The sequence below is a fragment of the Paenibacillus cremeus genome, assembly GCF_007786445.1.
Classification (GTDB): Bacteria; Bacillota; Bacilli; order Paenibacillales; family NBRC-103111; genus Paenibacillus_G; species Paenibacillus_G cremeus.
Map to the genome: position 1 here is coordinate 57,672 of NZ_VNJI01000004.1, position 57,671 is coordinate 115,342.

A 57,671-nucleotide genomic window follows, 5' to 3' on the forward strand; every position below is an offset into this window, starting at 1 on the left:
GCCTTCGTGCACCCATGATTTATAGAGCCGAAACGGCGTGTTCGATAAATACGCCCAGTAGTTGTAGGTTTGGAACGTATCGGCCTTCCCCGGCATCACGTCCGGATGATTGCCCAGCAGCACCGGCTTATTCTCGCGCGTGGTCGCGCGCGGAATGAGCGGCACCCCCGGCTCCGGGTGCGGGTGAATATGCTCGGCGCAGCCACCGTTGTCCGAGAGGAACAGGATCAGCGTGTTGTCCAGCTGGCCAGCCTCACGAAGAGCGGCCAAGATGTCGCCAATGCCGCGGTCCATGCGGGTAATTTGCGCAGCGTACACCTCCATGCAGCGCTGCCGCCACGCTTTATGATCCACTTCTTCCCAGGAAGGCGTACCGCTATCCCGCTCCGCCGGCGTCCAAGTCGGCGAGAGGATCCCCATCTCGGTCATGCGCGTGAGGCGCTCCTCCCTCAGCTGATCCCAGCCTTGGTCAAATCTCCCGCGATACCTTTCAATTTCCTCTTCCGGAGCTTGAAGCGGCCAATGCGGCGCCGTATAAGCTACATACTGGAAAAACGGCTGCTCCGTGCACTGCTGCAGATGATCCCGAATGCAGCTGATCGCATGCTCCGTGATCGCATCCGTGTAATAGAAGCCTTCCTCCAGCGTCTCGTGCTCGACGTTCTCATTGCCGCGCATCAGCGTATGCGGCATATAGAAGCTGCCCGATCCGGCCAGCGTACCGTAGAACCGGTCGAAGCCCCGGTGCAGCGGCCATGTATCGTTCTCATGCGCCGTGTCTTTGGCCAGGTGCCATTTGCCGGATAAATACGTCCGGTAGCCTTCCTTCCTCAGCACCTCCGCCATGGTCACCGTATTGCGTCCCAGGTTGCCGGGGTAGCCGTCGGGGCCATCGTCGTAGGTGAGAATTCCGATCCCCGCCTGGTGCGGGTGCAGCCCCGTCAGCATGGAAGCCCGGGAGGGCGCACAGCGCGGCGAGCTGTAAAACTGTGTGCATCGAATTCCGTCCGCTGCCAGCTTGTCGAGATGAGGGGTATCGATCTCCCCTCCGAAGCAGCCCAGATCGGAATATCCCATGTCATCGCAAAGAATGATCATGACATTCGGCCGTTTATCCACCGTCGTGCCCTCCCTCAGCTATTCGGATCAGGATCAGCTCCGGATTTACCAGCCCGACAAACGAACAGGCAGCGGGTCTACCGTCTCCGCCATCCGGTCGCACAGCCGGACCATCATCTCCATCTGGATCGCAGCCGCTTCAGGAGCATTCCACAGATTGACCGATTCGTTCGGATCTTCCGCCAGGTCGTACAGCTCCCCCTCGCCTTTTTGATGGTATACCGCCAGCTTATAGCGTTCCGTCCGAACCATAGTGGCGAAGCCTCCGACCCCATCCTGCTTGGAGCTGGCATTATAATGCTCGCAATAAATATCGTCCCGATGCTTCTCGCCCGAATCCGCATCTGACGCTTCGCCCGTGAGCAGCTTGCCGAGCGATTTGCCCTGCATCCCCGGATGCTTAGGCAGTCCGGCGGCTTCCAGCAGCGTTGGCGCGAGATCGACCAGTTCAACCAAATCCGTTACTCTCGTGCCTCGGCCGTAATGGCCCGGATAAGAGATGATCAGCGGAACATGCACGCTCGGCTCATAGAAGAACGGCCCCTTCAAATACACCCCATGATCGCCAAGCAGCTCCCCATGATCGGACATGAAGATCACAATCGTGTTATCCAACTGCCCCGTGCGCTCCAGCGCTTCCAGCATCCGCCCGACCTGCACATCGATCAGATCGACCATCGCCCAATAGGCTGCGGTCAACAGACGATGATCACTTGCGATCATTTTGGAATAAGGGTATAGCTTCGGCATCCCATAAGCGCCATGATGGTCAAAGCGCTGCACGTAGGTTTTGGAATCCAACTCGCCTTCGACGTAATTAGGAAGCGGAATCTCATCCAACCGGTCCAGATAGCGCTGCAAATAATCCATCGGCGGGTTAAACGGGTGATGCGGGTCGAACATGTTCACCGAGAACAGCCAAGGGCTATCATATTCCTCATTGGCCTCAATAAACTGAACCGCCATCTCCGCACACCAGGTCGTCTGGTGATCTGCCGCGTCCGGTCCGATCTGAACATATCGGCTTCCCTCATAAGGCTGAGGATTGTACTCCTTGCCCTTCGCCCGAACCCATTGGATATATTCATTCGTCGGCCAGCTATTTTCCGGATGGTGGGACCAATGGAATTGATGATAGCCGTCGTTGATGCGGCGTTCCCCGGCAAAGGTTGCAGAAGGGTGGCAGGCGGAAATATGCAGCTTGCCGGACAACCCGCAGCCGTAGCCGTTATCGGCTAGCAGCCGGGTGACGAGCACCTCGTCCTCGGGAATGTTTTGCCCATTTTGCCGGCAACGCGTCGTCCGCGGATACCTTCCGGTTAGAAAGCTGGCACGGCTGGGCGTACATACGGTCGATTGGCTGAAAGCGTTTTCGAATAAAACCCCGTTAGCCGCTAGGTGGTCAATATTCGGCGTTTCTACGAACGAATTGCCAGTACAGCCGAGCGTATCAAATCGCTGCTGGTCCGTACAAATCCAGAGGATGTTCGGTTGCTTCATCGCTATCGCGCTCCATTTATTATATTTTTACTATTAATATTACTATTTTATAATGTATATACAAAAACGTAAATACTTTATTTTTTATACTGCGCCTTATAGCCTTCGTTATAAAGCTGGATGTACCGCTTCAGGTTCATGCTGTCGAGCGTCTTCACGTAATTATCCCATTCTTTGTCGATGGCAACGTCGCCGATAATAAACCGGGTCGTCATCTCTTTCACATAATCCTTAATTGTCTTCTCCAGATCGCTAAGCTCCGCGGACTGCACATCGTTGAAGAAAATCGGCGGTACGGTCTGCTCCGCCTTCGTTTTATAAGCATCGTAATTTTTCTGGGTTTCGTCATACAGGATCCGAGGAATTTCATTCGGCCCTGCCGCAAGTCCCTCGAACATTTCGCGAGAATTATGATAAGGCGTAGTCTGCATCCAGGTATTGTTCTGCATCGTGCCGAAGGCAAGGATTCGAACCCAGTTGGCCGGCTTGCCGTTGAGCCCCAGCTCATTGTTCGTCGGCTTCTTCCAGCCTACACCCTCCGAGCCGATATTGGCGGACATTCCGATCTCGCTGTTGAAGAGCGCGTCTGCCCAGCGTAAGGCTAGCTCCGGGTTTTTCGCTGCTTTCGTAATCAGAAGGTTTCCGCCGTTAAAGCCGTAATACCGATAAGGCGATTGCTGCAGACCACCTGGACCCTTGAGCGGAGGCACGGTCTTGTAATTCAGCCACCTTGTACCTGTAATGTTGGAGAAGGTTTGCGGAATCGTGGAAGAAATGACGCCGACCCGCGCATCCCCGTTCTCTACCAGCGTCTTCATCTGGTCGTTATTTAAGGTGAACGATTCCGGAGCAATCAGCCCTTGGGCATACAGTTTATTTAAATATTGGAGGCCCTGCTTGTAGCCCGGTTTATTAAAGTTGACGTCAATGCTGCCTTTCTCATCGAAGATGAGCTGGTTCGCCGAGTAATCATTCAGGATAAAAGAGTTCATCAAAAAGCTGTCGACCCCGGTCATCTTATCCTGGACTCCGCCGATCATCGGGATTTCGTCGGCCTTGCCGTTGCCGTTCGGATCCTTTTCCTTAAAAGCCTTCAGCACCTGCTCAAACTCGTCCGTCGTCTTCGGCATTTCCAAATTCAGCTTTTTCAGCCATTCGGTGTTGATCCACATCTTCTGCGGCAGCATCGTATGCGGATTACGATCGATCGTGCTCAGGGAATAAATATTACCGTCCGGCGCCGTCGTCGCTTGCTTGATCTCCGGATATTTCTCGAAAATTTTCTTCGTTTCCACACCGTACTTATCGATCAGCTTGTTAAGGGGGAGAAAAATGCCCTGCTGACCGTACACCATCTGCTGAGCGGGCGATACGCCAAAGCCGACAACCACGTCCGGCAGATCGTTCGCAGCCAGCACGAGGTTCAGCTTTTCCTGCTTCTCTTGCGGCGTGGCAAACTGCCACTCGATTTTAATGTTCGTCTTCTCCTCGTACCATTTCGTAAAATCGTTAGTGATGTAATCCTGTACGTAGGGGCTTTTTACCGCCAGCACCTTCAGCGTCGTCTTCTCCTTGGCAATCGGAAACGTTCCCGCATCCGCGCTAGGTGCAGCAGGTGCTTCAGCCGTCGCGGGCGGCTTGCTTCCCGTGTCGCCTCCCGAGCCTCCACTGCAGCCGGCTGCCAGCAGCAGCGCGGAAATCGAAATCAGTGTTGTTTTTTTCATCGTGAAAATGACCCTCCTTCGTGTTTTACTTATCCTTTTAAAGCACCGATCATCACGCCCTTGACAAAATAGCGCTGTACAAATGGGTAAACCAGCATCAGAGGAGCCGTAGCCACCACGATGAGCGAGTATTTCAGCAAATCGGACAAACCGGCGAGCTCCGCCATCTGTTTGGAATCGCCTATCATGTCAGAGTTGACCTGGCTGCGGATCAGCACTTCCCGCAGTACGAGCTGCAGCGGATACCACTTCGGGTTCTTTAAGTACATCAAGGCATTAAAATATTGGTTCCAGTGCTCGACTCCGTAATAGAGTGCAATAACCGCGACAATCGGCCCGGATAAAGGTAGCACAACCTTCCACAGAAAGGTCAGATCGTTGCAGCCGTCGATTTGCGCCGCCTCCAGCAGCTCATCAGGAATCGTCGCATTGAAATACGTTCGCGTAATGACCATATTCCAAATGCTCACTGCCGTCGGCAGCAGCAGCGCCCAAGGGGTATCCAGCAGATTTAGATTTTTGACCAGCAAATAGGTCGGGATTAAGCCTCCACTGAAAAACATCGTGAATGCGAACAGCCCCATAATCAAGCCCCGGCCCCAAAGATCCCGCCTGGACAGCGGGTAAGCCGCCATAATTGTCAACACCACGTTGATTAACGTGCCGGCTGCGGTATAGCCCACCGAAACAGCGATCGATCGAAGCACCGCCGGATCACGGAACACGGCCTGGTAGCCCTCGAGGCTGAACCCGACCGGAAGGAGCAGCACTTGCCCGGCTGACACCGCTTCTTTGGCACTGAAGGAGGAGCTGACGACGAAAACGACGGGATACAAGACGATAATCAGGATCACCAGCATGAAGGTATAATTGATGGCGTTAAACAGCCGGTCCCCCGCCGAATCCTTAATGTTTCCCCGTTCTATGTTCATCCCTCCCTACCAAAGGCTCGATTGGCCGAATTTTTTGGACAGCTGGTTAACCGACATGACTAGAATGAAAGCGATCACATTTTTAAACAGCCCAATCGCCGAAGCATACGAAAAATTAGGAACCATCGATTTCAAGCCGACGTTATACACGTAGGTATCGATAATCTCCGAGCTGCGCGTATTCAGCGGATTTTGCATGAGCAGCACTTTTTCAAAGCCCAGATCGAATATGCGGCCGACGTTGAGAATCAGCAAAATGATGGCAATCGGCATGATGCCCGGCACATCGATGTGCCAAATCCTGCGTACCTTGGATGCTCCGTCCATAAGCGCCGCTTCGTGCAGCGCAGGATCGATGCCTGCCAGTGCGGCGATGAAAATAATGCAGGAGAAGCCGGTATGCTGCCACACGTCCGACCACACGTAAACCGACTTGAACCAGGAGGCGTCCCCCATCACATTGGGCATATGCAGACCAAGACGCTCCGTCAAGACCGCCATCGGGCCAATTCTCGGAGAAAGAAATTGAAGGATCAGCCCCACCATAACGACCACGGAAATGAAATGCGGCGCATACGTCACCAGCTGCAGCGTCTTGCGAAACCTGACGTTCGCAATGTAATGAAGACCCAGCGCGAAAAGAACGGGAAACGGGAACGTGGCCACCAAATGGTAAAGACTGAGCAGCAGCGTATTTTTCATAATGCGCCAGAAATCATAAGAATTGAAAAATCGAACAAAATGATTGAACCCGATCCAAGGACTATCCCAGATCCCTTTCGTAATCGAATAGTTCTTGAAGGCGATCTGTGCTCCGTACATAGGGGCGTAGCGGAATAACAGCAGGTAGAGCAGCGGGAGAACCAGCAGCAAATAGAGCTGCCACCCTCTCTTAATTTGGTGCGAAACGGAGTGCTTCTTCGTAGGGTATCCCTCCTTACTCGACAGCGAGCAGCGCTGCATATTGGGCGTCCGGCCGGAACAGCTTCACTATACAAAACCGCCCGAGTCCGCGTAAATAGGATCGTTTTGCAGCGTATGCATTCCTTGATTTTCCACGTTGTGCAGTTGTTGCGGCCTCTTCAATTTTTGAGCGGCTCTTGTTTACCGGCGTTTCGGAAGGCCATGGCGCTGATGCCGACGGACCTTTTGAAGGCACGGCCGAAGGTGTTGGAGGAGCTGTACCCGACGCTAATCGCAATTTCACCAACCGGCAGTCCGGTATGCAGCAGCTGCTGCTTCGAATGCTCGATGCGAAGATGCTCGAGGTACTCGAAAAAGTTGATCCCCACCTTTTCCTTGAACAGCCTTGAAAGGTGGGTCTCCGTCACATGATAGCGCTCCGCCAGCAGCGCAAGCGACAGCTGCGGGTCCGAATAGCCGGCGTCCACATACGCCAAGATGTCCAGAAACCACTGCTGATGATGCTCCGCACGCTGCCGGCTCACCGCCTCGCACATCGTCTCCAGCCTTGCTTTCAGCGCCAAAAAGTGAGCCTCAATGCTTTCCACGCTGTCAGCTAATCCGTTCAGTGCCTCCGCCCCGTGCTGCAGTGTTGACTCCCCCAGCTCCGAGCCCAGCTTGAAGCTGCTGGCCAGCACATCGAAATAAAACACCTTCAGTGCAAATACCGGCAAGCTCCGTTCGACAAAATTATGCCGATACAGCTCCTCGAGAAGCGTCCTGAGCGGCTCTACGTGACCCGTTCTCACCAGATTGATCAGCCTCGTTTCGGTGCTTTCCGGGTAATAGCAGCTGCTCGGATTTGGCAGAAGCTCTTCAAACCAGACGATCCGGCTGCCCGTGCTGCGAATCAGCGCCTGCTGGGCCTCCGCGAAGGAACGGGCAATGTCCATTTGGCGCGAGTAGAGTGGCCCCACCGAAATTAGGGTTGCGATGCCATAGGCTTGCTGCAGCTGCTGCTGAAGCTCCCTCAAAAAGCAGTCTGCCTGCTCGTGCACAACCTCCGGTTCGGTATCTGTGAATTGCATCAACAGTGCGATTTTATCTTCATCCACGTCATGGACGAACACGCTGCCGGCCCCGGCTTCGCTGACCAGCTCCCGGACACGCAGCCGGCTCCGGCTTAGCGCTTCGAGATCGGCCGCTAGATACACCGCGGTCCGCTTCGGAAACGTCATGAGCGCCACCTGGTAGCAGCTGCCCGCCCATTCGATCCGCACGTGCTCCCTCACCGCTTCCATGTCCAGCTCCGACTGGTATTGCCCCCGAAGCAGCCTTTCAAAGAAAGCCGCGCGTAGAAAAGGCCGCTGCCGCTCCATCGTGTCCTGAAGCTCCCGCTGGCTTGTGAGCAGCTTCGTAATGCCTTGATGAATGATCCCGAACGCGCCCGGCGACTTAGAGTTGGAAGCCGTCATGCTGATACTCCCTGAGGCCAGCATTTGCAGAATGGACCGAACCGGTTTGCTGCTTCGGTAAGCCATAAAGACGCCGATCAGTCCGCTTAGCAGCATAAACAGCAAAAAGACAGTTACCGTCATCTGCTTGATATAGTTAATTTTCTTCAAGGCGATCTTGGCGGGCTGTGCAGCGACATACGACCAACCGTTATAGCTTGAGGTCGCATAGGTGACGACCATATCGTCTGTACCGACCTGGCGGCTCAACACACCGCTACCGCCCGGCAGCTGCAGGTGCTCCCCTGGCAGCTTGGCTCCCGGTCCGACGATGCTGGTCACCAGATTCCCCTTTTCGTCCGCGATATAAGCCCAGCCCCCGTCCGTTTTAAAGCCGCCAAACAGCTTGGTAATTTCACTGTTGTTGATCAGCACCAGCACGGTTCCATTCGGACGGTTCGCGAAGCCAAAGGAACGCATGTAGGTCAGCAGCGAGGTGGTTCTCCCCTGCAGCGTGACCGGCTCGGCAGGAACGAGATCGCGATAATGGTAGGCTTGAACCAAGGAAGTAATATACCCCTTCGGGCGATCCGGATACTGCACATACTCGGCGAAATCCTTCAGATTGGCGGTGTAATCGTTGTTTAAGACCAGCTCGTTGTTCTTAAACAGGATATAATAGCCCGCCACCAGCTCGTTCGGGCTGTAGTAATCCTGAAGCCTGCTTCGCGCTTCGATCGTCCGGTACAGGTTCGATGAACTGAACGGCTCATCGGTCTGCTGCAGTCTAACCACCTTCGAATCCTCGGTGATGCGTCTGATGAAGATGTCAATCGCTTCCCAGCGCTTATCCAGCACATTCATCCCCTGCTCCAGCAATAAGCGGTTCGATGTCTTGACCTCTTCCCCCAGAACACTTGCCGTACGGACATAAATCCAGACCCCAACCATCAGCGACATCGTTAAGACAATGAACAACGGCAGCACAAATCGGAGCATCAGCAAAGACTCCATTTTGAGGCGCGGCTCCTTGGTCAATCTAGACCCCCCTTTTACTTCCATTGAAAAAAAAGGAGCACGGTCGTTTCGCCGAACTCCTTCCTAATATTATGCTTATGAATTCACTTTTTTCTTCGATTCCATCCACTTCAGGATGCTCTCTCTTGGGATAACCCCGCAGCGTGACGCCCAGGCCTCATATTGCAGCGACATGTCCAGCACTCGAGCCTTTTGCTCGTCCGAGTCCGCCAGATTATGCAGCTCCGTGCGATCCGCTTCGATATCGTATAGCTCCCAAGCTCCCGGATATTTACGCACCAGCTTCCACTTCCCGATGCGAACGGCCGAGTTGCCCTCATGCTCCCAGAACAGCGGCTTCTCCCGCTCCGCATCCCCGTCGAACACCGGCAGAAGACTTTGTCCTTCAAAAGCCGGAATCGTGTTCCCGTTAAACTCCGAAGGATAGTTGGCTCCCGTAGCCTCCAGGATCGTAGCCATAATATCTGTCAGCTGACCGGGGGTATGTCGCAGAGCCCCTTGATCTTTGATTCGCTCCGGCCAATGCGCGATGAAAGGGGTGGAAATGCCTCCTTCATGGACCCAATGCTTATATAAGCGGAACGGCGTATTGGACATATTGGCCCAGCATAAGCCATAGCTTTGATAGGTCGTTTCCCCGCCCGGCATAATGCCCGGCGTGTTTCCGAACAGCACCGGCTCGCCTTTTTTTGTTTCAGCTCTCGCCGACTTGCCGCGAACCAGATTAGTCCCAGGACCGGGAGCCAGCTCCTCCGCGCAGCCTCCATTATCGGAAAGGAACATAATCAGCGTATTGTCCAGCTGCCCGCTCTCTTCCAATTGCCGGATGATTCGGCCGATGCCTTGATCCATGCGATCAATCTGCGCCGCATAAATTTCCATGCAAAGCTCGCGATACTCCTTATGCTCCTCATCTTCCCAGGCCGGAGCTGCCGGATCCCGCTCGCTCAGCCTCCACTTCGGATCGATGATTCCTTTCTCGATCATCCGCTCCAGTCGTTCTTTTCTCAGACGGTCCCAGCCATTGCTAAACCGCCCCTTATACCTAGCAATATCCTCCGGCAGCGCATGAAGCGGCCAGTGCGGAGAGGTGAACGCCGTATATAAGAAGAAGGGCTGCTCTGGGTATTTGCTGGCATGCTCCCGAATATAGCCGACCGCCTCATCGGCAATCGCATCCGTAAAGTAGAACTCCGGGTCGTTTAAGGCCTCATGCTCAATGTTTTCGTTATCCCTGGTCAGCGTCACGGGGTAAAAGTAATTGGCCGATCCGGCGATGATGCCGTAATATTTGTCGAAGCCCCGCTGCTTAGGCCAGGTGTCGGTAGGCTCCGTCTTGCTGGTTGCCACATGCCATTTGCCGCTCATGTACGTTCGGTAGCCTTCTTCTCTCAGCACCTCAGCCACGGTGACGCAGTTCGCGCTCAGGTTGCCCGCATAGCCCTCCGGACGCTGGTCGTCCACTAGAATGCCGATCCCCGTTTGGTGCGGATGCAGTCCGGTCAACAGCGAAGCACGGGACGGGCTGCAGCGCGCCGTATTGTAGAATTGCGTCAGCCGGAGACCCCCGTCAGCCAGTCGGTCCAGGTTCGGAGTCTGGATTTCGCCTCCGAAGCAGCCAATATCCGAGTACCCCATATCATCGTTCAAAATGATCAGTACATTAGGACGTTTTTGCACGGTGAACACTCCTTGTATGGTTGTAGTTTCATTTCCCGAGTACGATGATCTCGGACAATCCGGCTTCTGCACTTTCAGCCTGGGTACGGCTAAGCATCAGCTTGACGGATTTTACGTTCTTTCGAGCCACCGTAACGATGGCGGCCGCTCCGGGCTCCTTCGGAAAGGTCACCTCGATCGGTGTTTGATCGTCATCCACATACAGCTGCCCGGTCCCTACTTTTCTGCGATCCTCAGCACTGTTGTACAATAAAATATCGGATATCGTTTGGGGCTTGCTCCACGCCAGCTTGACCCAAGCGCCCTTCGCCTTCGCAGCGAGATCGGTTATCCATTCGCCGCTGCCATCTTTCACCGTGACGGCGTACATGCCATCCTTCAGATTGTCGGGAGGGAACCCTGCCTTGGAGGAGCTGGCCGTGAATGTCGCCTCCCCAGCGATATTGCTCCACCCGGTAGTCCCCGAAGGCATCGGCTGCTTCGTAATCGTCGGCCCATTCACATAGAGCGTCCCATCCGGCCGAAAGCCGATCCGGTCCATATTCATCTGCCTATCGCCCCCGCCCTTCAGCGGATCGATATGGGAATGGTACAGTATGAATAGCTCTTTCCCATCGGGGGAGCTGGCTATCGTATGGTGACCGGTTCCTGAAACCTGATCGTAGGTGGCCTGCAAAATCGGATTTTTCTCATATTTCACAAAAGGGCCCATCGCCTGCTTCGAGGTAGCGTACCCGACGCCGTACCGCTTGCCGCAATAGCAATTGGCCGAATACATGAGGTAATACATTCCGTTTCGTTTCAGCACGTACGACCCTTCATTCCAGCGCATATTGCCGCTTTGAATTTCCCACGCCTGCTCCGGTCTCGTCAGCTGCTTCGGCTCCCCCTTCACGGAGAGCAGATCCGAGCTAAGCTCCGCTACAAAGATTTGGCTCTCCTTATGGGAGTCGACCTGAAAAAGTTCCTTCGTAAAATAAAGATACATTCTTCCATCGTCATCCTTGAAAACAAACGGATCAATGGTGCCGAATCCGAAGTCAAAGACCGGCTTCTCCGAAGGATGCTTGAACGGCCCTTTCGGCGAGTCGCTGATGGCGACTGAAATTTTCGGGATACCGTCCGCCGCCGCTGCCGAAAAGAACATATAATACTTCCCCGCATGCTCGACGACCTCAGGCGCCCAAAACTTATTGACCGCCCATTTTACCTCCGCCCCGCTCAGAACGACGCCCTCCGCTGTCCAATGAGCAAGATCGCGGGAGGAATACGCCACGAACCTGGTTCCGCCGGTCGGATATGCGTAATAGGTGCCGTCAGGCGCCCGGATCACACTCGGATCCGCCACGTTTTTGATCAATGGGTTTTGATAGTAGGCTGGCGCTGGAGCGGCACTCTCGGGCTTCTCCTTCACAGCTGCGGCTGATTCGGAAGCGCTGCACCCTGCAGCAAGGAAGATTAGAAATATAAGCACGATGGAAGCGATCCGCCTAAGCCGTTTTACACGATTGTTCACGTTCACGTTATTTCACCAGCATGCTCTGGATCTCTTTATTCGCCGCTTCCTCAGCTTCCCTCAGTGCGGTGTTGACATCGACGCCTTTCACGACTTGTGTGGATGCGCTGTTGATGTATTTATTGATAATGTCGTCGTACCGGCTGGCCACATTGATCGGCGAATATTTATATTTAAACGGCGCAGCTATATTTTTCCCCTTCAGGGACTGGAAGTTTTGGCCGAACACCTTTTGCACTTCCGCATCCTTGAGCACAGAAGGCCGCGCATTTTTGGACAGGTTCAGCTGAGATTCCTTCCCGGTCACGACCTCGAATACTTTAAACACCTCGTCCTTATGCTTGCTCGTGCCGGACATCAGCAGAATTTGCAGCGGCGTATCCACCACATAGGGCTGATCTGAAAACGTAGGCTGTGTGACCATATCCCAATTCAGCGGATCGCCCTTCTTCGCCATATCCTCGAATTGAGCCAGAGCGCCATTGTAGTCGGCCTTCATGGCCAGCTTCCCTTCCTGGAACATCTTGAGCGTACCCGGCTCGCTGTTCCCCGGAATCGATCTCCATTCCTTGAAATAATTCAGCACCCGGGCCCAGCCCGGTGTCGTGAGCTGCGCTTTCTCCCGCTTGGCGTCATACTTATCTTGAAGCATCGATAGCGACAGGCGCGCAAAGGCGACGCCATTATCAAAGCCCTGATATTGGGTCCCGTTATCGTTCACCGTTACTCGCTTGGCCAGAGCGATCGTCTCCTCCCAAGACATCCCGTCTTTAGGGTAAGGCACGGCCAGCTTGTCGAAGATGTCCTTGTTGTAATACATGATCGGGAAGCCCAAGGTAAAAGGCATCGCGAGCATTTCGCCCTTATCGCTGTATTTCGCGACCATATCGGTGGTAGACGTTTGCAGCTGGCTCAGATCGTACTTGTATTTCTTGATGTAGGGGTTCAGATCGGTGACAAGCCCGAGATCCTTCAGCCGGTTTACATCCAAAATGCCGGCAAAGATGAGGTCCGGATATTGCTGAGCCGCGACTGCACTCTCCAGCGTGGTCCCCTGCTGAAGCCTTTGCAGCTCTACCGTAATATTCGGATATTTTTTCTTGACCGGGTCGGCAATGATTTCCTTGAATTCGTTATCCTCAATCCCAGAACCAACCTGATACATAATCAAAGTGACGGGCTCACTCGAGCTAGGCGGAGCTTCTTCCGTGGTTGGCACAGTAGACACGCTGGAGGTCTCTTCCCCCTTCGAGCATCCGGTTACAGCATACAATACAGTCGCAAGCAGCATGGCCGAGCTCAACCATCGGTTCACTTTCATGTTCTTCGACTCCCTTGTTGGTTATGAAGAGGTATGTAAGCGATAACATAGTATAATATTAATATACATAGAAATTATAGTATATATTACCTATTTTGTGAATACGAAAAACCGTTCGGAAAAAGTTTCCGGACGGTTCTTTGCCATGCAATCCTTGTTTTCCATTCGACTACCAGATTTTGGGCAACGACGCGACGACAACAAACCCCCGCCCGATTCGCCGGCTCACATGGATGCCATAGTCACTGCCATAAAGCATCTGCAATCGGTCGTGAATGTTTTTCAGCCCTAAGGATTTTTTTCCGCTCCCCGAATGAGGCTCCGCTTTATGCTTGAGCGAGAGGCTGATCTCTTCGATTTTTTCATGACTGACAAGCGCGCCGTCATCTTCCACACCGATGTGCAGACACTCCTCTCCCGACTCGGCCCATATGGTAATCAAGCCGGAATCCTCTTTCATTTCGATCCCATGGTAAATCGCATTTTCAACCAGGGGCTGAACGATCAGCTTCGGAATCTGGCACTGCAGCAGCTCCTCTGGAATTTTGCAATCGAGCTCGAATCTGTCACCGTACCGAAACCGCTGAATATTAATATAATCCTTCACATGCTGCATTTCTTCGTACAGACTCACAATGGGGGCTCCCTTGATGCTGAAACGAAAGATCTTGGCTAAGCTGATCGCCATATCTCCGATGTCCGGCGCCTTGTAAATGTCCGAAAGCCATTTGATAGACTGCAGCGTGTTATACAAGAAATGCGGATTGATCTGGGCCTCGAGAGAGGCCAATTCCGCTTCCTTCTGCTTAATATTCGAAAGGTATACCGTTGAGATCAGATTCTGGATTTCACCGATCATGATGTTAAAATGCTGGTTTAGCTTGCCGAATTCATCCGAATCCCTGACCTTAGCGCGTACCGTTAAATTCCCTTCCGATGCCTTCTCCATGAGCCGGATCAAGTTATGCACGGGCTTGGAGATCCGTCTCGCCACGAAATAGGCAATGACCGTACTCGTAATGGTAGTTATCAGAGCAAGCACGAGAATAATGTTTTTGACCCGGGCGGCGTCGACGAACAGCTCTTGAACAGGGATCACCGTAACCATCTTCCAGCCCGTGGTATGAATCGTAGCAAAAGCGACCAGCTTCTGAACGCCATTCTCCTGATAAAAATAATGGCCGTTGTCCTCTTGAAACACGTTCGCGAACATCGCGTCGCGTTCACGAGCTAAACGCAGGCTGACCAGACCTTTATCGCTGGCGGAAATGACCGTATTGCGGCTGTTCAAAATATAGGTGTACCCTCCCGGAGCCACATCACCAGAGGTGTAAACATTTTCCAGGGAACGTTCATTCAAATCCATCCATAGCACACCGAGCAGCGTTCCATACGGACTTTTGATTTTTTTCAGAACGGTCACCACATTGGCATTCGAGCTCTTCGTGTAGCCCGACACCTTGTGGGCTGGAGACCACATCACATCCACCTGTGATTGGGCCATGAACCCTTGGTACCATACATAGGACGCAAAATCTGTATGATCGAGCAATTGATTCGCCGAGGAAAAAATCACTCCATCCGTGCTGATTAAATAAAGCCCGTTAATGTCATTGCGATAGATGGCGTATTTGTTCAGCTCGTCTTCCACATTATGCGCGATGACATTTTTTTCATAGTCGGTCGCTTGGTCATAGGCCATAATGCCTTCCTTCACCGGATTCGTCTTGTTGTAGGAATCGAATAAGAGGGTATTCACCGCTTTTTCCGCATCTTCCAAAATGACCTCCGAGTTCAGCGATAGCTGATGGACGGTCTGCTTAATCGAACGGCTGACGTTGTTATTGATGATCTCGGTGGCCACCGTATACCCGAAATAACTGACAATAGTCAAAGGCAGGACGATCAAACTGAGAAAGGCGAGCATTAAACGAACAAATAAATTGAGCCTCGTTTTCTTCATGGCACCACTTTCCTATATTCGCTGGGTGTCATCCCAGTATGCTTTTTGAAAATTTGCCCAAAATGCCTGAAATCCCTGTACCCTACCTCATCCGCAATTTCGTAATTTTTGAGGGTCGTGGACCGGAACAGCTCCTTGGCCTTCTCAATCCGAAGTTCGGTCAGAAAGTCCGAAAAATTGCTTCCGGTCTCTTGTCCGAATAGATGGCTTAAATAGCTGCGATTTAGATACACATGCCCGGCGGCGTCCGCCAGCGAGATATCCCGCTTAAAATTGGCGTTCAAATAATCGATTACATCCCGAATGACTTTGCTGTACGGCTTACGGAACTGGCTTTGCAGCTCCAGGAACGCCGTTTGAAAAATGTCGTTCATTCGTTCAAGCACATCCTGGAGCGTATCGCAAAAATAATGCGCCTCACGCACTTGCTCAAGGAAGTCGCTTCTTTCGCTGCCGCGATCCCGATGGACCGTTTCCAAAATGCCAGCCATTTCGAGGTAATAGGCCTCGATGCTGTCGGGATCATAGGGTCCCCCGCTGGCCAGTTCCTTAAATGCCGAGTCCAGCAGCGCTTGGAACGGCTGCACGTTGCCCAGGGCCAAGGCTTGGTATAACGATTTCAGACTCTCGGCGCCTGGCAGCGGGAGGGACTTCAACTCGGAGACGCCCCCCGTTTGAAACATCCGGGTATCCGGGTATAGCAGCCTCAGCTTTAAAGCGCGGGCGGCCTCCTCGTAGCAGCGCCGCATCCCAGAGACACCCCCTTCATTGATGCCGCTGATACCCCAGGCGGTTTGAACTCTGATCGTCTCTGAAATCGCTTTCAACGCTTGGTTGACAAACTGCTCCAAGATGGCATGATCCTCTGGTCTTAGCAAAAGACACAAGCTGCCTAGCCGCACATCCACCAGTTCTCCGAGCTGATGAATCCGCAGAAGCTCCTCCAAGATGTTCTGAACGGCGAAGTGAAGCAATCCCCCATCACGGAATACGGTGCTTTTTTCTCTGAACGAGTGAATCTTGACCAGCGCAACCGCCACCCCACCCTGCAGGGCATGCTCCAAGCCCAGTAGCTTGCTATAGCGCTGGAGCTCCAGGCTTGCCGCATCGCCGAACAGGATGTCCTTCAATACTTTTTGTCTAGCGATGCCGAAGGTCTGATTCAGCCGCTGCGACATGGCCGCTTGCTCCTGAAGCTTCTGATGTTCCTCTTGAATTTCATGTACAATTTTCTCGATCGCAGTCGATAAAGTTTTACCGTCGATCGGCTTCAATATGTAATCGGTCACTCCGTAAGAGATGCACTTCTTCGCATAAGAAAAATCATCGTACCCTGAGATGATAACCACCTTGACCCGACTCCAACGCTCCTTCACGATCCGTGAAAGCTCGAGGCCATCGATTCCCGGCATCCTGACATCGGTCAGCAAAATATCGGGCGGCTGCTGTTCGATCATTTGCAAAGCCACTCTCCCGTTCGGGGCCGTGAGCACCTCATGAATTCCATAGCAGGCCCAATCGATCGCCATTTCGATTCCGATTCGCATCAACGGTTCGTCGTCCACAATCAAGGCGGATAGCTTCATGCGATCTCCTCCGAATACGAAGTTATTCAGCTACAATATATTGTTCGACGGCATGGTGCACGGTCCCTTTTCACCCACAGCTTTATCGGATAAGTCGGCTGACGGCCGCAAAATCCAGGTCGCCATCCTCCCTTGCCGCCATCTCGTACAACTGATACGCCAGGGAAGCGATTGGCATCGGCTTGCCTTGACCCTCCGCAAGCGCGATCCCAACATCCTTCTTCATCAGATTCATTCGAAAGCCCGGCTTAAATTGGCGTCCGGCGATCGCATTCAGCTTGTTGGCCACCATCCAGGAGCCGCCCGAGCTGCTTCCGATTACTTTCTGTAATGCATCGAGATCCACGCCAAGCTGTTCGGCTAGTACCACAGCCTCGGATGCCGCTAGCAGATGGATGGCCGCCAGCATTTGATTGATGGCCTTGACTGCCTTGCCGGCACCCACATCCCCCACTGGAGAGACGGTCGCAGCCATTGAACGCAGCAGTGGCTCCGCCTCCGCAAGATCAGACGCCTCACCGCCGGCCATCACCGTTAACGTGCCTTGCTCTGCGCCAATCGTACCGCCGCTGACCGGTGCGTCCAGTACCCGGGCGCCTCTCTTTGTATAGGCCTCTGCGACTTCTTTCATGACATTCGGCGACCCCGAAGTCATTTCGATGAGCAGCTGCTCCTTTCTCACAGCCTCCAACATCGCGGAAGACAAGAGAACCTCCCTCATCTGGCGGTCCTCCGGAAGAATGCTCACCGTAGCCTCACTAATCGCCACCGCTTCAGCTGCAGTCGGATGAACTACCGCGCCCAGCGCACGCAGCTCCTCCACCGGAGCCGGGTTGCGGTGCATCGTAATATGGAGCGTATACCCCGCTCGGAGAACGTTCTTTGCCATCGGCAGCCCCATCGCGCCTAACCCCAAAAAAGCCACATGCCGGATGCGATTCATATTCATCATTTGATCTTCCCTTCGTTTTTGTTTTCTGAAGGAACAGAAAATCCCGGCGTTGTCCCCGGGATTTCCGCCGCTATTTCCTTTAACGTCCGCCATCGCCGTCCGCCACGATCACGTTTTGGATGGCTACATAAGCTTATTTTTTCTGGTCAGCCGCTTTCATCTTGGCGAATTCTTGCTCCACTTCACCCTGGGCTTGATCCAGCGCTTCTTGTGCAGGTGTATCCTTCAACAGCACCTTCTCCATCGCCCGGGTCAGGGCAAACTTCGCAGTCGTAAACCAGATCGGCGACATATACTGAGCTTGCTCGACCATCTTGAACATTTTCTCCTCCAGCGCATCCGGCATATAATTCGGTCCGAGCGCCTTTACGGATACCGGCATCATCCACTTGGTTTCCCATAGAAACCGCTGCCCGTTGCCTACGGACATCCATTTCACGATTTCCCAGGCCAATTCCTTGTCTTGCGCATTCTTTACCATCTGCACCCTCATCCCGCCTAGAAATCCGCCGGTGCCTCCCGGCCCCTTCGGGATCATCGCCACATCGTAGCGGTCGTCCATTTTCAGCGAACGGAATTTCTGTAATTGGATCGCGGGAAGGTTGATGTACATGGCGATATTGTTTCTCGGCGTCGACCACTTTTCACCGCCCAGTCCCTGAACCGTGCCGGGAGGCATATAAGGGATGAGCGATTTAAAATAATTTGTCGCCTGCACCATGCCAGGGCTGTTGAGCGACACTTGATTCAAATATTCTTTATATCCCATCTGACCCATATCGGCCCCGAACGTGTTGGCGATGATCGACACGTTGTATCCGGCGTTGTCGCTGGGAATCCGTGTAAACAAGCCGTAGGTGAGCTCGCCGGTTTTTGGATTTTTCCCGGTCAGCCGCTTCGCTTTCTCAAGCACCTCATCCCAAGTGGGGTTAGACGAAAGCGGCGGTATACCATAGGCCTCAAAGATACTCTTGTCAAAGAAAATGCCGGAGGCGTCGACCGCGATCGGAAGCGCATTAATCACGGATCGGCCGTATGGATCCACCTCAAGCGGACCGGTAAACATGGAAGAGGACAGATAGTGGTCCTTGCTCCACTCTTTATCCTTCTCCAGCCATGGCGTAAGCTCTTGGCTGAAGCCTTGATTCCATAAAAACTTGCTGTCGGACTCCACGGCAACGTCAATCTGCCGTGATTCGATAAGCGCTTTCACTTTTCCTTGATGGTCTTTAAACGGGTAGGTCACCACTTCAAAGTCGATGTTCGGGTAATCCTGCTTGAGCCATTTCTTCAGCTCGTCCGCACCGTACACGGTGTCGCCTGTCAAAGGATCCGGGGCCGTCTGGTCGTTCAGGCCGACAAAGCCGATCCGAATTTTCCCCTTGAGCTCAGGCTTAGCTTTGACCGGAGCAGACGACCGTTCCGCCGAAGCCTCTTTGGCGTGTCCCGCGGAAGGGTCTGACTGTGCCCCGCCGCAGCCTGCCGCCGAAAGCATCAGCACCGCCGCAAGAGCGAAAGGGATCCATCTGCGATGCATCGCTTTACCTCCTCGTCGTTCATCGCCTATCAAGCTTATTTTATCGCATAGGCGATGCTTTTGTTAGGCGGTGCGGTTTGGATTGTGTTGATTTTTTTTGGACGCTGCCAGATCAACCCAACGACTGAAGTAAGACTTTACCCGTGACTAATACTGCACATAAACCACCTTCGATTCAGTGAAAAACTCCATGTTCGAATGCCCGATGGAGAAGGCGCCGAAGCCGGACTGCTTTACGCCTCCGAAGGGCATATGCGCCTCGCTGGCCGTACCGTGGTTGATGTGCACCATACCACTCTGGATACCTTCCGCAAAGCGGTACGCCTGGGACAGGTCACGCGTAAACACGGAGGCCGCCAGCCCGTAATCCACGTGATTGGCGATTTCAAGCGCCTCTTCGGCTGTCTCTGCGGTCAGCACCGTAAGCACGGGGCCGAAAATCTCCTCCCTGGCGATCCGCATGTCCGGCTTCACCTGCGTGAGCAGCGCCGGCTTCATGAAATAGCCTTGGCCGAAAGCCCCTTCTTGCAGGACTTCTCCGCCGGTCAGCAGCTCCGCCCCTTCCTCCAAACCCAGACGCAAGTAGCTTTGAACCGACTCCAAGTGGCTCCGGCTGACGAGCGGCCCCATTGTGCTGCCGGGCTGCCAGGCCGGTCCGATGACGATGGGCTCCATCTCGGAACGCAGCGCCTCGATCAACCGGTCCGCCTCCGGCTTCAGCACAATCACCCGGCTGATCGCCGTACACCGCTGCCCGCTGCAGGCAAAGGCCGCGCTTACGATTTGCTTCGCCGTGTGCGAAGGTTGATCCAAATCCAAGACGACAGCCGGATTTTTGCCACCCAGCTCCAGCTGTGTCCGGGCTAGCCGCTTAGCCGCCGCTTCCTGAATCGCGACGCCGAGGGCGGTCGAGCCGGTGAAGGAAATGCCCTTCACGAGCGGATGCTTCACAAGCGGATCACCGACCGCTCCTCCACTGCCCGTAACCAGATTCACCGCGCCGTCCGGTACTCCCGCTTCCTGAAGCAGCTGCATCAGCCGGACGGATGTCCATGGAGTGAGAGAGGCGGGTTTGTAAACGACGGTGCAGCCATAGGCCAGCGCCGGTGCAAGCTTGCGCACAGGCGTCACAACGGGGAAATTCCACGGCGCAATGGCCGCCACCACACCGATCGGCTGGCGGACGACGGAGTTCCAAACGTTCGCGCGCTCGCTCGGCAGCGTGGTGCCGTCCATCCGCTGCGCTTCACCGGCGGCGAAGCGGGCCTCCTTGGCTGCGCGGGCGACCTCCCCGCGGGATTCGTTCAGCACTTTGCCTTGCTCTGCGGAGAGCATGAAGGCCAGCTCTTCACTGTGCTGCTCTAGCAGGTCGGCGAACCTCGCCAGCTTGGCGGCCCTTTCCGGAGCCGGCACCTTAGACCAGGTCAGGAATGCGCGGTGTGCCGCCGCTACGGCTTCATTCACGTCCGTCTCATTGGAGCTTTGAAAACGGCCCAGCAGCTGATGCTTATTCGCTGGGTTGAAGATCTCCAGTGTCCGTCCGCTCGATGACGGCTTCCAGACCCCGTCGATCCAGTTCCCGTAGGTTTGCCCGCTGTGCTCTTCCAGCCAGCGGATCATGTCACTTGCCATACGCTTCTCCTTCCTTTGCGTCAGCTCATGGCCGCCCGGCATATGTGTTTTAGGTCCTCCAGCGTCGGCTTGCGCGGATTGACGGGCACGTTGCCCGAGAGCATCGCTTCCTCCGCAAGAAATCCGAGATGCTCCTCCTGAACGCCGAAATCGCTCAGCGTCTGCGTGATCCCCACATCCTCCTTCAGCTGACGGACGGCATCGACAGCCCGTTCAGCGGCATCCCGCTGGGACAGCTGCTCGGTCCGCTCTCCGAAAATGGCGGCGATTTCCGCAAATTTGGCAGTATTCCCAATGAGATTAAATTGCATGACCTCCGGCAGCAAAATCGCATTCACCGTGCCATGCGGAATATGAAAGTGCGCGCCAAGCGGCAAACCCAGCGCGTGGGCCAAGCCCAGCCTGGTCGAATTGAACGCCATGGCGGCGATCAGGCTGGCCATCAGCATATCGTGGCGCGCCTGCAGGTTCTCCCCCTGGACTACGGCGAGCCGCAGGCTCCTCGCGATCAGCTTCATCGCATGCAGCGCGAGCCCCTCCGAAATCGGCTGCGTCGCTTTGTTCACATACGATTCAAGCGCATGTGTCAGCGCATCCATGCCCGTCGCAGCCGTCACCTGTGGCGGAAGACTGAGCGTCAGCTCGGGGTCGCACAGCGCCAGATCGGGACAATTGTACGGACTGCCGACGCTGAGCTTGACTTTGTTCTTCCGGTCGGACATGACCGACCAGATGGTTACTTCGCTGCCGGTCCCCGCCGTGGTCGGGACCGCAATGACCGGCGCGCCTTTGTGCGGCACTTTGCCGATGCCGACATAATCGAGGATATGACCGGCGTTGCCCAGCATCAGGCCGATCGCCTTCGCCGTATCGAGGGAGCTGCCTCCGCCGATGCCGACGACCACATCGCAGCCTGCCGACTTCGCAGCCTCCAGTCCTTGGTCCACCGATTCGATATCCGGATCGGACTGAATGTTGGAGAATACCTCACAAGGGATAGAGGCTTTATTCAAAATGGCGCATAGCCGGTCCACAAGGCCCGCCTTGACGACACCGGGATCGCCGACAATCAGCGCCCTGCTGCCTCCCAGCCTCTGAACATGATCGGCCAGCTGATGAACCGAGCCGTTGCCGAATTCAATGGCGGTCGGTAATTCATAACGAAACACGCGGTTGAGCAGCATAATCGGTCACTCCTTCTTCCATACGTCGGTCCTTAGTCCGGCATGGCTGCATCCAGCAAGCTTACTCCGTAGCGCAAGCCGATCCCGTGCAGCTCCTCTGCCACCTTGAGCGGCAGCTCAATGCCGTATTGCTTGCGGCGCTCACTCTGCCGATGCTCGAGCTCGCCTGGGATCAAAATCTCCGGCACCCCGGGAGCTTTGGGCTCCGCCTTGAGTGAACGGATATAATCGTCCATCCGGCCTTTGAAAAAAGGGAGCGGAATAAACCGCTGAATATCGATCGCCATAAAGAAATGACCGACGTTCTGGTCCTCATTCCAATTCTCATACATGTTATTGACATACTGGCCGTAGCCGGCCCCGGTCAAGACGCCGCTTAATATATCGATGACCATCGAAATGGCGTAACCCTTGGCTCCACCGACAGGAAGCACGGAGCCCTCCAAAGCCGCCTGCGCATCCGTGGTGGGGTTTCCGTCTTTATCGATGGCCCAGCCGAGTGGAATCGGTTCGCCCTTCTGCGCCGCCACGATGATCTTTCCACGCGCAACCACGCTGGTAGCCATATCCAGGACGAAAGGCTGCTCCGCCCCCGCCGGAACTCCTACGCACAGCGGGTTCGTGCCGATGAACGGACGGATCCCTCCCGTCGGCGGCATCGTCTGCGAGGCGTTCGACATGACCATCAGAATCATGTCCTCGCGAATTGCCTGCAGCGCATAAAAGGCGCCCGTCCCAAAGTGATTGGAGCCCTTCACGCCAACGATGCCGATGCCGCCTGCTTTTGCACGGTCCAGCGCCGTACGCAGCGCCTTCATGCCGACATAGGCGCCAAAGTTGTTATTCCCGTCAAGCAGCGTGAAACCGGGGCCCTCGGAAATGACGGAAGGCTCCGCAAGAGGCTGGATACGTCCCGCTTCCAATCGTCTTAAATAAATATCCGTCCTTACGACGCCGTGAGAATCCACGCCCCGCAGGTCGGCCTCCACCAACGACTGCGCAACGATCTGCGCCGTCTCCGTAGGAACTCCAGCCTTTCGGAACACGGATTCGCAAAAGTCAGCCAGCTTTTCCCAGTGAAACCGCTGCGGCAGGCTCAATGAAGATCACAGCCTCTCTTCTGAAGCAGCGCATCCACCCAGCTCCGATCGACCGTCCCGTCCTGAATGCTCTGCAAAATATCGGCTTCGCGCACCTGCTGCTCACGCACCAGCTTCAGGATCCCCTCGGCATGCTCCAGGGGGATGACCACAAGCCCGTCCTCGTCTCCCAATAGGATGTCGCCGGGGTTAATAATCATGCCGTTGAGCGAGATCGGTACGTTGATTTCGCCGGGGCCGTCCTTATACGGTCCCCTATGGGTAACGCCCTTGGCGTACACGGGGAACGTATCGTTCATGAATGCGCCCGTATCCCGGATCGCGCCGTCGATGACAAAGCCCGCAAGCTGCTTACGCTGGGCCAAGCGGAGCATGATTTCCCCCACAATCGAGTTGGTCAAATCTCCTCCGGCATCGACTACAATCACATCTCCCGGCTCCGCGAGCTCGATCGCTTTATGGACCATCAGGTTATCACCGGGTCTTGTTTTCACCGTCACGGCGACGCCCAGCAGCTTTCCTTCCTTATGATAGGGCCGAAGTCCGGCGGCACCGCTAACCATGCGATTAAGGTTATCACTGACATGCGGAGTCACCACGTCCCTGAACGCCTCCACCAGCTCCCGAGCCGGTCGTCGTGACATAGGGACAATGCGAAATCCGATATTCTCCATCATGATCAACTCCTAATATTAGCAGGATGAGGATCGCTGCCTGCGCAGCCGCCATAAGCGACTGCCACTTCGCTGCAGGCAACGATCCAAGTGGTTCAATAGGGTGCTACACGACCGTGGAATCCAGCTCCCAACCCAGCTGCTCGTAAATTTTTCTGCGGCCCGCTTTGTCGTTCTTCAACTCTTGATGCGCATACTTGGCTACCTCGTAAGCCAGCTTGCGAGGCACGACGATCACACCGTCTCCGTCCGCGACCACCACATCGCCCGTGTTTACCACCACACCGCCGATATTAACCGGAACATCGAGCGAATCGAAGCGGATCCGGCCCTGGTCCATCTTCTGTGAAACAAACTTCGACCATACCGGCACGCCCTGCATAATGACCTCATCCGTATCCCGCACACCGCCATTGGTCACATAGCCGACAATCCCGTCGCGAATACCTGCCAGCGTATTGTTCGAGCCCAAGATCCCCACGTCGACGCCGCTTTGATCGATGATCATGAAGTCGCCCTTCGTGATGCTCTTATGCCATGGATCGTAGCATACTTCTTTGTAGTACCATTTCACCCACTTCGTATACTCCTCCGACGTCATTTTCGGCACCGCCTCTTCATAAGGCACGTAGCGGGCTGTTCGCGCAATCCCCACAACACGCGTTCGGAATAGCGGGCGAATTTCATAGTGCACGCTACCGTAGTGATGCATCATGTTCCAATCCATCCCGTCGCGCACATCCGCCACACGAAGGTCTTTATACAGTTCTAAAAGCTGATCACGATCGTCCATTTAAATCTCTCCTTTTTTATAAAACGATTTATTTGAGATGCTCTCAAATACCCTCAAATCACCGTCGGGTCGAGCTCTCGACCCATGGCCTCATAAATACGGCGTCGGCCTGCTTTATCCGCTTTCAGCTCTTGATGAGCATACTTGCCTACTTCCAGTGCCATTTGGCGAGGAACCACGATCACTCCATCGCCGTCGGCAACCACGACATCACCTGAATGAACGACCACACCACCGATGTTAACCGGCACATCATTCGCATCGAATTGGATGCGGCCCTGATTCATTTTTTGCGAGATGAACTTGGACCACACCGGCACCTTTTGCAAAATCAGCTCATCCGTATCCCGCACGCCCCCGTTCGTGATAAAGCCGACAGCGCCTTTCGCGTAATAGGCCAGCGAGTTGTTAGAGCCTAGAATGCCTACATCGACGCCGCTCTGATCTACGACGACAAAGTCTCCAGGCTCGGTCGCCTTCATGCCGGGATTCGAAGTCAGCGTGGCGTAGTACCATTTCACCCATTCGGTATATTCGTCCGGCGACATTTTCGGGATGTCCTGCTGATACGGAATATATCGGGACGTCTGCGCAATGCCGACGGCTCTCGTACGGTAAAGCGGTCGGATTTCGTGGTGCACGGTGCCATAATGATGCATCATGTTCCAGTCCATCCCATCCCGGACATCGGCTACACGCAAATCCTTGTACAATTCCAGCAGCGTTTGCTTTTCGTCTTGAGACATTTTCAAATCGGTTCACTCCCATGGTTGATTTATATTTTTAATCCCTAGGAACGTAACAAAGCTGTCGCTAGAGAACAAAAATCGGCTTTTATCCTTTCAAACCACCGGTGGAAATTCCTTCGATCAGGTACCGCTGGAAAAAGATGAACACCGCGAACACGGGGACCAGGGAGAGGATGGACATGGCGAACAAGGCCCCCCAGGAGTTATCCCCCATCGAATCGGTAAACATCCGCAGCGCCAGTGCGACAGGAAACATTCGGATCTCACTTACGTAAAGCAGCTGACTGAAGAAGTCGTTCCAGGTCCAAATGAAAGTAAAAATCGAAGTCGTCATGAGCGCCGGAACGGTCAAAGGAATAATCAGATACCAATACATCTTAATCGGACCACACCCGTCGATCTCCGCCGCCTGATCCAGCTCCCGGGGGAGAGAACGGATGAACTGTACGATCAGGAAAATGAAGAAGGCTTCGACTCCCAAAAACTTAGGCAGGATTAGGGGCCAATAGCTGTTGATCCATCCAAATTTGTTGAACATGATATATTGCGGGATAACCGTCACGTGAAACGGCAGCATTAGCGTCATCAGCATGATGGCGAAAAATACTTTTTTCATAAAAAAGCTCAGCCTGGCAAAGGCATAGGCCGCCATGGAGCAGGAGATTAGCGTACCGACGATGCACATCCCCACTAAAAAAAACGTGTTCAGAAAAAATCTTCCGAAGGTGAACCCGGATAGCCCCGCCCACCCCTGTACATAGTTGTCGAACGTCATTTTTTTAGGAATCAACGAGGTATTCACGAAGATTTCCGTATTGTCTTTAAACGAGCTGACGAGCATCCATAACAACGGATAAATCATAATGAAACAGCCGGCAATGATGAAGCTATGGAGGAACACCTTGGACTTGGTTGATGTGCCCGTCGCCAAATGTAATCACCTCTATTCTTGATAATGCACCCATCGTCCGGATGTGACGAAAATCAGTGAAGTGATGAATGCAATCGTTATAAGCAGCATCCAGGCCATGGCGGCGGCATACCCCATATTAAATTGTGCGAAGCCCTTCTGGTATAAGTACAACGTATAAAATAGGGTGGAATTCAGCGGCCCGCCTGCCCCACCACTGACGATATACGCGGATGTGAATGCCTGAAAGGCATGGATGATGTTCATGACTAAGTTAAAAAAGATAATCGGCGTTAGCATGGGGAAGGTAATGCTTTGGAATTGCCTCCATCTCCCAGCCCCGTCCATCCGGGCAGATTCATACAAATCCGCTGGAATTTGCTTGATCCCCGCCAAAAAAATGACCATGGCAGACCCGAATTGCCACGTGGATAAAATGATTAACGTGTATAAAGCTGTGCTCGGCGTCGCGATCCAGTTCATCCCTTCCAGCCCGAAGCGGTGCAGAATGCTGTTAATGAGGCCTTCGCCTCCGAAGATTTGCCTCCATAACAGCGCGACCGCTACACTGCCTCCGAACAGCGAAGGCACGTAATAAATGGCCCGGTACACGCGCAGGCCCCGAATGCCCCGATTGAGCAGCAGCGCGATGGACAGTGCGAAGGAAAGCGACAGCGGAACGCTGAGCAGCACATATTTGATGGTCACCCCGACGCTGGCTAAATATTTCTTGTCGTGAACCATTTCTACAAAGTTACTTGTGCCGATCCACTTCGGCGTGGTGAACAGATCGTAATTGGTGAAAGCCAAATAAAGAGAATACCCCATAGGGAACGCGCTGAGCCCGAGCAAGCCGATGAGCCAGGGCGTCACAAACATATAACCAACCCAGTTGGTTTTCCAAAACGATCGGATAGCATTCATAAGCTCGCTCCCCTAGCTCGACCGGGCGGAAGCCGGAAGACGGTTGATGGTATTCAGGCTTCCATCCGGCCGCAAGGTTAATGGTGAAAGCTACTTATTCAATATGGCTGTGGCCTTATCAACAAATTCCTGCGCTCCCTTATCTATGCTGCTCTGACCAAAAGCAACCGATTGCGCGGTTTCCGTCAGCAGCGTGCGCACGGCGCCCTGCCCTGCCGGAGGAAGCGGCAGCTGGCCGGCCGTTTTCAGGCTCGTTTGAATCGCGTCGATCGTGCGCTGCTCCGGCGGTGACAGCAGCGGCTTGATCGTGTCGTTGCCCTTGGTTGACCCGAGCGCTCCCTGCTCGAGCTTAAAGATTTTGACCGCTTCGTCGTTGTTCACGAAGAAGCTGATAAAATCCGCCGCTTCTTTCGGATGCTTCGAGGTGGCGGCTACGGCCAAATAAGCACCCTCGATAAACTCGCCTTCCTTGCCCTTCGGATCGGTCGGTCTTCTAAGCGCCCGTACCTCACCTTCCTTAATGTAATTTTGATACAATGGAATCTGGTTAAATGGGAAGTTTGCAAGCAGTACCTTGCCCTTTACGAAGAGGCCTTGATCAAGGGACACGCTCGCGTATTGCTCCGAGGTGGCTGCGTCCGGGATCGCCTTGATTTTCCGCAGCTTATCCCATAAGGAAAACCAGGCCACCATATCGTCCTTATTGACGCCCAGCTTGCCGTCGGCATTGAACAAATCCTTCCCGCGCTGCCTTGCATATACTTGAAGTCCGGTTATATCGCCGCTGCCGTCTACGGAAGCCCATACGCCGTTCTCCTTGATCGCCTTCTGCAGCTCGGTCGCCTTCGCGATAAAATCGTCCCACGTCCAATTGTAGTCGGGGTATTTAACGCCAAGCTTATCGAACGCAGCTGTGTTAAAGTTCCAGCCCGTCATCGTTACCCCTTGCGCTACCATGACGGTTTTTCCATTTACTTTTCCTGCCTCTTGAACCGCTGGCGGAAAATTTTTCACATCGATCGTTCCATCTTGGATGTATTGGCCTAGATCCAGCAGCGTATTCCGGCGGGCATAGTCGGCTACGTAGGTGGCATGCATGCCGACGACGTCCGGGGCGTTGCCGCCCGCGGTTTGTGTGGCGAGCTTATCCCAATAGTCGTTAAAGGCGCCGAATTCCCGGACAATTTTGATATTGGGATGCGCCTTTTCGTAGAGATCGGCAATGGCATTATATTTTTCGTGCCGCTTTCCATCCCCCCACCAAGCAAAACGGATGGAAATGGGCTCTTGTTTTTTGGCCTCGGCCGGAGCTGGAGCTGGGGTCGACGTGGTGCTGCTCGCAGCTGGCTTGGAAGCACCGTCTCCAGAGCCACTTGAGCTATTGGAGCCGCCCGTGCCCGTGCTGCATGCCGCTAATCCAGAAACGAGCGTTACCGAAGCCATGACCGTTAGAAGCGCTTTCATATTTTTCATTAACAGCTCTCCCTTTCGTTAATTTGAGGACACTCCGATTCGTATGTAGACACACGTTCAGATCTGTTCCTTCAACTCCCGGGCTGCCTGCAGCTCCATTTCATGAAGCTTTTGAACTCTCCTCCGAAACGGCTTTTCCGTGCTGAAGCGCGCTGTGATGAAGACCTCTAATAAATCGCCTGCCAGCCAAGGTCCGATAATTTGCGCCCCCATGCACATAACGTTGACATCGTCGTGCTCTACGCATTGATGGGCGGAATGAACGTCGTGACATACGGCGGCCCGGATGCCCGGTATTTTGTTAGCGGCTATAGCGGCTCCGACACCGGTCCCGCATACCAGCACTCCACGCTCCGCCTGGCCCGATCTGACGGCATCGCAAACCGTTCGGCTGATGTCCGGAAAATCGACCGGTTCCGTAGAATGGCAGCCGTAATCAACCACCTCACAGCCTAAGGATTTAAGCTTATCCATTACGTGGGCTTTCATGGCAAATCCGCAATGGTCGTTTCCGAGTGCAATTTTAATAACGCCACCTCCCTTGTATTAGTTCAGCTTGTTTCAATTACCATGGTAATTCTTATTATAAGCAGGCTGTTTTTTTAAAATAGGCGGGCGGATTTGGATAATGTTGAATATATTTGGCGCCTGTCTTTTTTGCGATAAAATACTAAAAAAAGAGTCAAGCGCTATATAGCCGCTTAACTCTTTACATGGTTTCTGTTTTGCCGCCCACAAGCATCGGCATCATGACGCAACGCGAACAAACCCTCGACCTGGAGAGCGAGGGTTCGATAACAGGTTATAAACATGATCGAAGCGTTCTTGAGTCCAAATACCTTATCAGAACTTGTTGTAGAGGATGGTCCCCGTTAAAGTTCAAGTTATATCGGCAGCCTGCCTGCTAAGAAATTGTCGAACGGAAACATCTATGCTTAGTCCAATGGCACGGCTATAAGCAGAAAGAGCATCTGCTTTGCGATCCATTCGTTTGTACAAATGACCGGCAAGCGCCCAATAGGGCTGATAGTTAATCACTTCTGCAGATGAAATAGCTTCTAATAGGGCAATACCGCGTTTCGCCCCATAAGCCTCCGCGACCGCTGCTGCTTGGCCGACTAATGCGCCCAGTGTGGGGTGGATACGAATGAGGCCTTCATATAACTGAGCAATCGCCTCCCACTCAATACGCCCTGTCCATAAACGCTGCGCATGCACCGATTGAATCGCGGCCATGAGTTGAAAGCGACCGATTCCACCGGCCTGCGAAGCGTTAAGCAGAAGACGCTCCGCCTCCAAGATCAAGCCTTGACTCCATCGCGCACATTCTTGCTCCGATAGGGGGATATAGTTCCCCTTGTCATCATGTCGTGCCTGACGGCGTGCCTCACAAAAAAGCATAAGTGCCAACAGACCGTAAACCTCCGGTTCGCTGGGGACGAATTGGAGAAGCAGTCTTGCCAGATCGATCGCTTCTTCCGCCAATTTCCTGCGAGGTGAATCGGTAATGGCAGCCTCGTCCCATCCACTCCCGTAAGCTGCATATATGGCCTCCAAAACGGAATCTAGACGAGAAGGAATCTCTTTTTCATCAGGCATTTCAAATGTGAGTCGTTCCGCACGAATTTTTGCTTTTACCCTAGTAAGACGCTGACTCATGGTGGAGGGCTTGGTGATAAAGGCAGACGCAATTCGAGCTGCATCGATTCCAAGCACAGTCTGAAGCATAATCGGAGTACGCATAGCAGGATCAATTGCCGGATGCGTACAAAGAAGCATCATCCTCAGTCGTTCGTCCGGAAAGGAAGCGCTGGAAGACGTCAGACGCTGCTCATCCTCGGACATCGCAAGGAGTGTCGGCAGCGCGCGGTCAGAAACACGAGCATGGCGGGCGCGATCGATAAGCCGCCTGCGGGCAACCGCAACCAACCATGCTTCAGGCTTATTCGGAATGCCCACTTTGGGCCAAGCTTCCAGCGCGGCGAGAAAAGCATCTCCAATGGCATCCTCGACAGCGGGTACATCCCGCCAATGAACAGCCAGATAGGAGAGCAAGCGGCCGTAAGCATTACGTGCCGTTTGTTCAATGACCTGATTAGTGTCCATAGGATGACTACTTCAAAGCGGAAATGTTCTGTCTGACCTCAACCGTATCGACAGGCCCTCGAGCAGCCCACTCCAATGCGGTGTCTAGGTCCGGCACATCAATCACGAAGATCCCGCCCAGCTGCTCCTTCGTCTCCGAAAACGGCCCATCTTGAACAGCTATCTCACCACCACGACGCTTCATTGTGGCTGCTGTCTCGGGCGCATATAGACCCGAACCGAATACGACAATTCCAGCCTGCCGCAAAGCATGCACATAGTGCGTCCAGCCTGCCAAGTATTCTTGTTGTCGTGCTGGATCCGTTCTTGCCGCAAAATCCTCCTGATTCTCGTAAAACATTAAGGTGTAAGTCATACAAAAACTCCTCTCTTATTCTGTATTGGAATTTGGATTCGTTATAATGTCGTTTTAGCTGGTTCGAATTCTACATTACAAGAAAAGTTTTTATTTGAAAACTTAAGATTCCGAAAAGCTATCCTCAACGGAAACACCTGACCTTTCTGGAAATAAAAAAAGCACTTGATCATTGATCAAATACTTTGCCCAGGCGTACGGCTTTTATCTGTGTGCTCCCTCATGGTTATCCATGTTTACGCCAGTGACACACAGTATGAAATTTACATTAATGATACTCTGTTTTTCCATTTTTTACAGTTACGTCGTTACTCGTAGAAAAACAAATCCATCCATTCGTCGCGCGTAACCGGACCGAAATAGTGCGACAGATCAACCGTATCAACGAGCTCGCCGATTGCTTTGGCGTCGTACCTGACACCCCTCAGCTTCGCAGCGAACTCCGCCGCTTCGCCAAGACTGAAGAAGTCGCCATATACGGCTGCCTCGCGGATGACGCCGCTTTCGACATTAAGCCGCACGTCGTATGTGCCGGCCGACAAACGTTTCGTCTTGCGCACATTGAACGCCGGCGAGCGTCCGTAATTCCAATCCCAGCTTCGGTAGCGCTCGTCCGCCAGCTTCCGTACCGCAATCCAATCCTCGTCCGTCAACACATACCGTTCGGGGGGCTGTCCCTCATATATGGAATCCAGCAGCTTCGCCTTGAACGCGTCGATACTCATCGGCTCCGACAGAAACTCCGTAATGTTCGCGACCCGACTGCGCACCGACTTGGTGCTTTTCGAATTGAACTTTTCCGGGTTGGCGTTCAACGCAGCTGCTACGGCCTCCATGTCCGAATCGAAGAGCAGCGTGCCGTGGCTGAATATGCGTCCTTTCGAGGCAAACTGGGCGTTGCCGGATATTTTGCGTTCTCCAACCTGGAGATCGTTTCGTCCGGTCAGTTCAGCCTCAACTCCTAGCGCCCGGAGCGCACGGACAACCGGCTCAGTGAACTTGCGGAAGTTGTGAAACGACTTGCCGTCGTCGTTCGTGACGAAGCTGAAATTCAGGTTGCCGAGGTCATGATAAACGGCCCCTCCTCCCGATAGCCTGCGCACGACCTGAATATGGTTGTCCTCCACGTAACGGGCATTGATTTCCTCCGCCGTATTCTGGTTCTTACCGATGATGATCGAAGGCTCGTTGACATAGAAAATCAGATATTCGTGTCCACCCGGCAAATGCCGAAGCGCATATTCTTCAATCGCAAGGTTCAGCGTCGGATCGTGAAGCTCAGGATAATCGATCAGCAGCATGAGTCCGCCCCCTTCAACGTTAGTTTTAGCACCCATTGTACCGCAAACTCCGCGCGAAAGAAAATGAAACCGGCATGCAAAAAAGCTCTTGAATCATCGCCAGGACAAATCAAGAGCTGATTCGAACGTTAATTCAAAGCCTGCATCAACGCCCGAACCAGGTTGCTCAATAATGATGAAGTATTAATGTCTATCACGCTTCCGTCCGGTTCAATTTTCTTAGTAACAAACGGAACGGAGAGAGTAGCTTCGTCGGATTCAGTTATGTCAAATCACGAGTACCCCGAAGCTCTAGTGATACTTCTTGCAGTATTCGGTTTAAGTCTGTTAAAACCGCACCGATCTCTCGAAGAACTATAGGTGAATTTATTAATGCAAGCTCATTTAAACAAGAAAGTTGAAAGAGCTGTGCTTGCTGTATTTTGTTTCTCAGGATTTCATTATTTTCGGCTGAGAATTGGACTAAGCAATCACCAAATTGAGAAATGCACTCTGACGTCCGTTCCATCGCCTCACAAATTTTAATTTCTTTCCTTCGAAAATCCCCAAATGCATGTAGGTCATTTAAGCTGCGGCGTATGCCTCTTATTTGAACGGTGATCTTTTCTAACTGCTCCATTCCAATGGTAAGCATTTCTAAGCGAGAACCGAATTTAGCAAGAAAAGGGCTATACTTTTGGCTTAGTTTAGCCAATCGAAGTGCTTGAAGACTTTTCTCAGTCTCATTAATGAGTTGTTCGATTATGTCATTATGAATTTGGTCGTTAGCCGTCTCAAACATAACAGTTATTTTCTTTAGAGTTTCTGCAGACAACTTGCTAAGATTCTGCAAAGCACTTTCGGCCTTAGGTATGGCATTAGGTGGGACCATCAATGCATTGATTCCGACTGCCACTGCGCAGCCAACTATCGTTTCAATAATTCTACCGAAGGCATAGCCTTGATTGTGACCAAAAGCTAGAACCAATAATGAACTTACCGCTACCTGGGATGTGATTTGGTAATTCAAACCAAATGAGTTGGATATCACCATTCCAATAAGAATGACGAGAAAGATAGACAAGGCTCCAATATTGATCCAATGTCCGATAATTAGACTGATAGCAACTCCAAATACAATCCCTATGATGCGCTGCAACGCCCTTTCAAGAGAATCAGCAACCGTGACTTGGACGGTTAAAATGGCCGCTAACGGAGCAAAGTACGGGTATTCGTCATGTAAAAATTGGACGGCTAACCACCACGCTATGGCCGAAGCGAGGGCCGTTTTTAAAATCTGAAGTGACAATCCGGCGCCCAGTTGGAATCTCACCTTTATTCAGCCTCCCAAGAAGTCTAAGGAAAACAAGATTCTGCAAAAATTGTAACATTGCTCCCTTGATTTTTCCATCCAAGGATCTTCTCCTCTTTCACCCCTCAGTCCGGGAATAAGGTCTATCCCTCCGTCAGCCGGAATAAATTTAATTTGAATAAATGGTCCGATAATGAGGTGTTGACAGTGAAAATTCATGTTGCCGATACCGGAGAGACCCTTGTCGCGATTGCCCGAAAATATAACCTGCCTATGCAGGAGCTCTACTCGTCCAATCCGCATATCGCCGGACCCGATCTGATCCTTACCGGACAAATCGTAAAGCTTCCCGACTCCTCCTTACGGCCTGATCTCCCTATAACCGTCCCGGTCTGTCCCCCCTTGATTCCCCCAAAAACGATGGACCAATGGGTGCCGCTTACTCCGCTCACGGACATGGAAAAGCACGAATATGACGTTCTTATCATCGGCACCGGAGCCGGAGGCGGGGCGGCGCTTTGGAGATTTTGCGATCGGTTAAGAAAAAGCGGCAAGCGGATCGGTGTTATCGAGCGGGGGAATTTGCTATTGCCAACGCATGCATATAATGTACCAACACTTGGGGATTGGGGGCATATGCTGGAGTATTGGTTAAATCCGAACATATCCAATCTGATCGGAAATTCCCTTCCGCAATTTTCGGGAGCCGTGGAAGTATTCGCGCTCGGAGGTAGGACGCTGTTCTGGTCAGGGACAACGCCGCGCTTCCCCGCGTCGGAATTCGTCCACTGGCCCATTTCATACAAAGAGCTTGAACCCTATTACAACATCGCCGAACAAGCCTTGAAGGTAAGCCGAAGCATGACTGCGTTCAAACAGTATTATTTAAACCGCTTTTGGGAGCAAGGCTTTCCTGAGGCGGAAGCCTCTCCGCAAGCGATCGCCCGCGGCACGACTGACGTCTATTTCAGTTCGATTCAATTGATCGGAGAAGCTTTGCATACACGTCCCTTTGATTTGGCTGTGAATGCCCGAGCGGTGCGAATCATCACAGAACGGGGAAAAGTTGGCGGGATCGAGGTCAGAGGGCCACAGCAAGAATCGGTTTTTCTTCGAGCCAAAAACGTAGTCGTTGCCGCCAGTACGTTCGAAACCCCTCGCCTTTTGCTGTATTCGGGAATTCCGGGCAAAGCCATCGGACATTATTTGATCAATCATACCTTCTTTCGCGTGCATGGAACGACGACGCATCCAGACGGGCGATTGCCCGGGGACGGATTCATGCTGATTCCGCAAACAGAATATCGTCCGTATTTGTTCCAGATTTTGCCTGTGGCTGAGACGGAGGTGGAATTTGATGTTTTCGGCACGGTGGAATCTCGGTATGAGAACTTTCTATATTTGGATCGCAACCGAAGGGATGCTTACGGCGTTCCGGAAATTCAAGTCCGTTTCAGCTACAGTGCGGAAGATATGCGGCTGATCGACGAGACCCGCAAAGCGATCGATAAAGTCGCATCGATCATGCAGATCGAGTTGACCCCGGCCGGCGGCAAGCCCGCAGTGTGTCTTGTACCGCCAGGCGCGGATTATCATGAATCGGGGACGTGCCGCATGGGCGAGGATCCGAATACGTCCGTCGTGGACCGGAACGGTCAGGTTCACGGCATCTCGGGTCTTTATGTTGCCGATAACAGCGTGCTGCCGTCCATCGGTGCGACCAATCCGACGTTGACAACAGCAGCCTTAGCAATCCGAACGGCCGATCATATCATACGAATGCTAGATGGCTAAGCAACGCCGATCGATTTCAAATATTCGAGGCTCATTTGGGCGCTTTCCAGAGGATGCGCGCTTTCATCCTGCTCGACAAAGTAGTACTTTACACCCGTGGCTTTGAGAATACCAAAAATGGAGGGCCAGTCGATCGTGCCGCGGCCAACCTCCGTAAAACCCCCTCCCGTATCCATATCCTTAACATGAATAAGCGGAACCATGCCTTTATAGGCCAAAAGAGTCCCCTTGGGATCGAGTCCTGCTTTTTTCACCCAGTAGAGATCGACCGCCAGCTTCATCACATCGGTTCCTACGGCAGCGAGCAGCTTGTCAATGATTTTATGGCCATCTTTGATCACATACTCGTGTTCGTGAGCATGATATAACAGCTGAATGCCATACTTCTTCATTTCCCTGCCGTACTTTTGTAGGGAAGAAACAAGCTCGGGAAACTTCGATGGATCGTCGAACCTTTCCTTGGGAAAGCCGGTAACAATATACCGCAAACCTAATTTTTGAGCGTAATCGATTTGGTTTTTCAAGTCATGCTCCAAGTCCTCCGGAGAAACGTAAGTGGAAACGGCCGTCAGCCCCAAGGCTTTCAGAGCTTTCTTCAATTCAGCGGCCGGAAGGCCTCCGTAACCGAAAAATTCCACCATTTTATACCCCATATCCGCTATCTTTTTCAATGTACCTAAGAAATCGGTTTGGGCCGCGCTTCGAACCGAGTACATCTGCAGCCCCGGAGCCAATGCAGGCATCTCCCATAATCCCCCGCTCGATCTCTGAAACCTCATCACATGCCCTCCATCCTGGCGAAAAGATCATCACCTTTGCCGAGCTCGTTTATGCTCTTTTGTATGTATATGTATAAACGAGAGGGGTATGACGCGAGATCGAGGGGCCGGTGGACATGGATTAATTCGGGCTTTTTTTAGCAAATATGCTTTTGATGAAGGTGATCAATGTAATAAGAAGAATCGGAAAAACGCTTAATACCGCATTCAGAAGCGGCCAGACATCGGTGACTTTTTCGGCAAATTCCGCTTCATTTTTAAACATGATTAGGGAGTGAAGAAAGGAGATCAGGGCCAGCGGGAAGACCAGCAGCCGATCGTCCTTCAGCTTGAGAAGCTGAGACAGCCCCAAATTCAGAACGTACAGTGCAATGGTCGCTTTCATGTAGGAGCCTGCGATTAATGACATGCCGATGACGGACTCGATCCTTTCCACAATGTCTCCAACACTGATCAAGCGCGCAATCTGAAACAGGGAATACTTCAACTCGCCGGCCAAAGGCCCCATGGCCAATATGGAGCATACGACGGCAGTGGACAAAGCGATACCGCTAATAATCAGAGCCGCAAACATGTAAGCGGTCAAACGATCGTTTTTTTCCTTTCGAACAAATGGAAGAAGCGATGCAAAAATGACCACTTCGGCATAAGGAAAACCGAACGTATAATAAAGCCCATGTAATACCGGTTTGATTCCATCGGGAAAAACGGGAAGGAGATATTCCACCCGATAATTAGGCGAGGCCAATAAGACCACCCAAATGCCAAAGAAGAACATGGAATACAGAAGTAATGTAAACATTCTGGCCATCACTTCAATGCCTGAGCGTACTGTTAGGGAAGCGGTTAAAAGAATTAGAGAATGAATCATATATGAAGGTGTTTCCTTCAACATCGTGCTTTTGAAAAATCCCCCGATATCGATCACGATCCAGGTAGTCATGAGCATCAGATAGATCAGAAAAGGAACGCCGATGACCACACTCAGCCATTTTCCAAGTACTTTCCTGCTGAAATCCATGAAGGTCATGTCAGGATACCGCCGATGCAAATAAAGGATACACCCCAAGAGAAGCATCCCGATCCCGTTGGCCAGAAGCAACGAAACCCAAGCTCCATTTTTCGCCATGCCTGTCAAGGGGGCCGGAATGTTAATGATTGCCGAACCGGTCATGAAGGCCAAAAACAATGTCGCGAGCTGCCAAGAGCTGATCGTTTCTTGTCTATTCATCGAATGTAGGCCTCCTATCCTTTACTTGAGCTTGGCTTACATGGATTATGACGGAACCCTCAAAGAATCAACGATGCTCCTCGCCGGCGCGGTAAAAAAGGTATCGATCAGTTGGGTAAGCATCGGCCACTTCTTGTCCAGCGCGTAGTCCAAACTAAGGTAAACAGCGCCCAGCATGAGAACCCCGTAAGAAAGCCGCTCCCGGAGGCTCACGGTTCCCTTCCATAGTTTGGGACCGTCACAGGCTGCAATGACAATATAGATTATCATCAAAACAAGGATTTTCTCCCACATCATTACGTTCCCCCATCCGGCAGTCCGAAAGCTAGGACCAATTATTTGGGAAGCGGCTTACCGACGTTCATGCCCGTATCTGTTACCGTTACATCAACTGCAATCTCCAATTGACTTCGGGCAAACCTTTCATCCCAATCCTTTTTCCAGCGTTTCCATAAGGACGGATCCTTCCTGTAAATTTGATTTCCGATTCCGATGGCATCCAATTTTTTCTTCTGCAGATGCTCCACAACTTTCTTTATTTCTTGTGTTACTTTTTCTTGAACATGATCCGAAAATTTCTTCTCCTCCTCATTGGTTACGATCGGGGCACAATGAAGCTCCCCTACCGCTCCCTTAATTTTGGTTTTAACACGGATTCGCAGCGAGTTCTCTTCCACCGCCGTAATGAGTTTCGTTTCAACCCTATCGACTTCGAAAGAATCCATCTTCCCTTGTTTGGTCGTCCCTTGGTCATGACAAGGAACTTTAATGATCCCGCCTTCATATTGATCGGTCATCATAAGCAATTCTGCCGACTCTTCAGGGGAAACAATATCCGCCAGTTTCCCCTTCTTTACAATAGCGATCCCCGCTACATTGATGGGCTCCAGTTCATTCTTCATTCGATAGACATATGGGAACCTCGCGATGCCTACTTCACTTTTCATTTGGATCGCCAGCTCCAATAAGTTGGTTTTTACGGTCTTCCCGGAATAGCGTGAGGTGGTTTCCTCCATTTTCCTCAATTGCTGTCCCATTGTATTCTCAATGAACGGCTTCTCATCCAAATAACTGCTCGCCCTCCCCATGGTTATCATGATCGGAAAGGTGGCTCTCGGTTCATGGTCCCGCGAGAAAAACTCCAATATATCTTCGATATTGTTGGTTTTTGCCACCTGCTCGCTGATAAGAATCACCCGCATATGATCGAATTTCGCTTTGCGGCCTAAATAAGTGGCAATATCACGGATGGCATCGAAGATCGTATCTCCTGTCGTTCGAATATTGATCGGTCCTTTTTCTTTTACCGGTGCCGTTCCTCCTTCACCCCCCCCGGCCGGTTTATAAAAATGTGATGTCAGCTCAATTTTCCCATCCTCGGTTTGATCTATCGCGATCGCCTGGACAAATCCGAATTCGATCAGCTCGAATTTATCCCAGCACCCGGACAGCACGAATAAGAAAAAAATAGTCAGCCATTTCGCCATCGACCATTTCATCGTAAAACCTTCTCTCTCGGGTGCAATAAGTCATGTTAGTTCCGCGGCACCTTATGCATATGCCGATTTCGTGGAGAACGGAGTAATAGTTTTAAGGGCGCCCGGATAACTACATCGAGCAATAGCCGGTAACTCAGCGGCGCTGCCGGACTTAAATAAGGCTGTCCCATGGAACGCAAGCCCGAAAGGTGAAGCAGCACGAGCAGGAAACCAATCATCAGCCCAAACCCTCCAAGCGAGGCCGCAAGCACCATGAGCGGAAACCGCAAAATGCGAAGAGAGACAGCCATACTATATTGCGGCAGCGAAAATGAAGCGATCCCCGTCAGGGAGACGACAATGACCATCGCGGGTGAGGCGATCTTCGCCTGTATGGCCGCTTGGCCGATCACAAGCGCGCCGACGATGCTGACGGCAGAGCCGACCGGCCGCGGCAATCGTATACCGGCTTCCCTCATCAGCTCGAAGAAAAATTCCATCAGCAGCGCCTCTACAAAAGCCGGAAACGGTATCCCTTCCCGTGTGTCCAAAATAGCCAGCAGCAGCACGGTGGGAATCAATTCGGAGTGAAAGGTCGATAAGGCAATATACATACTAGGAAGAGACAGCGCCACCACGAAAGCGAAAATGCGGAGCAGACGGATCAATGACGAATACGCCGCTCTTTGATAGTAATCCTCGCTTGTTTGGAAAAACTCGAGAAAAAGGCCGGGGCAGATCATGATCGATGGTGTTCCTGAAACAAGGACGATGATTTTTCCATCCAATAAGGACGCAGCGGCGACATCCGGGCGCTCGGTATATCGAAATTGCGGAAACACGGAATACGTCGAGTCTTCAATTAGCTCCTCAATATAGGACGTTTCCAATATTTCCTCATGTTTAACAGTCGCGATTCTTTTTTTAAATTCCGCCAACGTTTCCGGATTTACCGCACCGTTTAAATATCCGAAGGAGATTTGGGTTTTCGTTTTGTCCCCAGCTTTGAACGATTCGAGCTTGAAATCACTGCTCTTCACGCGCAACCGGATCAGCCCGATATTTTTTTGCAGATTTTCAACCGCGCTCTCGTGCGGCCCTATAACCACGGGTTCATTAATCGATTCGCTCACCTGCCGCGTTTCGACCCCACCCGCAAAATAGCTAAGCGCTTTTTTCCAATGGTTAAAAAAAATGACAACATGCCCGTCCAAAATGTGATCGACGGCTGTATCCAATTGGTCGACAAGCTGAGCTTTTTCAGTAGATACTCCGGAACTTTCAAAGAAATCAATGATTTGTTCTACATTAATCATCGTCGCCGGCCCTACTTCATGCGTAACCAGATCCTGAAGTGATGCTTTCATGAAGTTAACATGCTTTGTTTGCGTTAAGGTATTGAAATAAATGGAAAACGCCGTATGTTCTAGCTCAGGGCCATATCTCCACTGATAGATGACGACATCCTGGCAATCGGCAAACATCTTCTCCATCTTCTGCAGGTTCTCTGATAAATTTTCTGATATCGGGTTTACCGGCTGTTCAATGGTCTTTGCCGTACCGCCAGCATGCAGCGAGTGCTTGGACGATTTTAACAAGTCAATCCATTTCATCGGAAATCCCTTCTTAAACGATGATGGGAAATGTAATTATTTCCACATAGTATAACAATGGAGTTAGAAAAAAATTCATAGCTTAGTTATTTGTAGCTAAATAAATGAAAATAAACGCCTTGGCACCATTCGTGAACGGTTGGAAGATCATCCCCGCACCGCCCCCCATGACGATCAAGCTAGAATCTGCCGAAATGAGACTTAGCGGAAATGAAGGATTGATGGGTTAGCTCAGTGATGGTTGCTTCAGTCGTGTCCAAAAAAGAAATCATAAAGACGCATAAGCGGGTCAGGACGTGAAAATCGATGTCCTGGCCCGCCTATGCGTCTTTATTGCTGCACCGCGTACTTCTCTCTCATCGACTGCATCGAGATTTTCACCGTGTGATTTAGCGGCAGCCGGTCCTCTTTATCCATCGTCCACTTAAAAAGCCCGCTCCATCGCGGAACGGGCTCACCCAGCATTGTTAATTTCAGCGAATTTCCACGCCCTTTTTCAGTAATTTCAAGTTACCGTTTGAATTATCTATAATGGGCAGCACTCTTAAGGTGCTTTCCATCGTAGAATGACAGATGGGACAAGTCGGCGTATACTCAAATGCGAAATTATCCCGCATCCAGCCCTTGCAGGCTTCTTTAGAACAAGACCATATCTTGGTTTGTTCCTGCGGTAAATCCTCCATCGATTTTTTACGATAATACATGGACAGTCCCTCCCAAATAAAAAAAGCAGCTGTCCTCAACTCAGCGAATTAAGGGCAGCTGCTTTATCTTTTTCTTACAACTTTACAACATTCTCAGCTTGCGGTCCGCGATTGCCTTGAACGATGTTAAATTCAACGCGTTGTCCTTCGTCAAGCGATTTGAAGCCGTCACCGACGATTGCACTGAAGTGTACGAATACATCGTTGCCACCTTCAACCTCGATGAAACCAAAACCCTTTTCTGCGTTAAACCATTTCACTGTACCTGTTTCCATTTGAATACCCCCAAATTTTAATTAATATGCAATTTTATTCTAAAAAATAAAAATTCACACATTAATAAAGGTTCCATCGCACAAATGAACACCCTTTTAATATGTGAATAACAAGGTCTCAGTTATATGATTAATAGTATCTTAACACACTTGATCTCGAAAAACAATAGTCTATAACAGCCATGGCAATTTGCAAATACCTCAACTCGCTTCACTGAGTTTATTATAGTAAAATGATGTCTCTGCTACATTAATGATTATGGGGTGTTTGAATGTCGATTAATTTCACTAAAGCCATTGTCGATCAGCTACAACGAGAAATTGCTGACATAGAAAGCAAAAGCATGAATGTGAAGACCAAAAAAGAAAAAGCTCAATCCAAAATTAATCAATTGCAAAGAGACATCAAATTAAGTCAATCGCACAGCGATTTAAGCAGCAAAATGACCCGAATAAATAAATTAAACGAAGAAATCAAAAAGCTTGATCGTATTCAAGCTGATCTCTCTAAGCAGTTAGTTACGAAGAAAGCATCGCTAAAACAGCATCTAGCCAAAAAGTCCCTCCACGGGGAAACGAACGGTTAGTGGGGAGATTTTAGTCATGGATTTAACATTTTACATTGAACAGAAATAGCCCCTCATTGTAAAGTGAGCTTACAAGGAGGGGTTGGGATGGTTCGAAAGCTAGTACGCGCCTATCAATGGAGGAAGCTGCGCCTTCGCGTTTGGGAGAAACGACTGCTTAAGCAGCTGGAGCGGCTCTCTCTTCGGTATGCACCTGGCATACCGTGCACGCTTCGGGTTACGTCAGGGCCATTCTATGGCGGGGCGGTCATTCTGGATCGAGCTCATCAGCGAGCGAAAATTTTCATTCATATTCCATCCGATCGCTATATGACAACCGATGAACGCCAAGTGCTGTCCCGCTATCCGATCCGGAAAACTGCGCTGCCCTATTTTATTCTGTTTCACGAATTTTTTCATCTGGCAGATACTTTAGAGCTTCTACTTCACAAGGACAGGGGCAGCAAGCTCCAAGCCTATCAACGCCAGCTAAAAGAAGCCGCTCAAACGTCCCCAAACTACCGCAGCCTTCAGGTGGAGCAGCTCGCGGATGATTTCGCCTATGAGCAGTATTTACTGCAGTGCCGCAAGGCCGGTTAAACCGAAGCCGCCGTCGCCCATTCCAATTTCTTAGCCTTTTCTTTAATATAATCCGCCGTCCGGAGCGCCAGCGACATGACCGTATTCGTAGGATTTCCGGCACCCGATGTGACAAAAATACTCGCATCGCAAATAAACAGGTTGGGGATGTCGTGCGTTTGACCATACGAATTCACGACCGAGGTTTCCGGATCCTTCCCCATCCGACAGCCACCCATCATATGAGCGGTATCTGGGATGACGAATTCGACCTCGCCTCCCGCCGCCTCCAGGATGGAGCTCATGGTGCCCACCGCATGATCGATGAGCTTCCGGTCGTTATCGCCGTAGCTGAACGATACTTTGGCCCGCGGCAGCCCGTACTCGTCCTTTTCGTCAGATAGCGTGACCCGGTTCGCCTCACTTGGCAATACCTCTCCGACCAAGGTGATTCTCCCATAGTAATTGTAATCCAGCATAGCCTCCCGGAATCGGTCCCCCCAGATCGGTCCGCCTTGCGCCTTGGACAGGCCGCTGCCAAAGCCCACCGGTCTGGCTCCATGCGCATGCAGCGTGTACCCGCGGACAAAATCGTGATTCGGATTGGTCCGATAAAAATCCTGCGTCGTCGCCAGTACGGGGGTCCCTTTGTACAGCCGGATTTCCTCTTTGAATTTGGCATAGACGTCCTGGCTGCTGTGCACCATAATCGATTTGCCGACCATGCCGCTGCGGTTGGCCAGCCCGTTCGAAAACTGAGCGTTCGCAGAATTGAGCAGCAGCCTCGGCGTTTCCACGACAAAAGCTGATAAAATGACCAGCTTCGCTTTTTGCTCATACGTGATTCCATCGTGGACGAACGTGACTCCCTTGGCCCGGCCGTCTTTGCCCATCAGCACCTGCGTCACCATACAGTCGGCCAGCACTTCGGCTCCGGCTTGGATCGCTTTGGGGATATGCACGATCAAGGTGCTGAATTTCGCGTCCGGCATGCAGCCTTGATTGCAAAATCCCCGGTTAATGCACGGTGGACGTCCCTCGAACGGCGCGGACAGAATCGCAAGCGGAGCTACGGACGAACGAATCCCCAGCTTTTCGCAGCCATTCATAAACATGTAGGCGTTCGGGCTAAGCGGCTCCCGCTCGGGATAGGGATAAGGCCCATGATAATTTCCCCAAGGAAAATGCTTCGGACCGGAGACGGCAATTTCTTTCTCGATTCGAGAATAGTAGGGCTCCAAATCCGTGTAGTCGATAGGCCAATCGTCTCCTACGCCATCCATCGATTTCGCTTTGAAATCCGCTTGGTGGAAGCGCAGGAACACGGCTGTAAAATGGACCGTCCCCCCTCCAATCCCCCGTCCGGAATTATTGTGCCCCATCTCCAATGGATCGCTGCCGTCTACAATCCGCGTATCCTGCCAGCCCAGATTTTTCATGGACAGCTCGTCGCTGGCGAAATCCTTCTGCGGATCGCGGAACGGTCCGGCCTCCAACACGACCACACTCATCCCGGCTTCGCTTAATTCCTTGGCCAGCACACCGCCTGCAGCCCCTGCACCTACGATCACGACATCCACTTCTTCGTCTGCGTATTTGCGTTGTATCATCGTTCCCGCTGCGCCTCCCATGGATCCAGCTGACCTAGCTCCGTACGTACATAGCCTCGCGGATAGGCGGGACCGCCGTATCCGATCTCGGACCATATTTTCGGATGCGAGCAATACGATTCCACGGTTAAGCTCATCAGCTTTTTAAAAAAGTCTTGTTGGGGAATCGGGCCCCATATGTGCCGAGGCTCGGCCTTCGCATCGCTAATCTGCTGTAAATATTGCTGTTGCTCGCCCTGTTCCAGCTTTAGAAAAGAGGAGGCCGACTGGATATGAGAGCCCTGTTCCATCGCGGCCAGCCCTGATCTTACTAGCTCTGGGGCCTGAGGGACGCCGACTTTTCTCTGGCTCTCCCCCGGCGATTGATGCAACGTTTGATCGATGTGATCGACAATGAAGTCCAATACCTCCGGCCTTTCATCGTCGACGAGAAGCGAACAGACCCGTCTCAAAAGCTCCGTTTCAGCAGGGGTCAGAAACTTGAAGCTATTCTTCATTTCCAGCCGGGAGGTGACGATGGATTGGGTGTGATCATCCCACTCGTCCTGTTCGTTCATCACATTGAAGGAGGGATAATGGGTTTCTTTTGGCATACGATCACCACACCTTCCAGTAAATCGCTATCAAGCCAAGTGCACTGAGAGCCGAGAACATTAACGGAAGCGTGACAGGAGGACCAATGAGAAAGTTTCGCAGCGCCCAGCCGCCAACCCGAATCCCCACGCCGCGAAAATGGAAGTAAAAGCCGATCAAACCGTCAACCACGCCGAGCCACATCAACACCATAAACAAGGTGCGCAGCCAAGGCGCGTTATTCCACGTTAAAATCAAGCCTACCAGCAGGAACACGGGAGCTGAAATGACGGGTACCCACATCGCTTTCGAGATAAAATTTTGCCGGTAATGAAACATAGCCACTTGAATGCCGATCATGAGAAAAGCCACGCTGACAAACAAGATGAGCATTCGATCGATGGACCACATAGCCCAGTTCATAAGGGACGGACCTCTTTTCCACATGCAGTATAGTCGTTTCAAATTATTTCTCCGTCAGCCCGAAAATATTCCAGAATATCCATCCTCAGTAATAAACCGAAACCAGGATTGACATACTACGTGGAAAAGAAACTAGGAGTGCCAAGATGTTACAAAAGAACATCGCTTCGCCCCCTCCCTGCTGCACTGTGGCGGAACTCATTTTGGAGCAGCTTCGCCTACTGGGTGTGGAACGAATTTATGGTGTCGTCGGGGATGCGGTCTTTGGATTGCTGGATGCGATTGCGAAGCAAGAAAGGATATCCTTCATAGCGGTAAAACATGAATCCGTGGCGGCTTTGATGGCCTCTGCAGAGGCGAAGCTTACCGGTCGGCTTGGGGTTTGCATCGCTCAGATGGGGCCGGGATTAGCCAATCTCATCAACGGCTTGGGGGACGCCTACCTGGATCAAGCCCCGGTGCTCGCGATCACCGGACAAGCACCGCTGAATAAAATCGGCAGCTTTTATAAGCAATATATCGATCAACAGCAATTGCTCCAGGCGCTATCTTCCTACAGTCAGCTGATCGTGCATCCGGACGCAGCGGTCAACGCCCTGAAGCAGGCCGTATGCACTTCCCTTGTACAGCGCACGGTATCGCACTTGTCCATCCCAACCGATTTATTTGCGATGCCCACCGCTGCACGTCCATTTGAGCCGCCTCAGCGATCCGTTCAAACTCCCAGCACGGAGCAGCTGCAAGCCGTTCTGCAGGTCTTAGCTTCTGCGAAGCAGCCAATGATTCTTGTCGGCAAGGAAGCCCGATCGGCGCGTGAATCGATCCCGACCTTGGCCGAGCGATGGGGCGGCGGGATTGCTATTAGCTATGGTGCAGCAGGCGTCATTCCTGATACGAACCCTTGGATGGTGGGAGGGCTTAGTGAGGGCGGAAACCCTTTCTTGAGTGAATTGTTTCAAAAAGCGGATGTGGTGCTCGCAGTGGAAACGTCTTGGTGGCCGGCAAGCGATGTTCCGCGTTCCGCTCGTGTCATTCAGCTTGCCAAGCATCAGGCACACCTCGGACATGGAGTTCCTGCGGACATTGAGGTTGTCGGCGATCCGGCGAGCCTCATTCCCCGGCTGATCGAGGGACTTGGGTCACATCATGTACCCAACCAAGCTTGGCTGAAACAGGTGCAGCAATGCAAACAGGCGTGGTCGGTGCAAAACGACGTGGAGCGAAATCACTCGTCCTCACCCCTGCACCCCGCGAGCGTTATTCAGTTGATCGAGCAGCAGATCGACGAGGATGCCATTGTTGCCTTAGATGAAGGGGATGTCACCCTTTGGTTTTTGAGGAATTTTCGGGCGGCGGGTCAAACGATGCTGCTCTCCGAGCGGTGGAGAACGATGGGATTCGGTCTGCCTGCGGCTCTGGTCGCCCAATTATGCTCACCGAACCAGCAGGTCATTTGTATTACCGGCGACGGCGGCTTAGGGATGGTTCTGGCCGACTTGCTGACCGCCAAGCGCTATAAGCTGCCGATCACGGTGATTGTGTTTAATAACGGTACGCTTCAAATGGAGAGGGACAAAATGTTCATGAAGGGGCTGCAGCCTGAGGGGACGGAGCTGACCAATCCCGATTTCGCGAAGGTTGCGGAAGCTTGCGGGTGGACAGCCTTTACTATTAGCAGTGCCCAGCAATTAAGCGAAGCCTTACAGCAATCGCGGTCCAGCCGTGAGCCGGTGCTGCTGGATGTGTCTGTAGCCCGGATTCCACACCCGGATTTTAAACCATCGCCATAAACGGAAAAGGAGAACCCCTCATGTCAGCCACAACAACGCAGCAGCCAAGTGTAACGCCAGCTTTAATGCCTCCGGTTCCACCGTACCCTTCTCAGCATCAGGATCGGCAGCCGGGCATCGAATCGCTGATGAATCCGCTCCCTTTATTCGATAATCCGAACTATAAAGCCAGCGGGAGACTGAAGGATAAAGTGGCCATCATTACCGGGGGAGATAGCGGCCAAGGGAGGGCCATTGCCATCGCTTATGCGAAGGAGGGCGCGGATGTCGCGATCGTCTATTTGAATGAGCATACCGATGCGGAGGAAACGAAGCAGCTGGTGGAGCAAAAAGGCCGCCGGTGTCTGTCGATCGCAGGAGATATCGGAACCGAGGCCTTTTGCCGGCAGGTCGTGGAGCAAACGATGAGGACGTTCGGTAAACTGGATATTCTGGTTAACAATGCCGCAGAGCAGCATGTTCAGCACAGCTTGAGTGACATCACGTCGGAGCAAATGGAAAAAACGTTCCGGACGAATTTTTTCTCCATCTTCTATTTGACTAAAGCCGCTTTGCCGCATATGCAGACCGGCAGCACCATAATTAATGCGGCATCGCTGACCGCCTACGAAGGCAACGAGCAATTGATCGACTATTCTGCGACCAAAGGAGCTATCGTAGCCTTCACGCGGTCCTTGTCCAAGTCGCTGGCCGGCCAAGGCATTCGGGTCAATGGCGTCGTCCCGGGGACGATCTGGACCCCGCTCATTCCCGCTTCCTTCCCCGCGGATCAAGTAGCGCAATGGGGGGCCAAAACACCGATGAAACGTGCAGGGCAGCCCTACGAGATTGCACCTGCTTACGTTTATTTAGCCTCGGATGACTCTTCTTATGTATCCGGACAATTCATCCATATCACCGGCGGTGTGGTCACGAATGGCTAGGATTAGGATTGGTAGGCGCCTGCCAAATATCCGGCGATATAAGCGGCCTGCAAGCCTCGAACTTCCTCCGTAAAATGCACATGGTCGCAATATGCGGCTTCACCGAACACCCGAGTGAACGAGTAGAGATCCACCATGGGAATACCATGTGCAGACATGATTTCGTCCGCTGCCGAGTTATAGGCTACGACATCCTCGTGAAACCGGTGAAACGACCTGTTTTTGCTGTTATGGATCGCCTCTACCGCATCGGTCGTGCGGATCCAGTGGATGGCTTGTGCCATTTCCCGGGCAATACGCACGATCTCTGCAAGATGGTCCCGATACTTCGGCAGTGGGATTTGCTTTTCACCTGTGACCGGATTCGTCTTCATATCGTGCAGTCCGCAGTTGACCATCAGCAGGTCATACTTAACTCCTTTATCGCGTTCCGATTTCAAGTAGTCCAGAACCATTCCGCTATCGCCGCCATTGGCTCCGACCGGATTGTCCAAATCGGCCAACGCCTGCGCTTCTCCCCGCTTGCGGTCATAGTGGAATCGGTTTTCCACCAGCTTTTTCAAGTAGGGTCCATATTGAATCGAGATACTATCGCCTACAATAAAAAGACTTCTCATGCTTTACCTTCCTCTCGTTGGGATTCCTAAATCGGCTGCACCTAATGGTGAAGTCACGGCGTCCGGATAGTAGCGCTGTACCATTTGCAAACCGAGCATCGCCCGGCGCACGCGTTCCCGGCAGAGCGCGACATTGGTCGCTTCCAGGTGCATCCCGGAAGGATAGACGTCCGGATGATTGCGCAGCCCAAACTTAATGTACACCGGCGCCAAGACGCGGATAAATTCGGCAATCTCATAATGACGGATAAAGCCGCCGAAATTATCGGGCACCTCTACGTACAAATCGATCGGAATATCGATCGTCTGACGGATCGCCGCCAGCTTAGGAAGGGTCAAGGCGGTCGGTACATTATAGGTATCGGCCCCTAAGTCCTGCATGATTTTAACGGAAACCGGGTTCGCCGCCATCATCTGTACGGAGCATTTGATGACAAAATCCGATGGAAGGACACCCTTGGCCTTCATTTCCTTCGTTAACAGCAGCAGTCCCTCGTCCCCGACCAGAGCACCCCGTACGCCAAGATGGGCCGCACGCTTCAGATCCTCAATCGCGTAGACGAGCTGGTCCGCCCCCTCATGCCGGATGCCTAGCGCCTTCCCCGCCGTGGTCAGCGGAAGCGCGCTAATATCCCAAGTGCCGCGCGGGCCGACAAACAAGCTCAGCTCCATGCCGCGACCTTCGCACATGTCCACCATCTCGAGGATCTCATCGTCCGTTAACAGCATGATGCCGCTGCCTTGAGATACGCGATGCACCGTCAATCCGTACCGGTCGATCTCCTCAAGCGTTGCCGCTAGTGCGCGCGGACCTTCTACACTCGGGAGCTCCACGCGGTACTGTGCTCCGTCGGGAAACCGTTTCGTGGAGGTCGGCAGATCGTATAGATCCCCGCCCGGGTACCCTAAAGCTTCTAGAAAATCTCTTGTTTCTTTCATGACAGCATCCTCCATCTTAATCCTTGGATATGATTAATCAGCTTGAAGCCCGCCTTTAAGCATTAAGTATAAAGGATTATGAGCGCAGCGTGATATCGCTTACATTATTAAATATTTTTATCGGCTTTCCCATTCGCTGCCTTTCCTATCAATGGAAAAAACCAAAGAGCTAGGCGGACGGTTCTCGCTCTAGCACTTTGGTTTCTTTGTGTCTTTCTTAGGGAGCAGCGTAACCTTTGAACTACGATACAGCGTCGTGAGCCGCTCCTCCGCCTACTTCAAAACGTCTAATTCATACCGGGCACCTCTTCATTCATGAATTCGCATAGAGCTGCAGGGTATTGGTAAACACCTTCGGCTCATCTATCGCATAGCGCCGAATGCCCATATGAAGCAGATCGAATAGATCGTCCCGGTCAAAGCCATACGGCAGAACCTCGAGCTCAAGCCCAGCGTCCTTCAGCTGCTGATACGTTTCCTGTACGAAGGAACGCTCCAGCCGGTACCTCCAGGTTCCTTTCTCTTCGGCATCCACAAGATGAAGCTGGATGATGTCCAGCGAATCGAACCCGGTTTCACGCACGGACGCCACCTTCTGCACGGTCGTCTCCGGCACGCGTCCGGGAATCCAAAGCATGGTGCGAATCTCGGGGACGAGCCGCTTGATCGTTTTGCAGTTTTCATGATCGTTGTGGGCAAAAATGATCTGCTCTTCAACCTTGTATCGGTGAAGCAGCTCGGCCAGCTTCGTCAGATCGACCTGCTTGTAATCCAGATAAACCTCGCGTTCGGGATGGTTCGCCAGAAGAACTAGCACCTGCTCGAGCGCCGGAACCTTCTCCCCCTGGAATCGTTGGCCGAATTTGACCCCGGCATCCCATTGATGAAGCTGTGCGTATGTAAGCTCGGAGATATCGGTGTCCTGGTACGCCTCGGGAGCCGTAGTGGTTCGCTTCGGCGTGGCGTCATGGAAGCCGACAATGATGCCGTCGGCGGTCTGCCGGATGTCGATTTCCGGAATGCCTCCCAAATCCCAGGCGTATTGAATCGACGTCATCGTATTTTCCGGAGCTTCCGAATTCGAATTTTGGTGGGCCTGCCACCGGACTTCACGGATGGCAGCCCCTTTATCTATATGGTTCAATGTTTTCCACTCCCTATGCCTTTGTCGGGCCCATTACTTTGCACTCAAGATCCGATCCGCTTCCTTCTTGAAGTTAGCCATGGTCGACTTGATGTCCTTGCTGTCATACAAGATCGCCTGCATAGCAGCGTTGAATTCCTTCGACAGCTCCGGCCAAACAACGCTTTTGTTGGTATCCACGGCATTTTTCAGCTGATCATAAGCGATCTTCCGGTTCGGCTCCTTCGCCCATAGATCCTTGATTTGCTGCGACTCGACCATCTTCTTGGTTGGCGGCAAGTAACCGGTATCGATGATGAACTGCTGGTCGCCCTGCGGATCGGTCTCTGCCCAGCGGATAAATTCCCATGCGGCATCCTTCTGCTTGCTCTGCGCCAGCATCGTGATGTTGCCGCCTCCGGTAGGCGTTGCGGCGTTTTTATCCTGCGGCAGGAAGGCCGTCACGACTTTAAATTTGGCATCGTTGAACGTCCCCATGACCCCTGTGGATTGGTACAGCATTCCGACCTTCCCATCCAGGAACATCTGGCCTACGATGCTGCCCGAGTTTTCTGCCGGCGGATAGAACAGAGCGCCCGTGCTTTGCATATCTTTGAGGAAGCCGAACACCTTCTCGCCGACGCCGTTGTCGACAAAGCCGAGCGATTTCCCATCATCATTCAGAAACTTGCCGCCAGCCTGGGAAATCATGCCCAGAATGTACCACGAATCGTAAACCATCGTAACGCCGTAGCGCTTATACTCGCTGCCGTTTTTCTCAACCAGGGCATTGGCGACCTGCTTCATCTCATCCCAGTTGGTCGGCACCTTAAGCCCTTTGGAATCCAGCATATCCTTGTTGACGTAGAAAATCGGTGTGGAGCGGTTGAACGGAAGCGAGACCAGCTTTTTGTTGAACGTGGAATGTCCCATCAGGCCCGGTACAAAATCATCCGCGCTCATATTCGATTTTTTTAGAAAAGGCGTCAAATCCTCCAAGACTTCTGCATCCGCATATTGTTGCACGCTGGCGCGTTCCAGCATGGTAACGTCAGGCGCCGTATTTGCCGCAATGGATTGTTGAAGCTTGGTGGAGGTAGCGTCATAGCTGCCTTGAAAGGTGCCGACGACTTCGATATTCGGATGGGAGGCATTGAAACGATCGATCATCGCCTGCATATATTCGCCTGTTTTACCGCCCAGCGAGTGCCAGAACTGAATCGTTACCTTGCCTGCCGGAGCTGCAGGGGCTGGGGTCGTGCTGGTTGCCGCGTTCGAAGGTGCTTTCGTGCCTTCGGCGGTTTTGGTATCGTTGTTGGACGCGTTGGACGAGCAGCCTGCAACCAAGCCTGCCATCATGATGCCCGCCAGAGTCATACTCCCGAATTTCGTTTTCATGTAATTAAAACCTCCGTTAGTTTTTTGTTTTTTTCATTTAATCCCGGAATAAACAAACGCCCTGACAATGTACTTGGAGCAAAACGTATAAACAACCAGAATCGGGATGACCAGGACGACATTGGCGGCCATCAAAATCTCCCAGTGCGCGATCCCCTCGGTATCCTTCAATCTGGAAATCCCAACCGGAAGCGGTCGAACGTTATTCGAGTCCGTCATGACAAGCGGCCAGAAATAATCGTTCCAGTGGGCGACAAAGCTGAACAGCACGATCGTTGCGATGGCCGGCAATGCCATGGGCACCATAATGCTCCAAATGATTCGCCACTCGCTCGCGTTATCCATCCGGGCAGCTTCGACAATTTCATCCGGCGTCATCATGAAATATTGGCGCAGCAGGAAGATGCCGAATGCGCTGGACATAAACGGAATGATTTGCGGCAGCAGCGTCTTGATCAGACCCCATTTGGCCAGCATCAGATAGACCGGAATAAATGTAACTTGACCGGGGATCATGAAGGCCAGCAAAATCATGCCGAACAATACCGATTTCCCCTTAAACTTATACCTAGCGAATGCATAGGCCGCAGGAATCATAACCGCAAGCTGAAGCACGATCACAGAAAGCGTAACGATGATGGAGTTGCGGGTATACATGGCGAACGGTCCGGCGGACATGGAATTAACGAAGTTGATCCACTGCGGCACCGCCGGAATCAGAATCGGTGGGAACTTCATCGTTTCTTGATACGTCTGAAGTGACGTGGACAGCATCCAAAGAAACGGGAAAATAAATATCAGAACAAGTAGCATTTTTAATATAAGGTTGACGGTCTTCATCACTACAATCGGAATCCTCCTTATTCGATCCGCGGCATTGACTTAGGAATAATGGACTTTCTTGGACAGCACCCGGAAGTATACGACAGTCAATATCGCAATGGCCGCCATCAAAATCACACCTGTAGCTGAAGCATAGCCCATATTCGTAGACCGGTACTCATAAATAAAGTAGACGAGCGTATTCGTCGCTTTGTTGGGGCCGCCTCCGGTCATGATCTGCACGGTATCGAACACCTTGAAGGAGCCGATGGTCATGATGATCAGGATAAAAAACAGCTGCGGCGAGATCAGAGGGATCGTGATATTGAACAACATCCTGAACTTGCTGGCATTATCGATCATCGCCGACTCATAAATGTCCCTTGGAATCCCTCTGATCGCTGCGACCAGAATCAAGGTGTAATAGCCGACGGCGTGCCAAACCGAAACCAGAATGATGGAGAACAGTGCCGTTTTGGAGCTCTGCACCCATTGGGAGGGCGGCAGGCCGATGGCTTTTAGCAAATAGTTCAGGTAGCCGACGTCCGGATTCATCATCCACAGCCAGACCATGGCAATCGAAACGATGGAGACGATATGCGGCGTAAACAATCCGGCCTGCACAAACTGGTTCACCTTGCTGGTGCCACTGAGCCATACCGCTAATACCAACGAAATCACTACCGTCAGCACAACAACTCCTGCCGTGTATAAACAAGTGTTCAAGATGGATTTGTAAAAATCAGGCCGAGCAAAAATCTGGGCGTAATTGTCGAGCCCTACGAATTTACTTTTGGCTTTATTGAGCAGGTTGTACTTAAAGAAGCTCAAATACACCAAGTAGATAATAGGATAAATTACGAACGTGATGATGCCGACCATGGCCGGTGTGACCATGACATAGGGGCGAAGCTTTCCCCAAAAACCGCTATTAACCAATTGATCTCCTCCGTCTCAGAATGAAAGTTTGCGCACAAATGCTCATATTCACTAAAAATGTATTGCATTTACCTACATAATCTTACTCTATCGAGCATATTCTTGTCATTAATTCGACGCAGATTAACAAAATCTTTACACCGCCGACAAGCTGCGCGCATTTACGCACATTATACTTGAAAGCGTATACATTTTCAATTCATTTGAAGGGAAGCGCTTACAGCTTCCATTCAAAATCTAACAGAACCTTTTGCCAGCTGCGATGCTCTGCTGCAAATTCCATGGCTTCAGCAAAATCTAAAGCGGAAGTGATCCGTTTCCTTTCGCTCGGAAGCAGCTTCCTTAACGTCTGTTGGCAATCCGGATTTTTCATTGCGTCGAGTACAGGATAAAAATCGGAAATGGAGCTCCGGCTGCTGCCTCTTAGCGTCAGCCCTTTTTCAAGAATATCCCTTGTGTTCGCCGGCACCCGCTCTTCCGTCACGCCCATTAGAATCAGATGACCGCCAGGCTTCAGAATATCGATTGCTTGATTAATAGCACTTTCGGAAAATCTTCCTCCCGTGCACTCCAAAGCTATGTCATAGGTCACTTCCGATGAAAAGTCATACTCCTGCACCAGAGCTCGGGTTGCAAAATCAAACTGCGCCAGTTTTTCCGGAATGGCTCCAAACACCAGCAGTCGGTCTTGATTGACGCCATAAACATAATGAAGCATAGCCGCCGCCAGGTAACCTACCGGTCCATCGCCGAATACCGCCACTCGCGCACTCTTTAGCTGATCTTCCACATGACTCAGCGCTTGATAGGAAACGGAGCATAACTCAGCCAGTACGGCGATCTCGTCAGGTACACCATCTGGGACAGGGATTGCACAAGAAGCAGGCACGACCAAGCGATTCTGAGCCACGCCATCCATACCGCTGCCAAGGAAGCGTCCATGGTGACAATAATTCATTCCTTCCCCTCTGCAAGCCGGACAGCAATACTCTGCGGCTGTACCCTGAAGCAAATAGCCTTGAATATTAGGCACAATGACCACACGCTGACCAGGCTTCAAATTCGCATCCTGACTCTGAACGATCCGGCCAATGCCTTCATGAATGAGCGCCATCGGCAGCTTTTTCTCCAATGCTTCCACTCGCCGTTGTCCGGTGTAATATCTCAAATCCGCATGACAAACACTGCCCAAGGACGGTTCAATGACAACCTCCCAATCGTGCACCTCATGCTCAATTACGGTTTCCACGACATCGCGTGGTTTGATGAGCCGATAAGCCCGGGAATGAATTCGGTTTGTTAGTGAATTAGCTGCATTCAAAACAATAGCCTCCATTTCAACTTGAACTCAAACGTTCATTTGTGCTCATTTATAATAAAATAATGTTCATTTGTTACAATTGGAGTATATCACCATAATTTGCATTCCGTCAACGATTTTGTTTAATAATGCGCAGTAAATGAACATATATTCAACATTAAACATATTATATGTGCTTATTAATGCTTTTTATATGTTGAAATCAGCTTGGCCTTGTGTGCTTTCTCCTCGACAAGGGAACTCGACTCTAAGAAAAAAGTGCTTCTCCCCATTGGGAAAAGCACCTTTCGCTTGATCGACTATGCGTGTAAGGCCAGGTCATGCAGTCTAGGCAAAGCAGGTTACTGTCTCAAACTCAAAGTACCTTTCTTAGAAACTCGCGCGTTCTTTCATTCTGAGGATTGGAAAACAGACTCTCCGGAGTGCCTTCTTCGACAATAACCCCGTGCTCCATAAAGAGGACGCGATCTCCCACTTCCCTCGCAAATCCCATCTCATGCGTGACCACCAGCATCGTCATTCCATCCTGAGCCAAGTCCTTCATGACCGACAACACTTCGCCAACCAATTCCGGATCAAGCGCTGAGGTCGGTTCGTCAAACAGCATGATCTTCGGATTCATGGCCAGTGCACGAGCGATAGCTGCGCGCTGCATTTGTCCTCCGGACAGCCGATTCGGATATACATCGGCTTTGTCACGAAGGCCCACCTTGTCCAGCAGGGTCAGTGCAATTTCGCGGGCCTCTTCATTAGACTTTTTCCTTACTTTCATCGGAGCCAGAATAATGTTTTCCATCACCGTCTTATGAGGGAACAGGTTGAAGCGTTGAAATACCATGCCCACCTCTTGTCTAATCCGGTTGATGTTGATTTGAGGATCGGCCAGGTTGTGTCCATCGATTATAATCTGCCCGCTGGTGACCTCTTCCAATAAATTCAGACAGCGAAGTAACGTGCTTTTTCCGGAGCCTGACGGCCCAATGATGCATACCACCTCTTGTTGTTCGATGAAACAATCGATTCCTCGCAGCACTTCCAGCCCGCCAAAATGCTTATACAAACCTTTTACTCGTATCATAGGCGCGCACCCAGCTTCCTCTCGATCCACCGCAAACAAAGCGTCAGCATCAGAGTCAACAGGAAGTAAAGTGCGGCCAAAAGGGTGTAGATTTCAAACGCGTTAAAGTCATTGGCTACAATTTCCTGACTGTTCCTGAGCAGCTCCCCTACAGCGATAACGGATAGCAAAGAGGTATCTTTCAAGCTGATAATAAACTGATTGCCTAACGGCGGGATCATGCGTTTCAATGCCTGAGGAAAAATGATATGAATAAACGTTTGAACCGCCGTCAACCCAAGCGACCGGCCCGCCTCTTGCTGCCCCTTCTCGATCGATTGGATCGATCCCCTCACGATCTCCGCGATGTAAGCGCCGGCGTTCACGGCAATCACAATAATGCCCGCAATATTTTCCGTGACTCTCCATCCGGCCCACTGCATCAGCAGCTGATTAAATCCGAAATAGAGCCAGACCGCCTGGACCAAAATGGGCGTGCCCCGGATGGCCTCGATATAAACCATGGCAATATAGTTAAGCACTTTAATGCTCGTTGTCCTAGCGATACCGGCCGCAAGGCCCAGGATATATCCGAAAAGAAGCCCGAAAACGGCGATGTAGATCGTGATTCGAAGCCCTTCCAGCATAAACGGGAGGGATGCAAAAGCCTTGCCCCAATTCAAATCTAAGCCACCGCCCAATGCAATCACCCCTTTAGCAGGCTACTTCGGCCCCCCCGAGAGGAGGCCGGCTTTACACATACAGCTTTACTTCTTAGGGTGCTTCTCTGGCTTCTGGCCGAACCATTTTTCGTAAATCGTGTCGTAGGTTCCGTTGCTCATCAATGCTTCCAAGGCCGGATTCACTTTCTGGACCAGCGCGCTCCCCTTCGGAAAAGCAATCCCATACTGCTGCCCTTCCAGCAGCTCTCCTACCGGCTTCACCTTTCCTTGGCCCGTCGTTCGGGCGAAATAAAGCACATTGGGCGAATCGAAAATGACGGCATCCACGCCTTTGTTGATCAATTCCATATAAGCCCCGTCGATGTTCGGAAAAGGCTTGACGACCTTGACATCCTTCAATGCCTTGGCATAATCGAAGCTGGTGGTTCCGGATTTGGTCGCCACCACCTTGCCTTGAAGATCCTTTACACCCGTAATGTCGGTGTTATCGGCACGAACCAGCACCAACAATCCTGCATCATAGTAAGGATCAGCGAAATCCACCTTTTCCTTACGCTCATCCTTAATGGTCATCCCGGCCAAAGCCACATCGATCGTTCCCGACTGCAGCGCAGGAATCAGCCCATTGAAGTCCATCGGCTTAAGCTCGTATGGCATGTTCAACTCCTTAGCCACCGCTGCCCACAAATCCATATCGAAGCCTTCATATTTGCCTGT

Annotated in this window: 53 protein-coding genes and 1 riboswitch (2 of these 54 cut by a window edge); of the genes, 5 read left to right on the top strand and 48 right to left on the bottom strand. The window is 52.0% G+C overall.

Going from position 1 to position 57,671, the window contains the following annotated elements; genetic code table 11:
* From FPZ49_RS04460 to FPZ49_RS04590, 27 genes are all read right to left on the bottom strand, one after another.
* Positions 1-1,119, bottom strand: partial view of an arylsulfatase gene (locus tag FPZ49_RS04460; RefSeq protein WP_222429866.1) — the 5' portion only. It extends 510 nt beyond the left edge of the window; the window shows 1,119 of its 1,629 coding nt (coding positions 1-1,119); the start codon lies at positions 1,117-1,119; the stop codon falls past the left edge of the window.
* 45 nt (positions 1,120-1,164) lie between these two features.
* Positions 1,165-2,619 carry a sulfatase family protein gene (locus FPZ49_RS04465; protein WP_144843791.1) on the bottom strand — a complete coding sequence of 485 codons (1,455 nt, stop codon included), beginning with the start codon at positions 2,617-2,619 and terminating at the stop codon, positions 1,165-1,167.
* Positions 2,620-2,696: 77 nt separating this feature from the next.
* A complete protein-coding gene (locus FPZ49_RS04470) occupies positions 2,697-4,343 on the bottom strand; it encodes an extracellular solute-binding protein (protein WP_144843794.1) in 1,647 nt (548 codons plus the stop codon).
* Between the two features lie 29 nt (positions 4,344-4,372).
* The gene (locus FPZ49_RS04475) at positions 4,373-5,275 is read right to left on the bottom strand and encodes a carbohydrate ABC transporter permease (RefSeq protein WP_186445611.1); all 903 of its coding nucleotides are present in this window, start codon (positions 5,273-5,275) and stop codon (positions 4,373-4,375) included.
* A 6-nt stretch (positions 5,276-5,281) separates the two neighbouring features.
* Positions 5,282-6,238: an ABC transporter permease gene (locus FPZ49_RS04480; RefSeq protein WP_186445612.1), complete on the bottom strand. Its 957-nt coding sequence runs from the start codon at positions 6,236-6,238 to the stop codon at positions 5,282-5,284.
* 119 nt (positions 6,239-6,357) lie between these two features.
* A complete protein-coding gene (locus FPZ49_RS04485; RefSeq protein ID WP_186445613.1) occupies positions 6,358-8,670 on the bottom strand; it encodes a helix-turn-helix domain-containing protein in 2,313 nt (770 codons plus the stop codon).
* Positions 8,671-8,745: 75 nt separating this feature from the next.
* Positions 8,746-10,350 carry an arylsulfatase gene (locus FPZ49_RS04490; RefSeq protein ID WP_144843800.1) on the bottom strand — a complete coding sequence of 535 codons (1,605 nt, stop codon included), beginning with the start codon at positions 10,348-10,350 and terminating at the stop codon, positions 8,746-8,748.
* A gap of 28 nt (positions 10,351-10,378) precedes the next feature.
* On the bottom strand, positions 10,379-11,872 hold the full coding sequence (locus tag FPZ49_RS04495) for a glycoside hydrolase family 43 protein (RefSeq protein WP_222429867.1): 1,494 nt from the start codon (positions 11,870-11,872) through the stop codon (positions 10,379-10,381).
* Between the two features lies 1 nt (position 11,873).
* A complete protein-coding gene (locus FPZ49_RS04500; RefSeq protein ID WP_144843803.1) occupies positions 11,874-13,187 on the bottom strand; it encodes an ABC transporter substrate-binding protein in 1,314 nt (437 codons plus the stop codon).
* 169 nt (positions 13,188-13,356) lie between these two features.
* Entirely contained in the window at positions 13,357-15,150 is a 1,794-nt protein-coding gene (locus FPZ49_RS04505) for a cache domain-containing sensor histidine kinase (RefSeq protein WP_144843806.1), read from the bottom strand.
* Entirely contained in the window at positions 15,147-16,736 is a 1,590-nt protein-coding gene (locus FPZ49_RS04510; RefSeq protein ID WP_144843809.1) for a response regulator, read from the bottom strand. Before FPZ49_RS04510 ends, FPZ49_RS04505 begins: the two co-directional genes overlap by 4 nt.
* Positions 16,737-16,818: 82 nt before the next feature.
* Positions 16,819-17,688: an NAD(P)-dependent oxidoreductase gene (locus FPZ49_RS04515; protein ID WP_261381242.1), complete on the bottom strand. Its 870-nt coding sequence runs from the start codon at positions 17,686-17,688 to the stop codon at positions 16,819-16,821.
* 133 nt (positions 17,689-17,821) lie between these two features.
* Positions 17,822-19,225: an ABC transporter substrate-binding protein gene (locus FPZ49_RS04520; protein WP_144843812.1), complete on the bottom strand. Its 1,404-nt coding sequence runs from the start codon at positions 19,223-19,225 to the stop codon at positions 17,822-17,824.
* Between the two features lie 147 nt (positions 19,226-19,372).
* Complete coding sequence (locus FPZ49_RS04525) at positions 19,373-20,857, bottom strand: aldehyde dehydrogenase family protein (protein WP_144843815.1); 1,485 nt, start codon at positions 20,855-20,857, stop codon at positions 19,373-19,375.
* Between the two features lie 20 nt (positions 20,858-20,877).
* Complete coding sequence (locus FPZ49_RS04530) at positions 20,878-22,041, bottom strand: iron-containing alcohol dehydrogenase (RefSeq protein WP_144843818.1); 1,164 nt, start codon at positions 22,039-22,041, stop codon at positions 20,878-20,880.
* A 32-nt stretch (positions 22,042-22,073) separates the two neighbouring features.
* The gene (locus tag FPZ49_RS04535; RefSeq protein ID WP_144843821.1) at positions 22,074-23,141 is read right to left on the bottom strand and encodes an Ldh family oxidoreductase; all 1,068 of its coding nucleotides are present in this window, start codon (positions 23,139-23,141) and stop codon (positions 22,074-22,076) included.
* Positions 23,138-23,818: an RraA family protein gene (locus FPZ49_RS04540; RefSeq protein WP_144843824.1), complete on the bottom strand. Its 681-nt coding sequence runs from the start codon at positions 23,816-23,818 to the stop codon at positions 23,138-23,140. The genes FPZ49_RS04535 and FPZ49_RS04540 overlap by 4 nt, the downstream gene beginning before the upstream one ends.
* A 103-nt stretch (positions 23,819-23,921) precedes the next feature.
* Positions 23,922-24,608 (bottom strand): RraA family protein, encoded by a 687-nt coding sequence (locus tag FPZ49_RS04545; RefSeq protein WP_144843827.1) that lies wholly within the window; start codon positions 24,606-24,608, stop codon positions 23,922-23,924.
* A gap of 53 nt (positions 24,609-24,661) precedes the next feature.
* On the bottom strand, positions 24,662-25,354 hold the full coding sequence (locus FPZ49_RS04550; protein ID WP_144844147.1) for an RraA family protein: 693 nt from the start codon (positions 25,352-25,354) through the stop codon (positions 24,662-24,664).
* A gap of 88 nt (positions 25,355-25,442) precedes the next feature.
* Positions 25,443-26,288 (bottom strand): carbohydrate ABC transporter permease, encoded by an 846-nt coding sequence (locus tag FPZ49_RS04555; protein ID WP_261381243.1) that lies wholly within the window; start codon positions 26,286-26,288, stop codon positions 25,443-25,445.
* Positions 26,289-26,300: 12 nt separating this feature from the next.
* Positions 26,301-27,191 carry a carbohydrate ABC transporter permease gene (locus tag FPZ49_RS04560; protein WP_144843830.1) on the bottom strand — a complete coding sequence of 297 codons (891 nt, stop codon included), beginning with the start codon at positions 27,189-27,191 and terminating at the stop codon, positions 26,301-26,303.
* A gap of 90 nt (positions 27,192-27,281) precedes the next feature.
* Positions 27,282-28,664 (bottom strand): ABC transporter substrate-binding protein, encoded by a 1,383-nt coding sequence (locus tag FPZ49_RS04565; RefSeq protein WP_261381244.1) that lies wholly within the window; start codon positions 28,662-28,664, stop codon positions 27,282-27,284.
* 57 nt (positions 28,665-28,721) lie between these two features.
* Positions 28,722-29,192: a ribose 5-phosphate isomerase B gene (rpiB, locus tag FPZ49_RS04570; protein ID WP_144843835.1), complete on the bottom strand. Its 471-nt coding sequence runs from the start codon at positions 29,190-29,192 to the stop codon at positions 28,722-28,724.
* Positions 29,193-29,543: 351 nt separating this feature from the next.
* Positions 29,544-30,770 (bottom strand): RNA polymerase sigma factor, encoded by a 1,227-nt coding sequence (locus FPZ49_RS04575; RefSeq protein WP_144843838.1) that lies wholly within the window; start codon positions 30,768-30,770, stop codon positions 29,544-29,546.
* A 7-nt stretch (positions 30,771-30,777) separates the two neighbouring features.
* On the bottom strand, positions 30,778-31,125 hold the full coding sequence (locus FPZ49_RS04580) for a YciI family protein (protein ID WP_144843841.1): 348 nt from the start codon (positions 31,123-31,125) through the stop codon (positions 30,778-30,780).
* A 180-nt stretch (positions 31,126-31,305) separates the two neighbouring features.
* A riboswitch (ZMP/ZTP riboswitch) is annotated at positions 31,306-31,384 on the bottom strand.
* Positions 31,385-31,433: 49 nt separating this feature from the next.
* Positions 31,434-32,426, bottom strand: a complete 993-nt coding sequence (locus tag FPZ49_RS04585; RefSeq protein ID WP_144844153.1) for a lipoate--protein ligase — start codon at positions 32,424-32,426, stop codon at positions 31,434-31,436.
* A gap of 262 nt (positions 32,427-32,688) precedes the next feature.
* Positions 32,689-33,738, bottom strand: a complete 1,050-nt coding sequence (locus FPZ49_RS04590; protein ID WP_186445614.1) for an FUSC family protein — start codon at positions 33,736-33,738, stop codon at positions 32,689-32,691.
* A gap of 186 nt (positions 33,739-33,924) precedes the next feature.
* Between FPZ49_RS04590 and FPZ49_RS04595 the strand changes: the two genes are divergently transcribed.
* Positions 33,925-35,511: a GMC oxidoreductase gene (locus FPZ49_RS04595; RefSeq protein ID WP_144843847.1), complete on the top strand. Its 1,587-nt coding sequence runs from the start codon at positions 33,925-33,927 to the stop codon at positions 35,509-35,511.
* On the opposite strand, the gene FPZ49_RS04600 is transcribed toward FPZ49_RS04595, so the two are convergent.
* From FPZ49_RS04600 to FPZ49_RS04630, 8 genes are all read right to left on the bottom strand, one after another.
* Positions 35,508-36,290, bottom strand: a complete 783-nt coding sequence (locus tag FPZ49_RS04600) for a sugar phosphate isomerase/epimerase family protein (RefSeq protein WP_144843850.1) — start codon at positions 36,288-36,290, stop codon at positions 35,508-35,510. The two genes, FPZ49_RS04595 and FPZ49_RS04600, sit on opposite strands and share 4 nt — an antisense overlap.
* A 121-nt stretch (positions 36,291-36,411) precedes the next feature.
* Positions 36,412-37,521 (bottom strand): GerAB/ArcD/ProY family transporter, encoded by a 1,110-nt coding sequence (locus tag FPZ49_RS04605; protein WP_144843852.1) that lies wholly within the window; start codon positions 37,519-37,521, stop codon positions 36,412-36,414.
* A gap of 45 nt (positions 37,522-37,566) precedes the next feature.
* Entirely contained in the window at positions 37,567-37,794 is a 228-nt protein-coding gene (locus tag FPZ49_RS04610) for a hypothetical protein (protein ID WP_144843855.1), read from the bottom strand.
* Positions 37,795-37,856: 62 nt separating this feature from the next.
* Positions 37,857-39,020, bottom strand: coding sequence for a Ger(x)C family spore germination protein (locus FPZ49_RS04615; RefSeq protein ID WP_144843858.1), 1,164 nt, complete (start codon positions 39,018-39,020; stop codon positions 37,857-37,859).
* A gap of 35 nt (positions 39,021-39,055) precedes the next feature.
* Positions 39,056-40,612, bottom strand: coding sequence for a spore germination protein (locus tag FPZ49_RS04620; RefSeq protein WP_144843861.1), 1,557 nt, complete (start codon positions 40,610-40,612; stop codon positions 39,056-39,058).
* Positions 40,613-40,942: 330 nt separating this feature from the next.
* Complete coding sequence (locus FPZ49_RS36650; RefSeq protein WP_261381245.1) at positions 40,943-41,077, bottom strand: hypothetical protein; 135 nt, start codon at positions 41,075-41,077, stop codon at positions 40,943-40,945.
* Between the two features lie 8 nt (positions 41,078-41,085).
* Positions 41,086-41,316 carry a cold-shock protein gene (locus FPZ49_RS04625; RefSeq protein WP_144843864.1) on the bottom strand — a complete coding sequence of 77 codons (231 nt, stop codon included), beginning with the start codon at positions 41,314-41,316 and terminating at the stop codon, positions 41,086-41,088.
* Between the two features lie 74 nt (positions 41,317-41,390).
* Positions 41,391-41,591 (bottom strand): cold-shock protein, encoded by a 201-nt coding sequence (locus FPZ49_RS04630; protein ID WP_144843867.1) that lies wholly within the window; start codon positions 41,589-41,591, stop codon positions 41,391-41,393.
* A gap of 272 nt (positions 41,592-41,863) precedes the next feature.
* Between FPZ49_RS04630 and FPZ49_RS04635 the strand changes: the two genes are divergently transcribed.
* A complete protein-coding gene (locus tag FPZ49_RS04635) occupies positions 41,864-42,178 on the top strand; it encodes a hypothetical protein (protein ID WP_144843870.1) in 315 nt (104 codons plus the stop codon).
* 87 nt (positions 42,179-42,265) lie between these two features.
* Positions 42,266-42,757: a hypothetical protein gene (locus FPZ49_RS04640; protein ID WP_144843873.1), complete on the top strand. Its 492-nt coding sequence runs from the start codon at positions 42,266-42,268 to the stop codon at positions 42,755-42,757.
* Here FPZ49_RS04640 and FPZ49_RS04645 read toward each other — a convergent pair.
* Genes FPZ49_RS04645 through FPZ49_RS04655 form a run of 3 tightly spaced genes read right to left on the bottom strand, consistent with a single transcriptional unit; the run spans position 42,754 to position 45,342 of the window.
* Positions 42,754-44,346, bottom strand: coding sequence for a GMC family oxidoreductase (locus FPZ49_RS04645; protein WP_144843876.1), 1,593 nt, complete (start codon positions 44,344-44,346; stop codon positions 42,754-42,756). The genes FPZ49_RS04640 and FPZ49_RS04645 overlap by 4 nt on opposite strands.
* Positions 44,343-44,939: a gluconate 2-dehydrogenase subunit 3 family protein gene (locus FPZ49_RS04650; RefSeq protein WP_144843879.1), complete on the bottom strand. Its 597-nt coding sequence runs from the start codon at positions 44,937-44,939 to the stop codon at positions 44,343-44,345. Before FPZ49_RS04650 ends, FPZ49_RS04645 begins: the two co-directional genes overlap by 4 nt.
* Before the next feature lie 4 nt (positions 44,940-44,943).
* Complete coding sequence (locus tag FPZ49_RS04655) at positions 44,944-45,342, bottom strand: hypothetical protein (RefSeq protein WP_144843881.1); 399 nt, start codon at positions 45,340-45,342, stop codon at positions 44,944-44,946.
* Positions 45,343-45,488: 146 nt separating this feature from the next.
* Between FPZ49_RS04655 and FPZ49_RS04660 the strand changes: the two genes are divergently transcribed.
* Positions 45,489-47,132 (top strand): thiamine pyrophosphate-binding protein, encoded by a 1,644-nt coding sequence (locus tag FPZ49_RS04660; protein WP_144843884.1) that lies wholly within the window; start codon positions 45,489-45,491, stop codon positions 47,130-47,132.
* A gap of 65 nt (positions 47,133-47,197) precedes the next feature.
* Positions 47,198-48,055 carry an SDR family oxidoreductase gene (locus FPZ49_RS04665; RefSeq protein WP_144844157.1) on the top strand — a complete coding sequence of 286 codons (858 nt, stop codon included), beginning with the start codon at positions 47,198-47,200 and terminating at the stop codon, positions 48,053-48,055.
* Between the two features lie 2 nt (positions 48,056-48,057).
* Here the strand turns inward: FPZ49_RS04665 and FPZ49_RS04670 are convergent, their stop codons facing one another.
* The 10 genes from FPZ49_RS04670 to glnH form a co-directional block, all read right to left on the bottom strand.
* Positions 48,058-48,672, bottom strand: a complete 615-nt coding sequence (locus tag FPZ49_RS04670) for an SGNH/GDSL hydrolase family protein (protein ID WP_144843887.1) — start codon at positions 48,670-48,672, stop codon at positions 48,058-48,060.
* 3 nt (positions 48,673-48,675) lie between these two features.
* On the bottom strand, positions 48,676-49,611 hold the full coding sequence (locus FPZ49_RS04675; RefSeq protein ID WP_144843890.1) for a U32 family peptidase: 936 nt from the start codon (positions 49,609-49,611) through the stop codon (positions 48,676-48,678).
* A gap of 313 nt (positions 49,612-49,924) precedes the next feature.
* Complete coding sequence (locus FPZ49_RS04680) at positions 49,925-50,755, bottom strand: glycerophosphodiester phosphodiesterase (protein ID WP_144843892.1); 831 nt, start codon at positions 50,753-50,755, stop codon at positions 49,925-49,927.
* Between the two features lie 33 nt (positions 50,756-50,788).
* Positions 50,789-52,132 (bottom strand): ABC transporter substrate-binding protein, encoded by a 1,344-nt coding sequence (locus FPZ49_RS04685; protein ID WP_144843895.1) that lies wholly within the window; start codon positions 52,130-52,132, stop codon positions 50,789-50,791.
* Between the two features lie 33 nt (positions 52,133-52,165).
* Positions 52,166-52,972, bottom strand: coding sequence for a carbohydrate ABC transporter permease (locus FPZ49_RS04690; protein WP_144844160.1), 807 nt, complete (start codon positions 52,970-52,972; stop codon positions 52,166-52,168).
* Between the two features lie 42 nt (positions 52,973-53,014).
* The gene (locus FPZ49_RS04695) at positions 53,015-53,851 is read right to left on the bottom strand and encodes a carbohydrate ABC transporter permease (RefSeq protein ID WP_144844163.1); all 837 of its coding nucleotides are present in this window, start codon (positions 53,849-53,851) and stop codon (positions 53,015-53,017) included.
* Between the two features lie 259 nt (positions 53,852-54,110).
* Positions 54,111-55,214 carry an alcohol dehydrogenase catalytic domain-containing protein gene (locus tag FPZ49_RS04700; protein ID WP_261381247.1) on the bottom strand — a complete coding sequence of 368 codons (1,104 nt, stop codon included), beginning with the start codon at positions 55,212-55,214 and terminating at the stop codon, positions 54,111-54,113.
* A gap of 355 nt (positions 55,215-55,569) precedes the next feature.
* The gene (locus tag FPZ49_RS04705; protein WP_144843901.1) at positions 55,570-56,292 is read right to left on the bottom strand and encodes an amino acid ABC transporter ATP-binding protein; all 723 of its coding nucleotides are present in this window, start codon (positions 56,290-56,292) and stop codon (positions 55,570-55,572) included.
* The gene (locus FPZ49_RS04710) at positions 56,289-56,981 is read right to left on the bottom strand and encodes an amino acid ABC transporter permease (protein WP_144843904.1); all 693 of its coding nucleotides are present in this window, start codon (positions 56,979-56,981) and stop codon (positions 56,289-56,291) included. Before FPZ49_RS04710 ends, FPZ49_RS04705 begins: the two co-directional genes overlap by 4 nt.
* Positions 56,982-57,038: 57 nt before the next feature.
* Positions 57,039-57,671, bottom strand: partial view of a glutamine ABC transporter substrate-binding protein GlnH gene (gene glnH / locus FPZ49_RS04715; RefSeq protein WP_144843907.1) — the 3' portion only. It continues 156 nt past the right edge of the window; 633 of the gene's 789 nt are visible here — the last part of the coding sequence; its start codon lies beyond the right edge, outside the window; its stop codon occupies positions 57,039-57,041.

Bases quoted from the DNA above. Each gene is read 5' to 3' on its own strand.
- FPZ49_RS04465 (WP_144843791.1), bottom strand. From the start codon at position 2,619: ATGAAGCAACCGAACATCCTCTGGATTTGTACGGACCAGCAGCGATTT.
- FPZ49_RS04470 (WP_144843794.1), bottom strand. From the start codon at position 4,343: ATGAAAAAAACAACACTGATTTCGATTTCCGCGCTGCTGCTGGCAGCC.
- FPZ49_RS04475 (WP_186445611.1), bottom strand. From the start codon at position 5,275: ATGAACATAGAACGGGGAAACATTAAGGATTCGGCGGGGGACCGGCTG.
- FPZ49_RS04480 (WP_186445612.1), bottom strand. From the start codon at position 6,238: ATGCAGCGCTGCTCGCTGTCGAGTAAGGAGGGATACCCTACGAAGAAG.
- FPZ49_RS04500 (WP_144843803.1), bottom strand. From the start codon at position 13,187: ATGAAAGTGAACCGATGGTTGAGCTCGGCCATGCTGCTTGCGACTGTA.
- FPZ49_RS04505 (WP_144843806.1), bottom strand. From the start codon at position 15,150: ATGAAGAAAACGAGGCTCAATTTATTTGTTCGTTTAATGCTCGCCTTT.
- FPZ49_RS04510 (WP_144843809.1), bottom strand. From the start codon at position 16,736: ATGAAGCTATCCGCCTTGATTGTGGACGACGAACCGTTGATGCGAATC.
- FPZ49_RS04515 (WP_261381242.1), bottom strand. From the start codon at position 17,688: ATGATGAATATGAATCGCATCCGGCATGTGGCTTTTTTGGGGTTAGGC.
- FPZ49_RS04520 (WP_144843812.1), bottom strand. From the start codon at position 19,225: ATGCATCGCAGATGGATCCCTTTCGCTCTTGCGGCGGTGCTGATGCTT.
- FPZ49_RS04525 (WP_144843815.1), bottom strand. From the start codon at position 20,857: ATGGCAAGTGACATGATCCGCTGGCTGGAAGAGCACAGCGGGCAAACC.
- FPZ49_RS04530 (WP_144843818.1), bottom strand. From the start codon at position 22,041: ATGCTGCTCAACCGCGTGTTTCGTTATGAATTACCGACCGCCATTGAA.
- FPZ49_RS04540 (WP_144843824.1), bottom strand. From the start codon at position 23,818: ATGATGGAGAATATCGGATTTCGCATTGTCCCTATGTCACGACGACCG.
- FPZ49_RS04545 (WP_144843827.1), bottom strand. From the start codon at position 24,608: ATGGACGATCGTGATCAGCTTTTAGAACTGTATAAAGACCTTCGTGTG.
- FPZ49_RS04550 (WP_144844147.1), bottom strand. From the start codon at position 25,354: ATGTCTCAAGACGAAAAGCAAACGCTGCTGGAATTGTACAAGGATTTG.
- FPZ49_RS04560 (WP_144843830.1), bottom strand. From the start codon at position 27,191: ATGAATGCTATCCGATCGTTTTGGAAAACCAACTGGGTTGGTTATATG.
- FPZ49_RS04565 (WP_261381244.1), bottom strand. From the start codon at position 28,664: ATGAAAAATATGAAAGCGCTTCTAACGGTCATGGCTTCGGTAACGCTC.
- FPZ49_RS04575 (WP_144843838.1), bottom strand. From the start codon at position 30,770: ATGGACACTAATCAGGTCATTGAACAAACGGCACGTAATGCTTACGGC.
- FPZ49_RS04580 (WP_144843841.1), bottom strand. From the start codon at position 31,125: ATGACTTACACCTTAATGTTTTACGAGAATCAGGAGGATTTTGCGGCA.
- FPZ49_RS04585 (WP_144844153.1), bottom strand. From the start codon at position 32,426: ATGCTGCTGATCGATTATCCTGAGCTTCACGATCCGACGCTGAACCTT.
- FPZ49_RS04600 (WP_144843850.1), bottom strand. From the start codon at position 36,290: ATGAGGTTTCAGAGATCGAGCGGGGGATTATGGGAGATGCCTGCATTG.
- FPZ49_RS04605 (WP_144843852.1), bottom strand. From the start codon at position 37,521: ATGAATAGACAAGAAACGATCAGCTCTTGGCAGCTCGCGACATTGTTT.
- FPZ49_RS04615 (WP_144843858.1), bottom strand. From the start codon at position 39,020: ATGAAATGGTCGATGGCGAAATGGCTGACTATTTTTTTCTTATTCGTG.
- FPZ49_RS04620 (WP_144843861.1), bottom strand. From the start codon at position 40,612: ATGAAATGGATTGACTTGTTAAAATCGTCCAAGCACTCGCTGCATGCT.
- FPZ49_RS36650 (WP_261381245.1), bottom strand. From the start codon at position 41,077: ATGCTGGGTGAGCCCGTTCCGCGATGGAGCGGGCTTTTTAAGTGGACG.
- FPZ49_RS04625 (WP_144843864.1), bottom strand. From the start codon at position 41,316: ATGTATTATCGTAAAAAATCGATGGAGGATTTACCGCAGGAACAAACC.
- FPZ49_RS04630 (WP_144843867.1), bottom strand. From the start codon at position 41,591: ATGGAAACAGGTACAGTGAAATGGTTTAACGCAGAAAAGGGTTTTGGT.
- FPZ49_RS04635 (WP_144843870.1), top strand. From the start codon at position 41,864: ATGTCGATTAATTTCACTAAAGCCATTGTCGATCAGCTACAACGAGAA.
- FPZ49_RS04640 (WP_144843873.1), top strand. From the start codon at position 42,266: ATGGTTCGAAAGCTAGTACGCGCCTATCAATGGAGGAAGCTGCGCCTT.
- FPZ49_RS04645 (WP_144843876.1), bottom strand. From the start codon at position 44,346: ATGATACAACGCAAATACGCAGACGAAGAAGTGGATGTCGTGATCGTA.
- FPZ49_RS04650 (WP_144843879.1), bottom strand. From the start codon at position 44,939: ATGCCAAAAGAAACCCATTATCCCTCCTTCAATGTGATGAACGAACAG.
- FPZ49_RS04655 (WP_144843881.1), bottom strand. From the start codon at position 45,342: ATGAACTGGGCTATGTGGTCCATCGATCGAATGCTCATCTTGTTTGTC.
- FPZ49_RS04660 (WP_144843884.1), top strand. From the start codon at position 45,489: ATGTTACAAAAGAACATCGCTTCGCCCCCTCCCTGCTGCACTGTGGCG.
- FPZ49_RS04665 (WP_144844157.1), top strand. From the start codon at position 47,198: ATGCCTCCGGTTCCACCGTACCCTTCTCAGCATCAGGATCGGCAGCCG.
- FPZ49_RS04670 (WP_144843887.1), bottom strand. From the start codon at position 48,672: ATGAGAAGTCTTTTTATTGTAGGCGATAGTATCTCGATTCAATATGGA.
- FPZ49_RS04675 (WP_144843890.1), bottom strand. From the start codon at position 49,611: ATGAAAGAAACAAGAGATTTTCTAGAAGCTTTAGGGTACCCGGGCGGG.
- FPZ49_RS04685 (WP_144843895.1), bottom strand. From the start codon at position 52,132: ATGAAAACGAAATTCGGGAGTATGACTCTGGCGGGCATCATGATGGCA.
- FPZ49_RS04690 (WP_144844160.1), bottom strand. From the start codon at position 52,972: ATGAAGACCGTCAACCTTATATTAAAAATGCTACTTGTTCTGATATTT.
- FPZ49_RS04695 (WP_144844163.1), bottom strand. From the start codon at position 53,851: ATGGTCACACCGGCCATGGTCGGCATCATCACGTTCGTAATTTATCCT.
- FPZ49_RS04705 (WP_144843901.1), bottom strand. From the start codon at position 56,292: ATGATACGAGTAAAAGGTTTGTATAAGCATTTTGGCGGGCTGGAAGTG.